Genomic DNA, 56,166 nt, shown 5'->3' on the forward strand with positions numbered 1-56,166 from the left:
GTTGTCGGAGAAACGGTGATGAACATTGCCATAGCCACCCCGCCTGAAGAATCGACGTCGATCGTCACGCGTAACCGCATCATCGGCTTCGTAAACGATGAGCTCAGCGCCGCGGCGTTGCGCAAGGGGCTCGAGGGCGCCAATCTCTCGATCAGGCGCGGCACGATCCGCAATGCCATACGGATGCTCGAAACCGACACGGATCTGTTCGCGCTGGTGGTAGACATCAGTGGCATCGATGATCCCTTTACTGAACTGGAAAGACTGGCCGGCGTCTGTCCGCCCGATGTCCGCGTAGCCGTGATCGGCGACAACCGGGAGATCACCTTCTACCGTGAGCTCCTGGAGCTCGGCTTGACCGAGTATCTGCCGCGGCCGCTCACGCGCGATCTGGTGCTGGACAAGCTGCGCCCCAAGCTTCTCGGCGACGTCGCAGCCAACCAGATCGATCGTGGCGGGCACGTGGTCTCGATCTGCGGGGCGCAGGGCGGCGCCGGTGCCACGAGCATCGCGATCAATCTGGCGCTGCAGCTTGCCGAGACAACCAAGGCGAAGGTGGCCCTGCTTGATCTTCATCTGCAGGGCGGCGAAGCCGCCGTGATGCTGGGTGTTCGTCCCGGGCCGGGGCTGCGTATCGCTCTGGAAAATCCGACGCGGGCGGACACACTCTTCCTCGAGCGCGCGGCAATCGAAGTCAATGAAAGGGTTTGCCTGGTCTCGGCCGACGAGGACCTCGATGCGCAGCTCGAAATTACGGAAGCTGGCATACGACACGTGCTGGGTCTGCTGCGTCAACGGTTCAACTACATCGTCGTCGATGTACCCGTCCCATTTCCGCCGTCGATCTATCCCGTGATTGCGCTTTCCCGTCATGTGATGGTGCTGCTCGAATCCGAGGTGACCGGACTTCGCAATGCCCATGCGCTACGCACCGCCGTGATCAACATCGCGGGCAAGGACCGGGTCTTTACCTTGCTCAACCGGGCCGGTCGTCCCGGGGGCCTTCCGAGGGCGGCGGTTGTCAAGGCGTTGGGTGCAGAGCCCGACATCGTCGTTCCCGATCTCGGCAAGGGCATGACCGAGGCGCTCAATCTCGGAATTCCAGCTCTGAAACACGTCAGAAAATTGCGGCGTCACCTGGCACCGATCGTGCGGGAGATCAGCGGTGTCGCTGCCGAGCGGGTTAGCTGGTGGAGGAGGGTGCTCACAGCACATCTGCGATGAAGAAGTTTGGTAGGCGCGAAGACGACGCACCAGCTCACGTATTGGCGGCAGGCGTCCCTGCATCTGCGATAGGCTTGCCGTTGCCGTCGGCCGGCGCGACTGCAGCCGCACCGAACGTGCCGTCACCTGCGCCAAGGCGTGACGAACCTGCGATCCACCAACCCATCATTCCACCTTCGCTGCGTGAACGGGTGATTGAGCAGATCGAACCCGCGGTGGCCGCAACCGTCTCGCGGGAGGTTCTCCGGCGGCAGATTGAAGAGATCATCCATCACATTGCCAACCAGGAACGGCTCGAGCTGTCGGGCCGCGAGCAGCTGCAGCTCGCGGACGAAATTGCCGACGACATGACGGGCTACGGGCCGCTCCGTCCGCTGCTGCTGGACCAGTCGATCAGCGATATCATGGTGAACGGCCCAAGCAATATCTACGTGGAGCGAAGCGGCAGGCTGGAACGAGTTGCGGTGCGTTTCCGCGACAATGATCACATCGCCTCCGTCGCTCAGAAGATTGCCGCGCAGGTCGGTCGGCGCGTCGACGAATCCAGTCCGATGGTGGATTGTCGCCTGCTGGATGGCAGCCGGGTCAACATCATCCTCCCGCCGCTGGCGATCCATAGTCCGTGCATTTCCATCCGGAAATTTCCAAGCCGTCGTTTGGACATCGCCGGATTGATTGAAAACGGCTCGATGACCCCGGCCATCGGACAATTGCTGGAGATCGCGGCCCGCTCGCGGCTCAATGTTCTGGTCTCCGGCGGCACCGGATCCGGCAAGACGACGCTCCTGAACGCGATGAGCCAGTTCATCGATCACACCGAACGTATCGTCACGATCGAGGACGCGGCGGAGCTGCAGCTTCAGCAGCCGCACGTGATCAGCCTGGAGACCCGGCCTCCCAGCCTCGAGGGGACAGGGCAGGTGACACAACGCGATCTGCTGGTGAATGCCCTGCGCATGCGTCCCGACCGGATCGTGGTTGGCGAGGTGCGCAGTTCCGAAGCATTCGACATGCTGCAGGCGATGAACACCGGCCATGATGGTTCGATCTCCACGGTACACGCGAATAGTACCCGGGATGCCCTGACCCGCATCGAAAACATGGTGCAGATGGGACAGGTCAATCTACCGTCGCGCGCCATTCGAAGTCAGATCGTCGCTGCGCTGGATCTCATTGTGCAGGTCGAACGCATGCGGGACGGGCAGCGCCGTATCGTTCAGATCAGCGAGGTGATCGGCCTTGAAGGGGAGGTGATCACCACCAATGACATCGCAGTCTTCGAGTATCAGGAGGAGGATGTGAACGGGCGGATATCGGGCAGCTATAAGTCCAACCTTGCAACTCCGAAGTTCAAGAGCCGGCTTGTCTATTTCGGGCTAGATGGTGCGTGGGCCGAGGCCATGAGGCAAATATGACGCTGGAGTCCGTGATCGTCACTGTTCTGGCGCTCGCGATGTGCGCAGCAGCCATTTCGTTGTGGCTCGACGCTCGGGAAAGACGCATCAATCGCCGGTTGGCGGTTGCTCTGCCAACGTCGCATCCGGCCAACTTGCCATCCATTCGCCGCTTGGAGAGCGGGTCACAGGACCAGTTTCTCAATCGGCTGTCCAACTACAATCCCGATATACCTTACGTGATGCATCCGGCCTATGTGCTGCTCGCAGGTGCATTCGGAGCAGCCGTGATCCTTTATGCGAACAGCCAGCTGGGATATTCCATTGTCTACGTGTCCATTGTCGCCGCAATCGCGGCCCTCATTGTGATACGAGCCCTGTTCGGATGGCAGCAGCGTCGCTTCGCTCTTCAGCTTTTTCGACAGCTGCCTGATGCGATCCAGCTGGTGACGAGTACCGTGCGTTCGGGTCTGCCTGTGCACGAGGCATTTCGTGCCCTCGCGCGCGATATGCCGCAGCCAACGGCCGGGCAGTTTGCCATCGTATGCAGCGAAGTGAATTTGGGAAGACCCCCCGAGGAAGCTATCCAAGCTGTCTATCGGCGAACGCAGGTGGCGGAGTATGCGATCTTTGCGGTGACACTTGCCGTGCAGTTGAAGTCCGGTGGCAGCCTGGCCGAGACCTTGCAGAACCTGGGAGACACTGTCAGGCAACGTGTTGCGCTGGCCGCTCGCGCCAAGGCGCTGGCAGGAGAGGTGATCTTTTCCTCACGAGCGCTGACAGTCTCGCCCTTGATTGCAGGCGGGGTCCTGTACGCAGCCAATCCGCAAACGGTTGATCTGTTGTTCACCGATCCGGTTGGAAACAAGCTGCTGGCTTACGCAGTCCTTTCGGTGCTTGTCGGAGCCCTGGTGATAAGTTGGATGGTCAGAAGGGAAACAGAACTATGACCTCTGGTCTCAGTCTGGTGGCCCTCGCAGTCGTGGCTGCAACCGCGTCCTGCATGTTGATTATCCGCGAAATACACATTCGTACATTGGACGCCCGGGTATCAAACGCCGTGATGGGCGTTGCTGGCCGGTCTGCACCCTTCCAGGATTTGACCGGTTGGTTTTCGTCACTCGGCATGCGGTATCGTCGCTTCTACGCTGAGGAAAATCTGGATCAGCTACGAACCATCCTTCAATCGTCAGGTTTCAATCATCATCGAGCCTTGCCGACCTGGATCGGTGTCAAAGCCGTCAGCATGGCGCTATGCCCGATCATCGCCGGGTGTGTCGCTCAGCTTCTCGGGAAGGCACTGCTGGATGTGATGGTCTTCACACTTATCGGCTTGGCGATCGGGATTCTAGCGCCGCGATTGATACTGGCGGTACTGAAGCGGCGGTTTGATGCCGCCATTCGACTGGGCACGCCGGACATGATCGATTTGCTGGTTGTGTGCAGCGAAGCGGGAATGGGCCTGGAAAGCGGGCTGGCACGCGTCGCGCAAGAAATGCAAGAGACCAATCCCGCTATAGCCCGGGTCATGAGCGGCCTTCTTGATGATCTCCGGATCCTGCCAAGCCGCAGCGACGCATTCGAGAAACTGGGATCTACATCGGATGGGCTTCGCCGATTCGGAATCATGGTCGGCCAAAGCCTGCAATACGGAACGCCGGTGGGGCAGGCTCTGCGGAGTATCGCCGTCGACCTCCGGCGCGAACGCATTACCAAGCTTGAAGAAAGAGCACACAAGTTGGGCGCCAAGCTGACCATTCCGATGGTGTTGTTCCTGCTTCCAGCCATGTTCGTCATTTTGGGTGGAAGTCCCATTCTGCACCTCGTGCGTTCGTTCGCCAGCTTCGGTAAGTAGCCATGAGCACGATCGCCCTTCCGAAAACGTCCTCTTACGACCGGACCATGCAGCTGTTCGGCGGCATGTGGTTCATGTTGCTGGCGCTTGGCGTGGCGATCAAGATCGGATCATCGGCTGATGATCCTTGGCCGTCGCTCCTGTCGAGTGTTTGCCTCGCTGTCTTTTACGTGCTCCTGGCGCTGTTGGTCATCACGCGGCCGCCGGCGAAGGCGCAAGCGAACGGCCGTCTCCCAAGGATAGCGGCGTTCGTCGGCACCTATATGCCCTGGACGATCGCCTTCTTCGGCGAAACCGACAAGGCGTTGCCAAACCTGGCGTCCACCGTGTGCGTGTTGATCGGCATGATCATGATGCTGGTCACCATCCGACATCTTGGCAGGTCGTTCAGTCTGGTGCCACAGGCGCGCAACGTGGTGCAAACGGGTCCGTATCGATGGATCAAGCACCCGCTCTACCTTGCGGAAGAAATCGCCGTGTTGGGTGTGGTCCTGAGAAGCCCGACACCGCTGACTGCGGTCCTGCTCGTCTTGCATATCGGCGTTCAGGTTTGCCGGATTTATTACGAAGAGGACCTGCTACGTCGCAACTGCCTGGAATATTCCGGTTACGAAGCATCGCGCTGGAGAGTGATCCCTTACGTTTGGTGAGTTCTGTTCCGGTCGACGACCGGAAGGTGAGTATCGGTCGAGGTCAACTCATGAGCCACAAGAGGTCGTTCGTCGTGGATCAGCGCGGCGCCGTCGCATTTGAGACATTGATCGTCTACCCGGTTTTGGTGGCGTTCCTGCTCATGCCGCTCGCCGACCTGGCTGCTGCGGGCTTCCAGTTTATCTCCGCATGGAGCGCATTGCGCTCCTTCGGGCAGTATGTGCAGTACGCTAATCCGCTCGCCCCTGACGGCACGGTGAGCTGGAAGACAGGGCTACAGACCACAGTCGCTGGTCATGCGATCAGCAACCTTCAGGTTTTGTGCGGAGACGCAGGGGCCACCTGTTCGCCAGGCAATCTGGCGTCTCCCAAGTACATTACATTCTCGACAACCATCACTTTGGCTCCAATTGTGTGGAGAGGGGTGCTGTGTCCCACCACTTGTACCTACACGCTGCCTTACTCAGAACGCTTCCAGTAGTGGCTTCCATGCGTAGTCTGCTCCGCTCCCAACGAGGCTCCGTCGCGTTCGCAACGGTCATCGCTCTCGTGCCGCTCATCGGAGCGGTCGCACTCGGGGCGGAGGCAGGATCGTGGTACGTCACCCGCCAGCACGCGCAGAACGCCGCCGACTCGGCCGCCTATTCGGGCGCATTGCGGCTTTCATGTACGATGGCGGGTGCGGCCTGCGAACCCCAGACGGTGGATTATCGCGGCAAGGAATTCGCAGCACAGAATGGGTTTTGCAACTCCAGCCCGAATGACAGCACGCCCTATCCTGGCACCACGTGTGTGCCTAGTCTTCCGAGCAGAATATCGCGGGCCGTGCAGATCGATATCGGCAACTACAATGCGGGCACGTTCACAACGCCCGTTGCGGGCACGGGCAACGCCGTTCGCGCTAGAGTCAGCCAGCAACAACCGGCGTACTTGGCGGCAGTGCTGGGTTTGACCACCGTCGACATCCCCGCCCAAGCCATTGCAGTGGTTCAGCAGCCGACCAAGGCCTGCGTCCTGGCGCTTGGACCTGACTCAGGCGCACTCAAGCTTGCTGGTAACCTCAGCAACAACGGAACTGGCTGCGCTCTGATGTCGGATACCAGTGTTCAACTTGCCAGCACTCCAACGTTCACCGGCTCGGGATGGGCAGTTTATGGTGTAAATGGCTGCACCCCCTCAAGCAGCTGCAGCAATGTTGGCGTGCCGTACAACTATTTCATGACGTACGCTAACAATCCGCTCAGCAAACTGGACACCGCATCGTTCAACAGCAGGACGGGCAATACAAATATGCCATGCACCCTTCAGGCGGATGGGTGGAAGCATTGCGCGCCGAATAGCGCCGGGACTGGAGCTTACGGCAGTTTCACGGTGCAGAACGGCGACAAGTACGTTTTGGACCCGGGAACATATTTCTTCTACAAGGCAAACATAAAGGTCACCGGCGGACAACTGAAAGGCGCGGGCGTAACCCTCGTCTTGCTCGGAGACTCGCAGCTTACCATCAACGGGGGTACGGTTGATCTCTCCGCACCCGCCACTAACACGTTCTCCTCTGATCTCAATGGCGTCCTGATTGATGATCAGGCTCCGAGCAAGACCAGCAACAAGGTCACCATAAACGGTGGCGGTCTGGTGAGCCTGGGCGGGGCTATCTACTTCCCCAACGTCGACGTTAGCTGGGCCGGTACGACTGCCAGTACGAACACGACCTGTTCGCAAGTGATCGCGAAAACGCTCGACATGAGCGGTGGCGGCTACCTCAGCACGCAAGGCTGTGATCCGGCCACCATCGTATACACCCAGGTTGTCGCTTTGGTGCAATGATGAGAAAGCTCGACAATCGCGGTATGGCGCCGTTTGAATTTATCATGGTGTCCGTGGCGCTTTTCACATTGATGTTCGCCATCTTCGATCTCGGGCGCTATGCCATCACGATGCAATCCTTGCGGACGCTTGCGAGTGCTGGCGCCCGTGCGGTCATGATCAGCTGCTATACGCCTGCCTTGCTTCAAAGCCCGCCGCAGTCGCCGGCCGGCTGCACCGGGGATCCCCTGTCCACCGCTGCCAAGCAGAACGCGGCCCCCTTCCTGTTTTTCGGAGGTCTGACGCCAACGCTGACCGTGGGGGCCAACAGCAACAGCTTGAGCGTTACAGCTTCCCAGGCAAACTTCACGATGCTGATGCCCATATGGGGCGCAGCGCTCAATGCGCCGAGCGCCTCCAACCAGATTCCCTTCTAGTACAAATATGGCAGCACGCCTGACATGTTTCGCTCGACAGCTTTCGTGGACGCGGCGTGCGGACCAAACGCGCGGGGGCGGAATTACTCGGCCAGGCGAATCGCCAAGCGTGCCACCGACTGTCCTTCGATCGCAAAGCCACGACGGGAGCGCGCGCCAAGAGCGGTTGTGCTGCGGGATAGTTCCCCACAACCAGTGAGAATGATGCGCGCTGGCAACATCGAAGGGTTTTCTTTCTGCTTGCGGCGGTGCGGTAAGTATCTCGTCTTGCAAGCTGCCTGCATGAGGGAGGATGATCTTGGAAACACGAAGTAACGAATTGTAGTGGGACAGATTGTAAGCTCTGCGACGTGGTGCGCAGAGGGGAAATGTTGAGGACGTCGGGCACGTAGATTTGCGGGGATCTCCGTGGATCGCAGTGGGGGGACTCGGATGAGTGGCGATCGCGTTTCGGGTAACAGGGCCGGGAGGCTTCTCGCCTTCGGCGTGATGGGTCTGGGCGCGGCGCTCGCCTCCTCTGGGTTCGCCGACCGCGCGGCGGCTGCAGACCGGCGGGGCTCCTCCGGCGGCGTCATCGTCAGCGAGATGAATGACGTCCAGCGGGTCAAGCTCGTCGTCAACAAGTCACGTACCTTCAAGGTCGACACGGCCTTTGCGACGATCGTGGCGGGCTCGTCTGACATCGTCGACGTGAAGTCGCTGAGCGATCATCTCATCTACGTGCAGGGCAAGCAGACCGGCACCACCAACGTCATCCTGTTCGACAGCTCGATGAAGCAGATCGGGATCCTCGACGTCGAGGTCGTGATCGATACCGGCAATCTACAGCAGAACATCCGGACCAGCACCGGCGGGCAGGGTATCCGCGTGTCGGCTTCCGAGGGCCAGGTGGTGCTCAGCGGGGTCGCCGCCGACGCAGTTACGGCCGAGCGGGCCATGGCGATCGCCACAAGCACGGTCGCGAAAGGGGGCGTCGTCGTTAACGCGATGAGCGTCGCGGCGCCGCAACAGGTGATGCTCGAGGTGCGCTTTCTAGAGGTGAGCCGGGAGGCTGGACGCAACCTGGGCGTCAATCTGTACGCGGCGAATGCCAATGGTACCAACGTCGGCAATACCGGTCTTGGTTCAACCACGGCCGTCGGGCGGGCACCCATCGGTGGCGTCAATAGTCTCACTAGGGTACCCACCACCGGCGGCACTAGCAACCTTAGTGCCAGCAGCACTCCCGTTGGCGCCAATCCTGCTGGCAGCCTTCCGATACTCGGGACTCTCGGGACGCTCGCCGGTACTGCAGGGGGCATTGCGCCGGCGCCGTTCGGAAGCTTGTTGACCAGCATTATCAGGACCAGCAGCGGGGGCTCGGTGGACCTGTTGATCTCGGCGCTGGAAACCAAAGGATTGGCACGCCGGCTGGCGGAGCCAAATCTGACCACGCTGTCCGGCGATGCCGCCCGCTTTCTCGCTGGCGGCGAGTTTCCAGTGCCGATACCGACCCAGACGCAGAACGGCTTTCCCACCATCACAATTGACTACAAGAAGTTTGGTGTTGAGCTCGCCTTCGTCCCCACTGTGCTCTCGCGCGGTGTGATCAATCTTCGCGTCGAGCCGTCGGTCAGCGAACTTGATTTCGCCAACGCTGTGACGATCCAGGGGACGACCGTTCCTGCGCTGACCCGCCGCGACGCGCGAACCACGGTTGAGTTGCGCGATGGCCAGAGCTTTGCCATCGCCGGCCTGTTGCAGACCCGCAATCGCCAGGACGTCTCGCAGTTGCCTTGGATCGGCTCGGTGCCGGTGATTGGAAGCCTGTTCAGCAGCAAATCGTATCAGCAGGAGGAAACCGATCTGGTGATCATCGTGACGCCGCGCCTGGTCGCGCCGGCGGCACCCGGTCAGCAACTGGCATCGCCACTCGACTCCCGCCTGCCGGCCAACGACGTCGATTTCTTCCTCAATGGTCAGATGGAAGTCCGCAAGCGGTACAATGACTACGTCAATTCCGGAGGCGAGGTGAAGGGGCCGTATGGCCACATCATCGCGCCTGAAGTCCGGACCCCCGTCGTCGTCCCGGCCGCGAGTGCCGATCAGACGGTCGTCAAAACTCTAAACTAGAGGACGCGCGAGATGACGATCAGGTATCTGGCTCTGTTTGCGCCCTTCCTCCTCGGGGGATGTTACGGCGTCGCCGGTCATGACGAGGTGGACCGCTACTTTCAGCGTTCCGACAGCATCACGATGACCGCCGGCGATGCCAAGCAGGTCAACGCCGTGACCCATACAATTCATCCATGGCCGCGATACGTCGGTGATCGCCGGATCGCCTACGACGCTCGACGTGTGGGCTCGGCCGTGACGCGTTACGGCAACCAGCAACAGCCGGTGGATCAGCTTCCCGACATGGGCGATCCGACGAAACTCATGGGCCAGCGGCCTCCGGTCACGCAGAATGTCAACATAACTGGATTGGGTGCGGGAGCATCGGCGGGAGTATCGGTGCCAGTCGGCGGGGCAGCGGGCAGGTAGCGGCTTCTGGTAAATGAGTTTAGCGACGGGACAGTTGAGTGCGGTGCAGTGCGTCCGCTGGGCCGGGCGGGGGACAAAATTATGCGACGTGCCATTCTACTGCTGACCTGTTGCTGGCTGGCGCCAGGCCTTGCGGCATGTGACTATACCACGAGAGAGGCTGCCATCGTGGCTCCCGTCGAGCCACCGGGTGGGGACCCGGTGCAGGAGCCGACGGACGTCAAGTACTACCCGTCGGACGAGCCTGTGCGGCTGGGCCTGGAGCATTACAATCGCGGCAGTTACGGGCTCTCACAGCGCTATTTCAAGGACGCCGTCGAGAAATCACCCAAGGACGTCACGGCCTGGATTGGTCTCGCAGCGAGCTACGACAAGCTGCGTCGTTTCGACCTGGCCGATCAGGCCTATGCCCAAGCGATCCGGCTGGGAGGCGAAACCGTTCAGATCCTGAATGACCAGGGGTATTCGTACATGCTGCGCGGCAATCTGAGTGCGGCGCGACGGAAGTTCGAGAAGGCTTATTCGCTCGATCCAGGCAATCCGGTCATCGCCAATAACCTCGAGCTTCTCAATGGCAGCCGGCGGTTCATTGAAAGACCACCAAACAACCAGCCTTAGGTGGTCGATCGGCTACTGCGATCGCGGCCAGTTCTCGTCAGTTTGGCCCAATCACAGCATCAGCGTAACGGCTGCCGCTCCGGATGATGACAACAACGCCATTGCGAACGGTAAATCGCGCGCCGAGCAGTTTCCGCACCTTCTCCGTGATCGGAGAGGGAAAGGGAACGGTTTCTCCCACGACGGGTTCGCCGACCTTTATCGTCTCAGTCGCTGGGCCAGCAACTGGTGCAGGCTTGATATAGTCTCGGATAAGCTGAATCTCTTCACGTGACAGGATGAGCGGAGCCTGGTCAGGTTGGGTCTCCGACGGCGGCTTGGGTGTTCCGCTGCTTGCCTTTTCACGTATCTCATTGGTGCTTGCGATCTGATCGAGCCTGGCTACGCGTAGCTTGAGCGCGATGATGTCACGTTGCAGTGTTGCGATCTCCAATTTGCGCGCGTTGACCTGCATGAAGACGATGATCGCGCAAACGCAGCTCACGATGAAGCCGACACTCAGTAGTGCGATCAACCAACGCTCGAAGTTTCCCATCGACCCTCCGGTCGTCCGGGGGAGTTGATCGCGCTGGAGATGGCGCCGCCAGATGCGGCGTCCTCGGTCGATCCAATTGGTAGAGCCCGTTACGCCGGTCGCCGCCTGGCCCGACCCAAAATGCGCAGGCGACGAGGTGGCTTCCTCGCGGGCCGGATCGACGAACGACCTCGTGTCGACTTGCTCAAGCTCTGGATTTTCGGGAACGCGATCCGCCGTCGTCAGATGGGCGGCAGGATGGAAGGGATCCATCTGCTTATCGAGCCGGCCCATCTCCGCTCTCCATGCAGCCATCTATCAACTTCAGCAGTTCCGCCGACGCGGCTGGAATAGGGTACCCGAGGATTCGATCAATCGAAACGGAAAAGGCTCTAAGCCGCGGAGCCGCTCGAAGGGTAGCTTCAAGAGATAGGGTGCCAACTCGGTGCCAGGGTTCACTCCGACCACGCGGACGGTAGCCGGTAAAACGAAGCACTATGATCGTGCGACGAATGCTCACTTTCAGTCGGATAAGCCCAGTGGCGCGACCAGTAAGTCATTGATTGTTCTCAACCCGGGGCTGTCTCCTAATCAGCGGGTCCCAGAGCCCTGGTGCGCCCACCACCCCGAGGCGCTGCCGACGCGGGGACCATATGCTGCGAAGATGCAGCCCCGGCACTTTGCCGCGTAACTCGGCGATCACCCTCGCATAGCAAGTACAACCATAAGTGGCGTGGAGCCTGCTCTTGAAAAGCCGGAACGCGGGCGTCGGCCACCAGAAGAGATTCAAATTCGACGGAGAATCGACCAGGATCAACGTCCACTTGCCGCCAGCGGCGCGACACGGCTATGGAGCAGGGCCACCGAAAATTGCCTAGGTGACCACGTCCGGCAAGTGGATTGGTGGAATGCCAATCCTTGATTGAAGTTGATTGATACCCTAATACCGTTGCTGACAGGCAACACAGGTGCGGACCGGTGCGGACGATCATTGCTGACGATCACGCGATCATGCGGGAAGGTCTGAAGCAGCTCCTGTCGACCGTGGATGATCTTATTGTCAGCGGAGAGGCGGCGGACGCAGAGGCTGTTCATCGTCTGCTGAACGAAAACTCCGCCGATCTTCTCATCCTTGATCTCGGCATGCCGGGTGTGAGCGGCTTTCAATTCATAGCTCACCTGAGAACCGTTTGGCCGGCGCTGCGGGTTCTTGTCCTCACCGCCAATGTCGAGCCGCGTTCCGTTCGAGCAGCTTTTTCCGCGGGCGCGAGCGGCTATTTGACCAAGAGCGGCGATCCGTCCGAACTCGTTGCTGCGATCGATGCCATCAGAAAAGGCAACCTCTATGTTGCGGAGGAGGTTCGCTTCGCAGTGGACCACCATGGCGGCCCGAACGAAATCCCGGAGCCGATCGCCGCGATCGTATCTCCGGTCGCGCTGACAAGGCGTGAGCGGCAAATCCTGGCGATGATCCCTCACGGCGCCACCAACCGCGATATCGCCAGCCGTCTCGGCATCAGCCCGCTCACCGCCCGGAAACATCGCGAAAATCTCATGCGGAAGCTTGACCTGCACAATGGCGCTGAGTTGACCGCCTACGCGGTTCGTCTCGGCCTTCCAGCGGGTTAGCGCAACGGCAACTCGCAAACGAAGCCGCCGCACCGGCCGGCGCGCGGAGAGGTCTCGATGCAAGAGGACAAGATACGCGAGGCGCTCGTTGAACTCCTGTATCGCAATTCCTATGGAGTGGTGGCTTCCAACGTTCTCATCTCCCTAGCGGCAGCGTCCGTGCTGAGGAGCGCCGTACCGGCAAGCTGGTTGATCGGATGGCTCGGCGCGGTGTATCTGCTCACCGCCATACGCGTCCTGGCGGCGCGCCGGTTCTTCAAGCGGGTTAGAGAGCCGACCTCAGTGTTGCGATGGGCTTGGCTTGCGGCTGCGTTTTCCTGCGTGTCGGGCCTGCTGTGGGGAATGCTCGGTTGGGTTGGCTTCCGTCCCGAGGAGCCCATTCTTTTTTCATTCACTGCTGTTGTCTTGACCGGTCTGATCTGCGGCACGGTTCCGTCGCTCTCGGCCTTTCCGCCTGCCTTGGTCGGCTCGATCGTCGCAACGATGCTGCCATTCACGGTACGCTCGATCACCAATGGAGGCGATATTTCCGGCGCATATCTCGCCCTGCTCGCCGGGCTTTTGACCATCAATCTCTATTACTGCCGTACGACGTACCGCATGCTGCATGAGAGCATCAGGTTGCGTTTGGAAAATGTCGAGCTCGTTAGCCACCTCCAGGAAGAACGCGACCGCGCACAAGCCGCGGACCGCGCGAAAACGCGTTTCCTCGCGGCCGCCAGTCATGACCTGCGCCAGCCGATCCATGCCTTGAGTCTTCTGATTGCCACGCTGGCGGCGCTGGGCCACCGCGGCGTTGTCCAGTCCGGCGATGCACGCGATCTGGCAGGCAAGGCAAAATCCATCGTCGGAAATCTCAGCGCCCTTCTGAACGGACTGCTCGACATCTCCCGTCTTGATGCCGGCGTCGTCACTGTTGCGCGGGAGACGGTGAATCTGTCCCAGCTTTTCAACCAGCTCAGCAATGAATTCGCTCCCGAAGCGAAGGATCGCGGCCTGGATTGGCGTGTCGTTGAAAGCCGTCTCCAGGTGGACAGCGATCCCATGATGCTGAAACGGGTCCTGGGCAATCTGCTGTCGAACGCCTTTCGATACACGAGGTCCGGTGGCGTTCTGCTCGGTTGCCGCAGGCGCGGTGCCTCGGTGGAAATCCAGATATGGGATACCGGCCCCGGCATTCCCGCAGATCAGCAAGCGATGATCTTCGAGGAATTCGTGCAGTTGCAGAACCCGGCGAGGGATCGCACCCAAGGCCTTGGCCTTGGCCTCGCCATCGTTCGCCGCACCGCCGCACTGCTGCAACATCCGCTGAAGCTGGTTTCCGTCGTCGATCGCGGTTCGATGTTTTCCGTTACGGTTCCGCAAGCCAGTGCAGTGGCGCCTCCCTTGCCCGATCACAGCGCGCCACCTGCAGATATCGCCATCAGCATCATGGTCGTGGAAGACGAGGGGGATGTTCTCGATGTCATGGTGCAGCTGCTCACGCTGCAGGGCCATCGGGTCTATGCCGGCCGGTCTGCAGCCGAGGTGCAACAGATTCATGCGGAGGCAATGGCGACCGGCGATGCGCCGGTCGATCTGATTGTGACCGACTACCGCCTCGGAGGTGGTGCTACTGGCCAGGACGCAATCGAGGCTCTTTGCGCCTATATCGGCCGCTCCCTGCCTGCCATCATCGTGACCGGCGATACCTCGCCGGCGCGCATCAAGGAAGCCAGCGCCAGCGGTCATCGTATTCTCCACAAGCCGATCGCCGGCGAGCAATTGAATGAAGCGATTGTTGCCGCCTATGTAGATCGCAAGCAATCAATCAAGAGCGGCTGCTAAAAGCACGCGTAGCTTGCTGCCAAAATTGGCGATCAACCGGCCACGGTTGAGGTTGTATCTCCGCGCGGACGCCCACCGCGCCACTACCTGTGGCGACAAAGGTCTTTCGGCTTTCCCTTCCAGCCGGGTACGAAATACGACATCTGCCGTATCGCTCGCGGATTGCCCCAGTGATATCCACGTGGATGTCATTGCCGCCGTCGCTGGGTACGGTGCTATTTCGCCCAGCAGCGATAATCAATTTCGAGTTTAAAGCATGACGCTCGAATATGAGAAGCAGACGATGTGTCATCAATCGCGCGATTTAGCTCCCTCAATATCTATTCTCGACAGCAAGGTGCGAAGCGTCCTCAACGATATTCTCGTCTCCCTTCACGTATCGCGGCGCCTTGGAGCGAAACGCGTAATCGGAGAGTACCGGCATTTGCTTGCGAAGGACTGTGCTTCGTTGAATTTTCGGACGCGCACAATGCGTAATCTGGACAGGGGAGTTGCCGATAACCCCCGCGCCCGGCGAGCTGCGCCACCTCTCAAGGCGTGGACAATGGCTGTCCTGGTTGGCTTCGGCATTTTGCACGTCGTCGGAGAACGCACGCTGCATCAGGCGCCGAGTATTCGACCGATCGAGCCGGCAACGGCAGCGATCCAAGGCGACTAGATGGATTGGTTGTTTGTCGTTTGAGTGAGCTCGAACGACCCGACGCTGTCCCGCCATCCACGACGACCAGCATCTTTAGGAAGCGGTGTCATGTCCGACATAGCGGTTTATCTTGTGCTAAGCGGGGCGGTGTTTGCAGGCGCGTTCGTGTCTGGCCTTTCCGGGTTTGCGTTCTCGGCGGTCGCTGGCGCCATCCTGCTACACGTGTTTCCGCCTATCGAAGCTGTGCCGTTGATGATGGCCTGCAGCATCACCGTGCAAGCCGCCAATCTGTATGCGCTCCGCAAGAGCATGCAATGGAGAACCAGCCTGGTTTTCATCGCTGGTGGACTATTAGGCGTTCCGATTGCGATCTATCTCCTGCAGAACGTGGATACAGGCATTTTCAGATTGGGATTTGGAGCGCTCGTGTCGCTTTACGCGGCATACGCCCTGGTGCGGCCGACGGCTGCCTACTTGCGTCAGATGGAGAGCCAGAGCAGGAACGCGCTGGTGGGGTTTGGCGGCGGCCTTGTCGGCGGGTTGACAGCGATGCCTGGCGCACTTCCTGCGATCTGGTGCGATATCCATGGTCTTCCGAAAACGCAGCAGCGCGGCCTGGTTCAACCCTACATCGGGGTCATGCAACTTTTTGCCCTCGCTCTCATGCTTTCGCACCACAGCCTTTCCTTAAAAGTCTTGATCGACTTTGGCATTTCTCTGCCCGCCTTAGCTGCGGGAACGGCTGCAGGTATCGTCTTGTTCGGTCGAATCAACGAAGCAGCCTTCAAACGTATCATCCTTGGCTTGCTGCTGTTTTCGGGACTTTGCCTTGTGATTTAGCAGGACCTCGTGGGAAGGCATGCGTGCTTCTGCGTGCGCGCCGGTCCGGGCTGGCTGCTCATCTGCGCGAGCACGGAATTGAAGTTGTCGCCGACCTACCGGGTGTGGGCGAAAAGACCGTCAGCCGTCACGTCCACGAAATGTCAGGGCAGTGGCTGGAGTTTCCGCAGCATGGTCGGCGACGGTATCGAGCGGAGGAGCGGTGTCCACGGGCCTCATCCTCCGAAGCCATAATAGTCACGCACCACGGTCTCGCGGAGCTTGCCGGGCTCGAAGATCTCGATCACGACCCCGTCGGGTGCGCCGAGCATGAAATAGCCGCCGCCTCCGCCGAGGCGACGAATCGGATTGGGAACATGAAGGCCCGCAGCGGTCATGCGTTCGTAAAGCTCGTCGATGCCGACGACCTGCATGCCGAGATGATGGACGGCATTCTTGCCCTCGCCGCGTGGCAACTGGTCATAGAGATGCAGGGCGCCGATGCCGACCTTGATGAAGACGTTGCGCGCACCGGCAACGTCGCCATCCCACTTCACCTCGGCATCGAACCACTTTTTGTAGAAGGCGATTGTCGCATCGACGTTGGATGCGAACAGATGTACGTGCTGGAGGTGGTAGCGCTGCTTGGTGCCGTAGGGATACTGCCACTCGTTCTCGGGTGTCGTCATGCTGTCCTCGGATGTTGGAGTTGGATGTTTGATGTCGCGTCAGCGCTTCAGGAGCAGGCAGGCGCTTTCGGTCAGCGGAATGGTCACCTCCTGGGCCGGGATCGTGCGGAGGATCTTGTAGAGGTCCCACTCTCCCTTGGAGTCCTTGGGGGCCTTGACTTGGGCGAGGTACATGTCGCGGACGACGCGGCCGTCCTCGCGGATCGTGGCGCCATGCGTGAAGGCGCTCTCGATCCGCGTTGCGCGCATTCTTGCGACGACTTGATTTGCGTCGTCCGACCGGTCGCCTCCACGGCCTGTAGATAGTGACGCACCGCCTCGTAAACGCCGATCTGCATGAAGGTCGGCCGCTGTCCCTTGCGGCCGGGCAATCGGAGCAAGCGCGCGCGACGAGCATCCCGAATACAGCCTCATCCGGCGTTCCCCCATCATTGCTGTGGAGGGTCTGTGTCAGAGCTGGTTCAGGCTGGCAAACGAGGTTTTCGCGGTGTCCCTTGAGTGAAACTCAACTCAATCGTTTGCACGCTTTCGCGAGGATGTCCTGGCCGCCGCCTTGTTGGCGCCCTGTTGCTTGCAGGCGTTGCAGAGCCACGTGGCAAAGGCCGCGACCGCCGGATCGTCCGCCATGCGTTGCTCATATTCGAGCACGAAATGGCGCCGCGTCGGCCGGATCACGGGATGCGCTCTGACGAGATTGAGTTGTGCAAGATCCGGAGCGAGCAGGCTCTCGATGGCGATGGCGGCGCCGAGCCCGGCCGCAGCGGCCTCGATCGCGAGCCCCAGATTTTCAAAGCTGCTTCCGCCGCGGATCGGCACCTTGGTGAGCTGCGCGTGGTCGAGCCAGCGTCGCCAGTCGTCGGGCCGCGGCCTGTTGTGCAGCAGCGGAACGGACGCGAAATCCAGCGCGCCATCCTTCAGCAGAGCTGGCGAGCAGACCGGCACGGTGGCGATCGGCAGCAGAGGCCGGGTGACGAGGCCGGCTCTCGGCTCGCCGTCCGAGACGGCAATGACGGCATCGTAGCGGCTGGCAAGAAGATCAACCGGGTTGGCGCTGGTGTGCAGATCGATCTCCAGCTCAGGATGTGCCGCCTGGAGGCCGGGCCATTTCGGCAGGAGAAAACGCGACAGGAAGAATCCGTAGACGCCGACGGATAGCCGTCTGAACTGCCGCAGGTGCAGGCCTTCAGCGGCATCCGCAATGCGATCGAGGGCCTCGCGGGTGGAATCGGCGAACCCCTTGCCGGCCGAGGTCAGGACGAGGCCGCGCGACCCCCGCAGGAACAGCGCGGTGCCCATGCGCACCTCGAGTGCGCGGACGTGCCTGCTGACTGCGCCGACCGTCACGTTCAACTCGTCGGCGGCTCGCGTGATCGACAGGTGTCGTGCGGCCGCTTCGAATGCCCGCACGGCATGGAGTGGAGGAAGTCGTCGTGAAGCCATGATGGTGCGCCCCGCGGGATGACCGGGCCTTGAGTTTCGCTCAAGGCGCCCGCCCAAGAAGTCGTTTGCGTGGAGCGCTGTCAAGTCATACCCGAACACTGGCCCGGGGTCCGCCCCGCCCAAGATACGTCCGTCCGGAGAGGAAGCTCATGACCGTTCATGCCGGTTTGGCCCGTCGCGAAGCGTCGTCCCGACGCTCGATGGCGTTAGCGCCCACCTGCCGTGGGCTGAACTACTTTGCGATCGACCGGAGCATTCGGGATCTGCTTCCCCTGTACATGGAAGCGCCGCTGCTGGCGCATCTCGGGCCGCATCTCGCCGAGCTTGGCGCGCTTGCCGGAAGTAAGCTCTACGATCTGTCCGATCAGGCCGAGCGCCATCAGCCGGTGCTGCATCCGCGCGATGGCTATGGCCGCGATGAGGAGTGGGTCGAATACCACCCGGCTTACCGGGAGATGGAGCGGATCGCATTCGGACAATTCGGTATGCACGCGATGTGCAATCGAGGTGGCGTGCTGGGCTGGCCCTCGGTGATGCCGCCGATCGCAAAATACGTGTTTCACTACCTGTTTTCGCAAGCCGAGTTCGGCCTGCTGTGCCCGGTGAATCTGACCGACAGCTCGTCCGAGCTGGTGCGACGTTTCGGCAGCGACGAGCTTCAAAAGCGCTATCTGCAACGCATGTGGAGCCAGGATCCGGCCACGCTGTTCAAATGCGCGCAGTTCATGACCGAGAAGGCGGGCGGCTCCGATGTCGGTGCGGCCGAACTGACCGCCGTGCGCGATGGCGCGCATTGGAGGCTCTATGGTGAAAAATGGTTCTGCTCCAACGCCGATGCGGAGCTTGCCGTGTTGCTGGCACGGCCGGAGGGCGCAGTCGGCGGCGGGCGCGGCCTTGGCCTGTTCCTGATGCCGAAGACGCTGCCGGACGGCAGCCGCAACGCCTATCGCATCGTGAGGCTCAAGGACAAGCTCGGCAGCCGCACCATGGCCAGCGGCGAGATCGTGTTCGATGGTGCCGTCGCCTATCAGCTCGGTGAGCTCGATCAGGGCTTGAAGCATATGCTGGTGATGGTGAATTCCAGCCGTGTCTCGCATCTGGCGCGCGCCGCCGGCATGATGCGCCGCTGCCTCAACGAAGCGCTGCAGGCCTCCCGTCACCGCAATGCCTTCGGCCGCGCAGTGGTCGATCATCCCCTGATGCGCCGGCAGCTCGTCAAACTGATGGTGCCGACCGAGCAGGCGCTGTCCGCGCTGCTCTATTCGGCAACCGCACCGGAGAAGGTGCTGCGGCTGCTGACGCCGATCGTCAAATACCGGGCCTGCCGCGACAACGTCACGGTGGCGACCGGTGCGATGGAGGCGCGCGGCGGTAACGGCTATATCGAGGACTGGCCGAACGCGCGGCTGGTGCGCGACGCCCATCTCGGCCTGATCTGGGAGGGCACCAGCAACATCAACGCGCTCGATGCCGTGCAGCGCGCCGTTGGAAAGGTCGGCGCGCACGCCGCCTTGCGCGACGATCTCCTCACCCGGCTCGCGGATACACAGGGCATTCCCGGACAGTTTCGCACGCGGCTCGATGGCGCGGTCAATGGCGCGCTGCGCTTTGCGGAAGAGGTCGCGTCCCGCAAGGAGAATGAGCGCTTCTGCCGGGCCGCGGCGGGCAAGCTCTATCACGCTGTCACCGCCGCGCTGTTCATTCAGGAGGGCTTGCGTCTGGGTGCATCCGGCGGCGACGCCCGCCGCCTGCTGCTCGCGCGCTTCGTGCTGGAGCACCGCTTGCAAGAGCCGAACACGCTGAACCTGGAGAGCCAGCGCTGGGAGGACGAGGCCATCGACCTGCTGCTGGATGAGGCGCCAGTGCCGTTGTCGCGCGCGGCCGCGCTGCTGGTGAGGTAATCGCGATGGATCAGTCGGCCCAACGCGAACTCGCTCGCCTGCTTGCTACCCTGCGCCGCGAAGGACGCCAGCAGAGCGGCCTCGACCAGCGCCTCGTGCCGCCGGACAAGCCGACCGCCTATCGCGTCGCGCGCATGGTCGAGGAGGAGCTCGGCTGGACCGTCGCGGGCTGGAAGATCGCAGCGATGAAGGAAGTGCTGCAGCGCGAGTTGCGTACGGATTCGCCGATCTATGGCCGGGTCTACGCGCCGCTCATCAAGGCGTCGCCAGTTACGGTCGAGTATGCACGTCAGTGCAGTCCGATTCCCGAAGTCGAGTACCAGGCGCTGCTCGGCGCCGATCTTCCGCCGCGTGAAGCTCCCTACAGCATCGAAGAAGTCAAGCAGGCCGTCGTTTCGCTGCATCCGGGCGTGGAGCTGGCCGAGTGTCGTTTCGTCCACGACGCCGCGTTTCCTCCTTTGCCCGCTATCCTTGCGGACGGAGCCGGCAGCGGGACGATTGCATACGGTCCGCCGATCGAGAATTGGCGGCAGCGCGACATTGCCGGCCAGGAGATCGTGCTGACCTGCAATGGGACCCTGAGGCGGAAGGGCAATGCGGCGATCGCGCTGGACCATCCGATCGTGCCGGTGACATGGCTCGCCAACGAGCTCTCCCGGACCGGCATCGGTCTGAAAGCGGGGCAGATGATCAGCACCGGCACCGTGACGGGAATGTTGAGACCGAAGGCCGGAGAGACGTTCGTCGCGGATTTCGGACCTTTCGGCAGCGTGACGGTGACATACGCGTGATCTGATCGAACTGACAATCTTCCAAGAACAACAGTCGGACGTGCGGGCGCGATGATGTCGTGGTCACACACTCAACCGGCGAGGAGTTGGAAACGGCATGGCGCCAGCCTTGCCTCGAGGGAGGGGAGAAGCCTATGGGATTGATCAGTCTTTGCCGCAAATTACTTCTCGTGTCAGCCGTTGCGTTATCCATGCCTGCGATGGCGAGGGCGGAATTTCCCGAGCGACCGATCAAATTCGTGGTGCCTTTTGCCGCAGGTGGACCGACGGACGCATTGGCGAGATCTCTGGCTGAGGGGGTCCGGGCCAAGCTCGGCCAGCCCGTCATTGTCGAAAACCGCGCCGGCGCCGGCGCCAACGTCGGAGCCGACTTCGTCGCGAACTCGCCGGCCGATGGTTACACCCTCCTGTTCGGGACGTCGGGCCCGCTTGCCATCAACGTAAGCCTTTACGCAAAGCTGAGCTACGATCCAATCAAGAGCTTTGATCCGATCATCATGATCGGCAAGATGCCGAACGTGCTCTCGGTGCATCCCTCCGTGCCGGCGCAGAATGTGCAGGAGCTGATCGCGTATGCGAAAGCCAATCCGGGAAAATTGAGCTTTTCCTCGTCCGGCAACGGCGCATCGACGCATCTCGCTGGCGTCATGTTCAATGCCATCGCCGGCACCGACATCCTGCATGTGCCTTACCGCGGCGGCGCACCCGCGATCAACGATCTCATCGGCGGCCAGGTTCAGATGAGCTTTGCCGACATCTTCGTCTCCGCCCCTCACATCAAGGCCGGACTCCTTCGCGCGCTCGGCGTGACGACGATCGAGCGGACGCCGGTTCTGCCCGATGTGCCGACCTTCGACGAGCAGGGCCTGAAGGGTTTCGATGTCAGCGTGTTCTTCGGCGTCGTCGCCCCAAAGGGCGTACCTGAGCCGATCATCGAGAAGCTCAATGCGGCTTTCGTCGCCGCCATGAACGACAACTCGATCAAACCGATCCTCGATGCGCAGGGAATCATCCCGGCGCCGTCGAGCAGTCCCGCTTATCTGGGGACGTTCATGGCGCAGGAAATTCCAAAATGGCGGGACGTCATCAACTCCATCGCACTGCGAATTGATTGAGGCGGGAGAAGCCATCGGCAGTCGTGGTTCGCCAGGGGGCGGTAATTCACGGTGCCGATGACGAAGCCGCCGGCAGGACACATGAAGACACGAGCTTGGCCCCGAGCGAACCACTGGAGAGAGGATCTTATGTTTCAACGCAGCAGTTTGATGATTGCGATCGCGGCGCTCGCCATGCTCGTGCCCGTCTACGCCGGCGCACAGGAATACCCGACCAAGCCGATCACGCTGATCATTCCCTGGCCGGCCGGCGGATCGACCGACCTCACCATGCGCGCGATCGCCGAGAAGGCCTCCAAGGTACTGGGACAGCCGATTGCGATCGACAACAAGGCCGGGGGCAGTGGCACGGTCGGCCCGGCTACCATGGCTGCATCCGCAAAACCTGACGGCTACACCATCGCTCAGCTTCCAATGGGGGTGTTCCGCCTTCCTCTGATGCAGGAAACCCCCTGGGATCCGTCGAAGGACTTCACCTATATCATCCACCTCTCGGGCTACACCTTCGGCGTCACGACCAGTGCGGAAGGCCCGTTCAAGACATGGCAGGACGTGGTCGACTACGCCAAGGCCAATCCGGGCAAGGTCACCTATGCGACGCCTGGCGTGGGCACTTCGCCACATGTCGGCATGGAGCAGATCGCTATGCTCGCGGGCATCAAGCTCGCGGCTGTTCCGTTCAAGGGCGGCGCGGAGACGAATGCCGCGGTGCTCGGCCAGCACACCATGCTGCAGGCCGACGCCACCGGCTGGCGTCCGCTGGTCGATGCCGGCAAGCTGCGCCTGCTGATGGTGTGGACCGCGAGCCGCTCGCCGAACTTTCCCGACGCGCCGACGCTGAAGGAGCTCGGCTATCCCGTGGTCTACGACTCGCCGTTCGGCATAGCCGGCCCGAAGGGAATGGATCACAAGATCGTCGCCAAGCTGCACGACGCCTTCAAGAAGGCGCTGGATGATCCGGCCGTGGTCGCGACGCTGTCCAAATACGACATGGTGCCGAACTACAAGAACAGCGAGGACTACAAGAAGTTCGTCGTCGAGGTCACGGACTCCGAACGCAAGGTGATCGATGCACTCGGGCTCGGCAAGAAGAACTGACCATGAGCGGCGATAGCAACGTCAAGGTCCGCCTCGACAATTCGGAGCTTTGGAGCGGGCTGATCGGGCTCGGGCTCGGCATCTTCGTGATCCGGTCCGGCCTGAAGCTCAAGCTCGGCACGATCCACGATCCCGGCTCGGGTTTCGTGCTGTTCTACGCCGGCATCCTGATGTGCGCGTTCGCTGCAACGATCATCGTTGCCGCGATCACCGAAGGCGGGCCGACCTTCGGCTCGCGCTGGAAAGATGCGCGCTGGGCCAAGCCGGTCATCGTCATCGCATGCCTCACCGGGTTCGCCATCGCGCTCGATCCACTCGGCTTCCTGCTCGCCGCCATTCCGCTGACACTGCTGCTGATGCGCCTGATTGACCCGGTGCGCTGGTCGCTGGCGATTCCAATTTCCATCCTCGTTCCCGTCGGCATGTGGTGGCTGCTCAAACAAGCGCTTGGCATTCAGCTCCCGTCCGGCATGTTCGGTATCGGCTGAGCACGGTCATGGATACTCTCGTCAATGTCGCGCATGGCTTCGGGGTCGCACTGGCGCCGATCAACCTGCTTTACTGTTTCATCGGCGTCTTCATTGGCACGCTGGTCGGCGTGTTGCCGGGCATCGGGCCGATCTCGGCGATGTCGTTGCTGCTGCCCGTGACGCTCTCGGGCACGCCGGAATCCGGCATCATCATGATGGCCGGCATCTATTACGGCTCGATGTATGGCGGCTCCACCACCTCGATCCTGGTCAATATCCCCGGCGAGGCGGCATCCGTCGTCACTTGCATCGACGGCCACCAGATGGCGAAGCAGGGCCGCGCGGGTCCCGCGCTCGGCATCGCCGCCTTCGGCTCCTTCATCGCCGGCACCTTTTCGCTGGTCGCCTTGATGCTGGTCGCGCCGAAGCTCGCCAGCGTCGCCATCGTTTTTGGTCCCGCCGAGTATTTCAGCCTGATGGCGCTCGGGCTCGTGGTGCTCACCTTCCTCACCCAGGGCTCGATGGCGAAGGCGCTGTTGATGGCCTGTATCGGCGTCGTGCTCGGCCTGATCGGGCTCGACAGCATTACGGCGCAGCCGCGCCTGACCTTCGGTCGCATGGAACTGATGGACGGCATCGGACTCGTGCCGGTCGTGATGGGCCTGTTCGGCGTCGCCGAGGTGCTGCTCAACACCGAGCAGGCCATCAAGCGCGACATCATCAATGCCAAGATCACCCGGCTCCTCCCGAACAAGGAGGACTGGAAGGCGAGCGCCGGCCCGGTCGGCCGTGGCACCATTCTCGGTTTCTTCCTCGGCATCCTGCCGGGCGGCGGCGCCGTCGTGGCGTCCTTTGCCTCCTACGCGCTGGAGAAGCGGCTCTCCGCGACGCCCGAACGTTTCGGCCATGGCGCCATCGAAGGCGTCGCAGGGCCGGAAGCGGCCAACAACGCCGCAGCCGGCGGCGCGTTCATTCCGCTGATGATGCTCGGTATTCCGCCCAATGTGGTGATGGCGCTGCTGCTCGGCGCCTTCGTGGTTCACGGGCTGCAACCGGGACCGCTGATGATCACGCAGAACCCCGGGCTGTTCTGGGGCATCGTCGCCAGCATGTATATCGGCAATCTGATGCTGCTGGTGCTCAATCTGCCGATGATCGGCATGTGGGTGCAGCTCCTGAAGCTGCCCTACAACATCCTGTTCCCCCTCATCATCCTCTTCACCATCATCGGCGTCTATTGCAGCGGCAATAACGTGTTCGACGTCTACGTCATGATCGCGTTCGGAATCATCGGCTATTTCCTGCGCAAGCTCGGCTACGAGCCGGCACCGCTGGTGCTGGCCTTCGTGCTGGGACCGATGCTGGAGAACAATCTGCGCAAGTCGCTGATCCTCTCGCAGGGCGATCTCGGCACCTTCGTGACGCGGCCGATCTCGGCGGTGTGCCTCGCGCTTGCTCTGGTGCTGCTGATCGGACCGCTGTTGCCGGCGCTGCGCAGAAAGCGCGAACTGGTGGCGCTTGACGAGGGAGCCTGACGTTGACCTGTGCGGCTCTCGCTACGCTATGGCTTGTCGATTGCGCTCTTTAGCAGGAGCTCGAGCTCGTGGCTGACCTCCTCCAGGGGGTGGGCGCTACGCGCAGCCCTGCACATGGCGACCGTACCTTCGACCGATGCGACGATCAGCGTGGCAAGCCGCCGCGCGCGCGACGCGGTGAGGCCTTCCTGCTTCAGCGCATTGGACAGGATCTGCTGCCAGTCCGCAAAGATGCCCTGAGCGAGATCAAGCAGATGGCGCTGGACCCCCTGTCCGCCGGCGGCTTCCTGATCGGAGGGATCGCTGACATATTCCTCGACGGCAACTGCCAGGATCGGACATCCGGCCTGATAATTCGTCTGCTCCAGCGTCCTCTTCCAAAGCGTGATGAAGGCGCGCAGGCCGGCCATGGCACCCCGTTCGCTGGTGAGATGTCGCAGGGGACCGCTGACCTGGGTGCCCGCAAAGACAATGGCGTCTTCGATGAGCTGCCGTTTGCCCCCGGGAAAATGATGGCTGATCGATCCGCGCGGCGTGCCGGTGTGGCGCACGACCTCCCGCACGCTCGTCGCATTCACGCCGCGGCGGCTCATCAGATCGGCGGCCCCGGCCACCATTTTCGCTCTCGTATCGGACGTCATCGGGCACCTCGTCGTCCGACGCTACAATATGACAGTTGACATAGCCAGCGCCGTGTGGGTGTATGTCACGTGACATAGTCAGCCGGAGAGCTCGAGATGACCTTTATCCATGTGATGACCCCGCAAGGCCGATTGACCGGTCAGCAGCGCCGGGTGCTTGCCAAGACGCTGACGGATGCCGTGCTGGTGCCGGAGGTCGGCCGGCTCGTTCCCCAGGCACGGCGAGGTTACCAGGTGCATTTCCTCGAGCGGCCACTCGACATGATCGCGCACGGCGGAGAGCTGCTTTCGGACCAGCCGAGCGACGTCATGGTGGTGGACGTCGTCGTGATGGACTGCTGCTGGACCCGCGAGGACCGGGCCACGGTCATTCGCAACGTTCTCAGCGCCCTCGCGGATGCTTGCGAGATGAAGGAGCCCTCTCCGAGCTGGTGGGTCAATTTCCGCATCATCGAAGAGGGCAATTGGGGCTCTCGCGGCGGCGTGTTGTCCTTCCTCGACATTCTCCAGGAGGGCGCAGCGGCGTTCCCGCCGGAGCGGGCCGCAGCCATTCGAACCGCACTCGCCATCAAGAACGACAGGTAGACAGGAGACGCTCGCATGACCACCGAAGGCACGATCCGCACCGAGGCGCATGATCACATCCTGAAGATCATCATCGACAATCCCGCGAAGAAGAACTCCTTCTCCCCCCAGATGATGGATCTGCTGTCGGACGCGTTGACCGAGTTGCACGACAACGACGGCTACTGGGTCGGCGTGATTTGCGCGGAAGGCAAGGACTTCACCGCGGGCCTCGACATGCCGAAATTCTTCGGCCCGAACGCCGAGAAGCGGACTGTCAAGGAAGGCAATGTCGACGTTTTCGGCCTCACCAAGCGCTGCAGGAAGCCAATCGTCACCGCGACGCAAGGCATCGTCTACACCGTCGGCATCGAGCTGATGCTGGCCGGCGACATCGTGGTGGCCGCCGACGACAGCCGGTTCTGCCAGATGGAGGCCAAGCGCGGCATCGCGCCCCTGGGCGGCGCTCACTTCCGCTATCTGTCCCGCGCAGGCTGGGGTAACGCCATGTACCACCTCTTCCTGTGCGATGAATTCACGGCGCAACGTGCCCGAGAGATCGGTCTCGTTCAGGAGGTCGTTCCGGCCGGCCAGCAGATCGGCCGTGCCATGGAGATCGCGGCGATCATCGCCCGCAACGCACCGCTTGGGATTCAGGTGACCAAGGAAGCGGCCGCGAAATACACCGAGCAGGGTGAGGCGGCTGCGATCGCCTGCATTCCGGCGATCCGGGACCGTGTGCTCAAGAGCGCCGACGCGCGCGAGGGCATCCAGTCGTTTATTGAGCGGCGGCCAGCAGTCTTCCAGGGACGGTGAGCCAATGCCACAAGCATCTTTGTGACGGGCGACAGGCGGATGAAGGTGGCTGATAACCAGATCTTTGGACAGTCATCAGCCCCTGGGGGCCTTCTTCGTGAACGACGCAGCGTTGCGGGATGCAAGGCACCCCCAAAGCCTGTCTAGATTGCATTGCGGTCGGGCGATTTCGGCTGATGGCTTGACTTGAAGGCCGCCTTCGCCCGCTCACGCAGGCGCTGGAAAACCACGTAGAGCATCGGCACGATGAATATTCCGATCGAGCTTGCGGCCAGCATGCCGGCGAAGACCGCCGTGCCGACGGCGCGCCGGCTGAGCGCGGCGGCGCCGGTCGCGATCACGAGCGGCAAGAGGCCCAGGATGAAGGCCGCCGAGGTCATCATGACGGCGCGAAAGCGCATATGTGCGCCCTGGATCGCGGCCTCGTCGAGCGGCACGCCGGCCTCGCGTTGCTCCTTGGCGAACTCGACGATCAGGATGCCGTTCTTGGCGGCAAGCGCGATCAGGACGACGAGGCCGATTTGACCGTAGAGGTCGAGATTGAGCCCGGCGATCTTGATGCCGAGATAGGATCCGAGCACGCCGACGACGACCGAGAGCAGCACGGGGATCGGAATCACGGTGCTTTCATAGAGCGCGACCAGGAACAGATAAGCGAAGAGGACGGCGAGCATAAGCACGATGCCGGTCTGGCCGGCCGCCTGCTGCTCCTGGTAGGCGGTGCCGGTCCACGCGAAGCCGTACCCCGGCGGCAGAACATCCTCCGAGATCTGCGCCATGGCGGCGATCGCGGTCCCGGAGGAGATGCCCGATGCCGGGCTGCCGTTGACGGTCACCGAACGATAGTTGTTGTAGCGGGTGATGACCTGTGGCCCGGTCACGATCTTGAGGCCGGCGAGGGATCGTAACGGCACCATCTCGCCCGAGCTGTTACGCACATGGATGCGCCAGACATCGGACGTATCGGCGCGATCGAATGCTTCGCCTTGCAGATTGACCTGCCAGGTGCGACCGAACAGGTTGAAGTTGTTGACGTAGATGCCGCCAAGCGTGGCCTGGAGGGCAGTGAAGATGTCGTTGACGGTGACGCCCAGCGCCTGGGCCTTGCGGCGGTCAATATCGAGATAGAGCGATGGATTGGTCGCCGTGAATGTCGAGAATACGCGCGCGAGCCGAGGATCGGCATTGGCTGCGCCGATCAACGCGTTCGTGACGCTGGAGATCGCGGCCGGGGCCTGACCTTCCAGGGCCTGCAATTGATATTCGAAGCCACCGCCGGTGGAGAGCCCGATGATCGGCGGCAGGTTGAACGGTAGCACATTGGCTTGCCGCATCTGCGAGCCGGCGGCGAAGGTCTTGGCGATCAACGCCTGGGCGGAATCCGTTGCCGTCTTGCGGTCGGCGAACGGCTTCAGTCGTGCCACCACGAGTGCGCTGTTCGGCTCGGAGGCTCCGTCGAGCAGGGAAAAGCCGATCACCGCGAGGACGTGGTCGACGGCCGGCATCTGTTTCAAGATGTCCTCGATCTGCCGGGTGGTCTCGCTGGTCCGCGCGACCGATGCGCCGTCCGGCAACTGAACCGAGGTGAAGAAGGCACCCTGGTCCTCCTCGGGCAGGAAGCCCGTCGGGGTCACCAGCGACAGGCCGAAGATTCCTGCGGCAAAGGCTGCCACCAGCAGGAGCGACAAGGCTGCCATGCGCACCAGCCGGCGGACCGCGCCGCTGTAGCGATCGCGCACCCAGTCGATGCCGGTGAGCATGCGGCCGATGATGCCGCGGCGCTGTCCTGTATGACGCAGCAGCAGCGCACAAAGGGCTGGCGACAGCGTCAGGGCATTCAATGCCGAGATCATCATGGCGGCGCTGATCGTCACCGCGAATTGGCGGAACAGCGTGCCCGAGATACCGGGAATGAAAGCGATAGGCACGAACACCGAGAGCAGTACCAGCGTGATCGCGACGATCGGCGCGGTGATCTGGCTCATGGCTTTCTTGCTGGCCTCGGCCGGAGACAGGGCAGGCTCCTCCGCCATGACACGTTCGACATTCTCGACCACGACGATGGCGTCGTCCACCACGATGCCGATCGCGAGCACCATTGCGAGCAGGGATACGGTGTTGGCGGAATAACCGAGCGCGAGCAGGACGGCGAAGGTGCCCACGAGGCTTACCGGGACCGCGACGGCCGGAATCGCGGTGGCACGCATGTTTCCGAGGAACAGATAGACCACGATCACAACCAGGACGAAGGCCTCGCCCAACGTCCACAGCACCTCCGTGATCGTGTCGCGTACGAATGTGGTGGAGTCGTATTGCACGAGATAACCGAGCCCTGCCGGAAACCGGCCGGACAGCCGCTGCATCGTGTCCGCGACCGCACGCGCGGTGGTCACCGCGTTGGCGCCGGGGGCGAGGTAGATCGCAATCGGAACTGCAGCTCGCCCGTCGATCCGGGCTTCGCTGTCGAGATTTTGCGCGCCCAACTCGACGCGGGCGACCTCCTTGACCAGCAGTGAGGATCCGTCCGGCTCGGCGCGCAGCACGATGTTGGCGAATTGATCGACAGTGGCGAGGCGGCCCATTGTCTGCACGTTGAACTGGAACTGCTGATCGTCGCTGATCGGCCGCGCGCCAATGCGGCCGACGGGAGCCTGGACGCTCTGTGCGCGAATGGCGGCGACCACGTCCGAGGGGGTCAGGTTGAGGCTTGTGAGGCGCTGCGTATCGAACCAGATCCGCATCGAATAATTCATCCTGGCGAACAGATTGGCCTGGCCGACACCCGGCGTGCTCGCAATCGCGTCCAGCACGTTGATGATGGCGTAATTGGTGATGAAGAGCGGGTCCTGCTGGCCATCTGCACTGTAGAGCACCAGGAACTGCAGGATCGAAGAGGATCGTTTCTGGACGGTCACGCCCTGCTGTTGCACTTCCGTGGGCAATTGCGACAATGCGCTCTGGACGCGATTATTGACGTTGACCGTGTTGATGTCGGGATTGGTGCCGAGCGCGAACGAAACTGTCAGCGTATAGCTGCCGTCGTTGCCGCTGGTCGATTTCATATAGAGCGCGCGGTCGACGCCGACCACCTGCGCCTCCAACGGCTGTGCGACGCTGCTCTCCACGACCTCGGCGGAGGCGCCGGGAAAATTCGCGGCGACGGTGACCTGCGGCGGCACGATATCGGGAAACTGCGCCACCGGGATCTGCGTGAGCGCCAGCGCGCCGGCGATGGTGATGACAAAGGCGATCACCATCGAAAGACGTGGTCGGTCGACGAAGACGCTCGATATCATTGGCTGCCGCCCTTGCCGGTTCGGGGCGGCGGGGCGCGCCCGCCTTGCGGAGTCGCCTCGCCAGTTGAGTCTTTCATGCTCGACAAGATCAGCGGACTTGCCGGCTCTGGAGAGACGGTTTGGCCGGCGCGAACCCGCTGCAGCCCTTCCGCGATCACCTTGTCACCGGCCGTCAATCCGCTGATGACGGCGGCGATCGTGGGAGTCGATTGCCCGAGCTGAATGCGCCGCTGCTCTGCCTTATCGTTTGCCCCGACGACAAGAACGTAGTCGCCGCGCTGGTCGGACAGCACCGCCGAGCGCGGAATCGCCAGCACCTCGACAGGCTGGACTCCTTCGAGGACGACGGTGACAAATTCACCGTTGGTGAGCTCGTGGACGGTAACGCCTGCCGCCGAGGGAGCGCGCAGGATCGGGTTGGCGATCTCTCCGCGCACCGTGATCGTGTCGGTGTTCTGGGCGATGGTGTTGTCGACGAAATTCAGCTTGCCGGATTGCCCATACATGCGCCCGTCGGGCAGCCGCAACCGGATCGTCACCGCCTCGAGGCCGCCTTGGGGGCCGTAGCGTTCGCGCAGCTCGAGCCCCTGGCGCAGCGGCACCGGGAACGTGACATACATTGGATCCTGGCTGACGATCGTGGTCAGCACGCCCGAACTCGGACTGACGATGTTGCCTTCCGTCACGGCCGTGCGCCCGATCTTGCCGTCGATCGGCGCGCTGATGATGGTGTAGTCGAGGTTGATTTGTGAGGCCTGGACCTGCGCCTGCGCAGCCTTGACCTGGGCCTCGAGGCTGCGCTGGCTCGCGAGCGCGGCATCGTAGGTCGATTGCTGCCCGGCCGGTCCGCCAAGCAGGGTGCGGGCGCGCTCGGTGGTCAATCTGGCATTCTCGAGCGTCGCTTCGAGCTGTGCCACCTCCGCCTGCTTGGCGGCGACATCGGCCTCGAACGGGCCGCGTTCGAGCTTATAGAGCTGCTCGCCTTTCCTGATTTCGGCGCCCTCGGTGAACAGCCGCTGCTCCAGAAATGCGGTGACGCGAGCGGCAATGTTGACCTGGTTGATGGCCTCGATCCGGCCGAGAAACTCACTGCTCTCGGTGATCGGCCGCCGCGCCGCTTCGACAACGCCGACGGCGGGCGCAGGCGGGGCCGGCTGCGGCCGCGCGGGTTCGCCGGCTAGTGTCACGAGGCTCGCCGCCAGCGGTCCGAGCCGGACGTCAGCAAGGTTCATCGTCCGCTCCCTGCACCAGGCTCGGAACTGCCGGCGTCAGGCCTCCGCGATTCGACCAGCTGAGCTAGTCCCGCGCGGTTCGGTTGCTGCGCGCCGGCTCGTCGTAGCCCTTGCGATGGCTATAGAACATCAGCGCGATCAGGCCGCAGCCGAGCACCAGAACAAGGATGGCGGCCGCCGCCAGCACGATGTTTCCGTAAAGCGGCATCGAGGGTGTCGCCGTCCAGACTGACAGGCAGAACCAGCTCGCGCCGAGGAAAAGCACTGCAAGCACGGCGACGAGGATCCATTGGTTCTTGTTGCGTACCATTTCCTCATCCTCTTCGGACTACCAGCGCCATCCGCAATGACGGCGCCCACGATGCCACCAGCAAACCCAGCGGCGGCGCCGGCGCGGTCGCGGGCCCCAGCCAGGATGAGAAGGGCCCCAGCCGGGCCGCGGCGGAGGTCCCCATTGCACCGGGATGGCGCGATCCCCCGGTGCCCGGCCGGCCCGAGAGAGACCGGGATCGACCGGCATTGCGTCCGCAACACCGATGAACTGAGCGCCGGACGCTCCGATCGCGGCGGCGGCAATGGTGTTCATCGCAAGGCTGAGGAAGACGCGGCGACTGGGAGCATCCATGGTTGTTCTCTCCTCTGTTATCCGGTCGTTCGCACCGATTGCAGCGCATAGAGCAGCCATGCCAGGCCATGGGCAATCAGGTCGACGCCCAACAGGAAGCCGAGAGCCCAAGCGCTGATGGTGGGGAAGCCGAACAGGACCAGCACGCCGGCGATCACCGCGAAGACGCCCGAGATCAGCATCATCCATCCGTTCTGCCGCCAATAGGCAAAGCTCAGCACGCATCGAATGACACCCGAAGCGAACAGCACCGCGCCGAGGAAATAGGTCAGGATAAGCGCGCCCGAGACCGGCTGGGTGAGCAGCACGACACCGAAGGCGAGGTAGAGTGCGCCGAGCACGACTTGCCAAAGGAACCCGCCCCACCCCTTGGTCCAGAAGGCGTGGGCAATCTCGAATGCGCCGGCGGCGATCGCGGTGAGCCCGATGAGCTTGACACTGACGACGGTGGCGAAGGCAAGGTCGCCGAGCGCGAACAGGCCGGCGGCGATCAGGACGACGCCGAGGAGCGCACAAACCCACAGCGGCGGAGCAACCACGGCATCGAGACTTCCGCGACTGTCATACACTGTCATGCGATCCTCCTGGGCGGCTACGGCCCGAACGAGCATGCATCGGATCCTAGCTTCGAACACCCGACGCCGACATCGGACGAAACCCTGAGCGGCGGGGCGGGAATGTTCTCATCCTCTTCCTGCGCGAACCGGCATCAAGAGCGGACCGAACCGCGGGACCGAGACGATGGGATCAGAGCCCGCCTCGCGGTCCCAGTGTCAGATGAGTTACGCCAGCCGCGAGATTGAGCCCGATCGAGCGTTCGACCGAGATCGGCTGCAGCATCACGCTCCTGCGCGAGCCGCCGACCAGGACGTTGGCGCCGAGGCCGGGACCGAATGCAAGATTGCCGCTCGCGCCGACGTAACTGCCGCGCAACGTGCCGGGGCCTATCCGCGAGTTCCTGGCGAGGACGGCCCACGATAGCGCGCCGGCGCTGGTCACGCCGATATCAACGCCGACGCGCCGTATCCGCCCCTCGTAGACGTACTGCCGGGGCGGGCGCAGCGCGTTGAACACGCAACGCAGCGCCTGCGTCGATCCAAGCACCAGTCCGATGCGTGGCTCCGAGAAGCACAGGAGCCTGCCCACCCTGAATCTCTCGGCTTGCGCGGGCGAGGTGACGGCGCAAAGAACGAGTGATGCGCCGATGGCGGTAAGATATCGCAACGTTCGCATTCAATCCTCCCGGTGGTTCGTGATGTCCCTGGCGCTCTGCGAGGGGCTGCCGTCCTGACGCCACCAGAACGAGATGGCGAGGCCAATCAGCAGCACCGCCCCGAGCAGGAAGAAGAAGATGGATTGCTTCAGCCAGGAAATCGCCGGAACGGCGGCGCCCATCGCAAGGCCAAGGAAGGCGATCTGCAACGACAGCAGGCTCAGGCCCGCAAGGAACGTGCCGAGCGCGAGCAACGTCAGCAGGACGAGTCCCGTTGCAGGGGTCGGAAGCAGTTGCTGCACGCCGGAGATCAGCATGATGTTCATCGTGATCAGGACCGCGATCCAGTGCAGAGCCTGCGTCCAGATCAGCCGGATCTGGCCCTCCTTGCCCTCGATCTCCGGCCACTTGGTGACAACGCAGACGACGCCGATGGCGAGCGCCAGGAATTCCCAATAGCCGGTCAACGGCTGGTGCGAGACGTTGGTATAGGCAACGCCGACGATGGCGAGCAGCAGCGCGACGACGTAGGGGAGTTGCTGCCACAGGAAACGCGCCGTCGTCGAACGCGCAGGGGCATCACTCGGCTGCGCTTCGAATTCGCTCATGGCTGCTCGCTCGCAATTAATGGCGGCTTGGGATCGCCGCCCAGATAGTCCTCGACATAGAACCTGACGATCGCAACCCGACCGATCGCAACCAGCGGCATCGCGACCGCGACGCCCATGACGCCGAACTGAGCGCCGAGAAGGACGATCGCAACCAGTGTCCACGCCGGCGGGGTCTCGACTGCCTGGCGCTGGATCAGTGGGCCGATCACGTAGCCTTCGATCGACTGGATGATGGTGTACACGGCGACCGCCCAGATCAGGGGCGATGCGCCGAGCGGCATCGCGACGAGCGCGATCGGGATCGCGGCAACGATCGGCCCGAGATAGGGAATGAAGTTGGACAGACCGGCCTGAAGTCCAAGCACGAAGGGACCGGGCAGCCCGATAAGATAGAGCGCGAGCCACACGCACAACGTCATCAGCATGATGCGGATCAATTGTCCCACGAACCACAGCCGCATGACGTTGCCCATCTCGTCCATCACGGCGCGCGCACGGGCGCGATGGGAATGCCTGACCAGCGCGATCACGCTTTCGCGGTGGCCGGTGGGATCGAAAGCGAAGAGAATGCCGAGGAACAGGATCACCAGGACGGCGGTCAGAACGCTCGATGCTCCGCCGAGCAGAAATTGAGCGTGGCTGAAGAACCGGCCCTGATCGGCGAATAGCCATTGTGCGAAGTCGCGGCCCCATTCCGGGCCGAGCAGGTCGACGCCATACGACAGCAGGTGCTCCTGGAGCAGGTCGACCTGCGCATCCATCACTTTCAGAAGCAGACGCGTCTGTTCCGGCAGCTTGCGCGCGCCCCAGGCGAGGCCAAAGCAGGAGAGCGCGGACAGAAGCAAGACAACGAGCGTCAACCGCCAGGCTCGTTTGAGTGGAAGGACCGGCGCCAAGGTTCGCGCCAAGGCGTCCAGAAAGGCGGCGAACAGCACCCCGGCGAAGACAATCAGGAGACTGGAGACCGTTTGCCAGATCAGGAACAAAGCGATGCCGGCGGCGAGCAGGGTGAGACCGACGGCCAGCAGACTTGGCCGTCCGGCCTCTCCGGTCTCGTCGACAGCGGTCTCGTGCCGAGGGAGTTCTCGGTAGTTTAGGGAGCGCATCCCCGAAACGCTGTCAGGTTGATCCATTGGAGGGGCCACTACGATGTCTCAGGGGCGAAGGCGCCGGCTGCCGTAGTGCGGGTGTCTGCCGCCGCGATGACGCCAGTACCGGTGCTTTGTCGGATTGGTGTTGGTGTTCGGAGGCGCCTGCTTTTTGGATGCGGCGGTGCCGGTCTCCTTTGCCATCGCCGCGCTGTTGTCCTTCGATTGCGCGCGCGTGACGGTGGGTAGCGCCGTGACGGCCAGCAACCCGGCGAGGAGCAAGCTGCAACGCGTGATCGTCATGTTCATGTTCGCCTCCCTACAATTCAAAGACGCCGGGTCAGATCGAAATGGCACCGACGGCGAGCCCATAGACGCCGCCGCCCGCGGCGATTGCGACCGCTGCAAACAGGATGGCTTCGGTTCTCGTGAAGGTGCTTTCCTTGCGCTCGCGTTTGGCCATCAGGAACAGCAAGGTTCCGGGCGCGTAGAGGATCGAGGACAGCAGGAGAAACTTCGGGCCGCCGGCGTAGATCATCGCGGCGGCGTAGAGCGTCGCAACGGCGGCGCGGATCCAATCGGTCGTGCGGGCGCGCTCGCCGGCGCAATAGGTCTCGCCGGTCGATGCGAGCTTGAGGCCATAGGCCGCGACGAGGACGTACGGGATCAGCGTCATCGCACTCGTCATCTTGAGTGCGAGCGTGAAGGCATATTCGGCGAACCAGCTGACGAGCAGAAACGCCTGGATCACGCAGTTGGTCAGCCAGAGCGCACCGACAGGAACCTTGTTCGCATTCTCACGCGCGAGAAAGGACGGCATCGTGTGGTGTATCGCCGCCGAATGCAGGATCTCCGCGGCGAGCAGCGACCAGGACAGATAGTTGCCGAGGATCGAGATCAACAGCGCCACGCTGATGAACACGTTGCCCCAGCGCCCGACCATTGATTCCATCACGCCTGCCATCGATGGCGTCGAAAGATCCGCCAGCTCGTTCCGCGGCAACACTCCGTAGGAGAGCAGCGTCACCAGGACAAGCAGGCAGAGAACGCTCAGAAAGCCCACCACCGTCGCAATGCCGATGTCGGCGCGATTCCTGGCGTAGCGCGAATAGACGCTCGCGCCTTCGACGCCGACGAAGACGAATACGGTAAGCAGCATCGTAGAGCGTACCTGGCTCAGCACCTGTCCGAGACTCGGCGGCTCCGTTCCCCAGAAATTCTGCACCAACAGGTCGCGATCGAGAACGAACGCGGCCACGACGATGAACAGGAGTATCGGAACGATCTTTGCGAAGGTTGCAATCGTGTTGAGCCTGGCCGCGCCCCTGATGCCCCGCAGGACAAGAAAGTGCACACTCCATAAAAGCATTGTCGCCGATGCAATGGCCGTCAGTGTCGTGCCGTCGCCAAAGATCGGAAAGAACTGCCCGAGTGTGGCCTTGATCAGAATGAGACAGGCGACGTCGGCAAGACAGCAGCCGATCCAGTAGCCGGCTGCCGAGGCGAATCCGATGTAGTCGCCGAATCCGGCCTTGGCGTAGGCATAAATGCCGGCATCCAGTTCCGGTTTGCGCTGCGACAGCGACTGGAAAACGAGCGCCAGCATAAGCATGCCCGCCCCTGCGATGATCCATGCGATGATCGCACCGAAGGCGCCGGTGGCGCGTCCGAATGCAGCCGGCAGGGCGAAGATACCGGATCCCACCATCGATCCGATCACAAGCGCAATCAACGCGTTGCGGGAAAGCTCTTGATCGGCCTCGTTCGACGAAGACGCCATGACGGAGAATGGTCTCCCAATCCGCAGCGCGGCGGTGGTCACATCTGCCGACCGCCCCTGCGGACGACCTTAGAAGTGTCTGCCGCATGCGCACATCAGGGATTCTCTGTAGGAGGTGAGGGCAGAAAAATCAGCCGCCGCCCGGGGCTCCGCAAGCCGTCTGCGGCGGGCTGGCCACAAGCACGACGCCGCCGCGGCAGAATTCACCGGCCTTGGCGAGCTCGGCGGCGAGGCGCCTGGCGTGCAGGATGGCTGCATCCTGATCTCGGCAGTCCTGTCCGATCCCGTCGGGAAAGAGGCCGTATTTGTCGGCGATGTGAAAGAAGAAGCGCATGGCATGGGTTAGATCGCGACCCGCCCGGCTTCCAAGTGACAAAGCTGTAAGGAGCGTAGGCCAAAGGGCTTAGACGTCGTTCCAAGCTCTCGCATCGGTAATGTGCGGCGTCGCTGCGATGCCCGCAGTTGCGACAGAGAGGGGTAATTTCCACGGGCGGCATTCGGGTGATTGTCCGATGCCGTTCCGGAAGCCCGAGGATTAGTGTCGCCTCCCTCGGCAAAGTCCTGAGGAGGCGGATGTGCCAAATTTCGATCAAGACCTGACTGCGGCAGAGACGACTGGCAGTGCGTTTGCGGTGGACGCCGGCCTGCATGAATACATGCTCCGCATCTACGCTCACATGGCCGCGGGCGTCGGCTTGACCGCCGTTGTGGCCTGGCTGACCTATCAGGTCACAGGCCCGGCACTGCTGCAGAGTCCATTGATGTGGGTCTTCATTCTGGCGCCGTTGGGGCTGGTGTTCTTCATCGGCTCGCGCATCAACACGCTGTCCGTGTCGACGGCACGGCTGCTGTTCTTCCTCTACGCAGCCTTGGTCGGCGTATCGCTCTCGACATTGTTCCACATCTACACGGACTCGTCGATTGCCCGGGTCTTCTTCATCGCCGCCGCGAGTTTCGGAGCGCTCAGTGCGTTCGGGTATACGACGCGACGCGATCTCTCGGGGTTGGGCACGTTCCTGTTCATGGGGTTGATCGGCGTCATCATCGCAAGCCTGATCAACATCTTTCTGTCCTCGAGCGCGCTCGACTGGCTGATCTCGATCGTTGGCGTCGGCGTATTTGCCGGGCTTACCGCCTACGACACGCAGCGGATCAAGGCGATGTACGACAGCGCGGATGACCATACCGCTGCGGGTCGCAAGTCGGTCATCGCGGCGCTGTCGCTCTATCTGAATTTCATCAACCTCTTCATGATGCTGCTGCGGCTTGCGGGCGGCCGGCGCTGAGACAGGAAGGAACGCCCCGGCTTCAGGCCGCGGGCCGCTCCACCGCACTCGTCAGCGCATCGCGGAGGAGCTTTTCCTTCGTCTCGTCGAGTGACGTCTTGAGCACAACGCCGCCGGCGCTCTTGATCTCGTTGATTACCTTGTCCGCCGTCATGTGCTTGATCAGGACGAACAGGGCCGCGTTGCCGGGCTGGAGGCTGGTCGACAGGCTCTTCATGAAGGCGTCGTCGATGCCGAAATCCGAGAGCGCGCCGCCGAGCGCGCCGGACGCGGCGCCCACTGCGACTCCGAGGATCGGGTTCAGGAACAGGACGCCGATGAGAAGGCCCCAGAAGCTTCCCGTCATTGCGCCCATGGCAGTGGTATTGACGAGTTGATTGAGCTTGATGCCGCCCGCGTCCGTCTTAACGGCAATCACGGCGTCGCTGATTGTGATCAGATATTCCTTCTGCAGCCTGAACAGCTGCTGGCGGACTTCTTCTGCCTTTGCTTCCGACGGATACACGATCGCGACAAGATCGGACATTGACACCTCCCGTTGATCCAAATGCGAACCGGAGCAGTCGATGCTACCGTGCAAGGAGACCCGCCGCGATTGGAGGAAACCCCGGACGTTGGCGGAGGAATGTCCCGATGGGGCAGGCGCAGTTGGCATTCATGCCGAATCCGGGTGGCGTACGACAACCAACAGCACGTCATTTACGCCGCCCGGTCGATATCGGACTAAGCGCTGCCGTCAGCGGCGGCGATTTTGCACGCAGGTGCCCTGCCGCCCGCTCACCGATGCGCGGCATTGGGAGCGGGTCTCATACATGCAGTTGAGCATTCCCTTGATCTTCGAGCACCATGCCAGATCCTGCGCCTGTACGGGCGTCGTCGACCCCATCGCGCTGAGCGCAATGAAGATGGCCGCGGACAGCAAAGCCAGCTTTCTCATGTCGATCCTCCTGTCGTCTTGTGAATCATTCGGAGCCTGAGCGGCCGGTTCCCTTGCCACCTGCTGCTTTGGCGAACGCGCCGCGGCGGGAGCAGGTGCAGCCTTAATGCACCGCTTGCTGCGTTTCCGGTATCGGGTGATTGCCTGACGTTGCCCTGGGAATCTTCTGACTGCTGCCGGAAGGTTCTCCGGACCACGATTGCATCTGTGATCGCTCAGTAGATTTACCGATGGAAGGGAGATGATCTATCGACAAGATCGGCAGCGGAGCAGTTGACCGATGATCATGTCATGCCGATGCGGCCGCTGAACATCGCGCTTGTCGCAGCGGTCACCACGCTGCTGGTTGCCGCCTGTGAACGAGACCCGGTGGAGGATACGCCCCCGGCGCCACGTCCGGTTCGCACGACCACGGTCGAGAAGCGCGAGCAGTTAACGCCGTTCACGTTTACGGGGCGTATCGAGGCGGAGGACGAGGTAAGCATCGCATTTCGAATCGGCGGGCGGCTGCTTTCGAACAACACCCGGCTTGGTGATCGCGTCCAGGCCGGCCAGCTTCTGGCGCAACTGGAATCGCAGAACGAAGCGAACGCGCTACGCCAGGCGCAGGCGGCACTTGCTGCTGCGCAAGGCCAGCTCACTCAGGCCCGCAATCATTTCGAGCGTCAGCAGACGCTGCTGGCGCAGGGTTGGACCACCCGCGCCAACTTCGAAGCCGCGACGCAGGCGCAGCAGACCGCCCAATCGCAGCTCGATATGGCCGAAGCCCAGTTGAGCGCCGCCCACGATCAGGTCGGCTTTACCGAGCTGCGCGCCGATGCACCGGGCAAGGTCACCGAAACCGGCCCCGCCGCCGGCGAGGTCGTTCAGGCCGGGCAAACGATTGCGAGGATCGCTCGCCAGGACGGTCGCGATGCGGTCTTCGATGTGCCCGCCCAACTGGTGAGAGCGGCGCCTGCCAATCTGCAGGTAACGGTCGCGCTCACGGTCGATCCGGCAGTGACGGCACAGGGGCGCATCCGGCAGGTCGCCGCCCAGGCCAACCCGGTCACGCGGACCTTCGAGGTCAAGGTGGGCCTTACCGATCCGCCGGCTGCGATGCGGCTCGGGGCGACCGTGGTCGGGCGCGCCGAGGCGAGCTCCGGCCCGATGATCGGCATTCCCGCAACCGCGCTGACGAGGATGAATCAACAGCCGGCCGTCTGGGTCTTCGATCCCTCGGCCAATACGGTCTCAGTGCGGAACGTCGACGTGCTGCGGTTCGACCAGGCGCAGGTGATCGTCGCGCAAGGGCTTGATAGCGGCGAGATCGTCGTGACCGCAGGCGTTCAGGCACTTCATCCAGGCCAGAAGGTGCGCGTGCTCGGGTCGGGGCGATGAGTGGATTCAACCTTTCGGAATGGGCACTGGGGCGACGCTCGCTGGTCGTCTACCTCATGCTGATAGCGGTGGCCGCCGGCGTCCTGTCATATTTCCGGCTGGGCCGGAACGAGGATCCCGCCTTCACGATCCGGACCATGGTCGTTCATGCCGTCTGGCCAGGGGCGACGGCCGACGAGACGATGAAGCAGCTGACGGAGCGCCTCGAGCGCCAATTGCAGGAGACCCCGCATCTGGATTTCCTGCGCAGCTTCACCCGGCCAGGCCTCACGACCATCTTCGTGAACCTCAAGGGAGGCACCAATGCGCGGGATGTCTCCGATACCTGGTACCACGTGCGGAAGACGATTGGCGACATTCGCCATACGCTGCCTGCCGGTGTCGTCGGGCCGTTCTTCGACGACGATTTCGGCGACACCTTTGGCATCGTCTATGGCTTTACCAGCGATGGCTTCGCGCAACGCGAGCTGCGTGACCGGGTCGAGGCGATCCGTTCGCAGCTCCTGGCTGTACCGGATGTCGCGAAGATCGAGCTGCTGGGCGCACAAGAGGAAGTGATCTTCGTCGAGTTCTCCAAGCAGGAGCTTGCAAATCTCGGTGTTGATCGCACGGCTCTGATCGCGGCGTTGCGGGCGCAGAATATCGTGATGCCGGCTGGAACGATTCAGACCGGCACCGAGCGGATATCGCTGCAGGTGTCGGGCAGCTTCCTATCCGAGCAGGACATCGCCGATATCAACTTCGCCGCCGGCGGTCGCATGCTGCGCCTGAGTGACCTTGCGATCGTGCGGCGGGGCTACGCCGATCCACCCCAGCCGCTGTTCCGGATCAATGGCCGTCCGGCGATCGGGCTTGCCATCGCCATGCGCGACGGCGGAGACATCCTCGCGCTCGGCAGGAACGTCAAGGCGGCGATGGCGCGGATCACCGCTGATCTGCCGATCGGGATCGAGCCCAGCCTGGTGGCCGACCAGGCCGTCGTCGTGGGCAAGGCGGTCGGCGAGTTCATGACCTCGTTGTTGCAGGCGATCGCCATCATTCTGGCCGTGAGCTTCATCAGCCTTGGGGTTCGTCCGGGCCTGATCATCGCGCTGGCGATCCCGCTCACGCTCGCGGTCGTGTTTCCGGTCATGGCGGTGCTTCAGATCGACATGCAGCGGATATCGCTCGGGGCCCTGATCATTGCGCTTGCCCTGCTGGTCGATGACGCCATGACGACGACGGATGCCACGCTCATTCGCCTGGCGTTGGGCGACAGCAAGGTCGAGGCCGCCAGCTACGCCTTTCGGACCCACGCGCTGGCCATGCTTGCGGGGACGCTCGTGACGATCGCGGGCTTCATTCCGGTCGGCTTTGCCGCCAGCGCCGCGAGCGAATACACGTTCTCGCTGTTCGCTGTGGTCGGGATCGCGCTACTGGCGTCCTGGTTCGTCGCGGTGATCTTCGCGCCACTGCTCGGCGTTGCCATCCTTGTCCCGCCCAAGCAGAAGGGCGCTACGGCTCCCGGACGGGTATTCCGGCTGTATCGACGCTTGCTGATATCGGCGATCCGCGCCAAATGGCTGACCCTCGGTGGGACCGCCGCGCTGTTCGTCGCCTCCGTGCTCGCGCTGCCGCTCATTCCGCAACAATTCTTTCCGTCCTCCGATCGGCCGGAACTGCTGGTCGATCTCAGCCTGCCGCAGAACTCGTCGATTTTTGCCAGCGAAACCGCGGCAAAACGTCTGGACAAGATGCTGACGGGCGATCCCGATGTCGCGCATTGGAGCACCTATGTCGGGCGCGGTGCGATCCGGTTCTATCTGCCGCTCAGCGTCGAATTGCCGAACGACTTCTTCACGCAGGCCGTCGTCGTCGCCAGAGATATTGGGGCGCGTGAGCGGCTGCATGGCAAGCTGGAGCGATTCCTCGCCGACGAGTTTCCGAACGCGATCTCGTCGGTATCTCCGCTCGGCCTTGGCCCGCCGGTCGGATGGCCGCTGCAGTATCGCGTCAGCGGCCCCGACGTCGAGCGGGTGCGTGACATCGCGCTCGAGGTCGCACGGATCGTCGGGGCCGATCCGGCCGCCAAGAGCGTGAATTTCGACTGGATGGAGCCCGATCGCCAGGTGCGGATTCGCGTCAACCAGGACGAGGCCCGCCTTCTCGGCCTCAGTTCGCAGACGATTTCCACCGTTCTGAACACCGTAATATCCGGCACGCCGGTCACGCAGGTGCGGGACGATATCTACCTGGTCGATGTGGTGGTCCGCGCAACCGATGAACAGCGCGTCTCGCTGGCGAGCTTACGCACGTTGCAGATGCCGATCGCGGGTGGCCGGACCGTTCCATTGAGCCAGTTTGCATCGTTCGAGTATGATCAGGAGTTTCCGCTGATCTGGCGACGAGATCGCGTGCCCACGCTCACGGTTCGGGCGGCCATTGCCGACCGTGCGCTGCCGGAGACGGTCGTCAACAGGCAGGCCGCGGCCATGGCAAAGCTGAAGGCGGCGCTGCCGGCTTCATACCGCGTCGTGGTCGGTGGCACGGTGGAGGAAAGCCGGAATTCTCAGGCGTCCGTCATGGCGGTGGTGCCCGTGATGCTGTTCGTCATGTTCACGGTCCTGATGGCCCAGTTGCAGAGCTTTCCGCGATTGTTGATGGTCGTCAGCGTTGCACCGCTCGGTCTGATCGGCGTCGTCGCAGCGCTGCTGTTGTCGGGGCGGCCGTTGGGCTTCGTCGCCATTCTCGGTGTGCTTGCGCTGCTCGGCATGATCAGCAAGAACGCGGTCATCCTGATCGGCCAGATCGAGGCGGAGCGTTCACTGGGGAAGGGACCCTGGCAGGCCGCGGTGGATGCCAGCAGTTCCCGCTTTCGTCCAATCATGCTGACGGCCGTGTCCACCGTTCTCGGCATGATCCCGATTGCTCCGACGGTGTTCTGGGGGCCGATGGCCTTTGCGATCATGGGCGGCCTGCTGGTTGCGACAGGTCTGACCCTGGTCTTCCTGCCGACACTGTATGTGGCCTGGTTCGGCGGAAAGGAGCCGGCCGAAGCTTCCGGTACTTCGTTCGCGGCCTGAGGGCGTGTGTGGGCGGTGAGGGTAATCCCGGACCTCGACTAGGTAATCACCTGATTGGCCATGCGCGCTCCACGGCGCATCGTCCGGCTCGCAGCGAGCGACGCGGCCGCTGCGCCGACCATCGTTCGCGGTCCGAGGCCTTCACATGAGCGCGACGCCGTCGATTCAGAAGCTTTCGCTGTTTGCTCTGACGGCCATGGTGGTCGGCTCCATGGTCGGTTCCGGCATCTTCTCACTGCCGCGCACTTTCGGCATCGCAACCGGTCCATTCGGCGCCATCTTCGCCTGGTGCATCGCCGGCGGTGGGATGTACACGCTGGCGCGCGTGTTTCAGTCGTTGGCGGAGCGCAAGCCTGAACTCGACGCCGGTGTCTACGCCTATGCGAAAGCAGGTTTCGGCGATTATCCCGGCTTCCTCTCGGCGCTTGGCTACTGGATGGGAAGTTGCATTGGCAACGTGTCGTATTGGGTCCTGATCAAGTCGACCTTGGGCGCGTTCTTTCCCGTGTTCGGTGACGGCAATACCGTCACCGCCATCATCGTCGCCTCGATCGGGATCTGGCTCTTCCATTTCATGATCCTGCGTGGCGTGCAACAGGCCGCCGCGATCAACACCATCGTGACCATCGCCAAGATCGTGCCGATCCTGGTCTTTATCGTCATCCTGATCTTCGCCTTCAAGGCCGACCAGTTCAGCGACAATTTCTGGGGCGGCGAGGACATGCCGGACAAGGGTCTCTTCGAGCAGATCCGCGCGACCATGCTGGTCACGGTGTTCGTGTTCCTCGGGATCGAGGGGGCCAGCGTCTATTCCCGCTATGCCAAGGAACGATCCCATGTCGGCGCGGCGACGATCATCGGCTTTGTGATGGTGACCAGCCTGATGGTGCTCGTCACCATGCTGCCCTACGCCGTGCTGCCGCGCGCCGACATCGCCGAGATGCGACAGCCGTCCATGGCGGCGGTGCTGGAGGCCGTGGTCGGGCATTGGGGCGCGGTCTTCGTCAGCATCGGACTTCTGGTTTCGGTGCTCGGGGCTTATCTCGCCTGGAGCTTGATCTGCACCGAAGTTCTTTCGGCCGCGGGCCGCACCAGGGATATGCCGGCCCTGTTCGGCACCGAGAACGAGAACAAGGTCCCGGCTGCGGCGCTGTGGCTGACCAACATCGTCGTCCAGCTCTTCGTCATCAGCACCTACTGGTCGCGGGACGCCTTCTCGCTGATGCTCAATCTGACGAGCGTCATGAATTTGATCCCGTTTTTCCTCGTCGCCGCCTACGGGCTCTTGCTGGTCAAGCGAGGCGAGACCTATGAGAAGCGCCCGGACGCGCGTCGAAGCGGGCTGATCTTTACCGGCATTGCGCTGATCTACACGCTCTTCCTGATCTATGCGGCCGGAATGAAATATCTGCTGCTGTCGGCCATCCTCTACGCGCCCGGCACGGCACTGTATTTGTGGGCGCGCCTCGAGCAGAAGGCGAGAGTCTTCACCTTCGTCGAGTGGATCATCTTCATTGTCGTTGCGATCGGCGCGGTCGTCGGCGTTCATGGCCTGGCCACGGGCTACATCACGATCTGAGCGGAGCAGTTCCGGAGATAGGCCTCATGACAAAGCAGACATCGGATGCAGGGATTCCCTTCGGTGTTCATTCGGAAGTCGGCCAGCTGCGCAAGGTGCTGGTCTGTTCGCCGGGGCGGGCCCATCAACGTCTGACGCCGACGAACTGCGACACCTTGCTCTTTGACGACGTCCTATGGGTCGACAACGCCAAGCGCGATCATTTCGATTTCGTGCAGAAGATGCGCGACCGCGGAATCGAAGTCGTCGAGATGCACAATCTCCTCGCCGACACGGTCGCGATTCCGGAGGCGAGGACGTGGATCCTCGACAACCAGGTGATCCCCAATCAGGTTGGCCTCGGCCTGATCGACGAGCTGCGCGCCTATCTGGAAAGCCTCAAGCCGCGCGAGTTGGCGGAGACGCTGATCGGCGGATTGTCGACCCAGGACTTTCCAGAAGCCCGCGGCGGCGAGACGCTCAGGCTCATCCGGGAAGCGGCCGGCATGACCGAGTATCTTCTGCCGCCCCTTCCCAACACCCTGTACACGCGCGATACGACCTGCTGGATCTACGGGGGCGTTACGCTGAATTCGCTGTTCTGGCCGGCGCGCCACGAAGAGCCTATCCTCGCCGCTGCGATCTATAAGTTCCATCCGGATTTCGCCGGCAAGGTCAATGTCTGGTGGGGCGATCCGACACAGGATCACGGCCTTGCGACGCTTGAGGGCGGCGACGTGATGCCGATCGGAAAAGGCAACGTGCTGATCGGATTGAGCGAGCGTACTTCGCGGCAGGCCATCAGCCAGCTCGCTGCCGCCCTGTTCAAGAAGAAGGCGGCCGAGCGCGTGATCGTGGCTGCCATGCCCAAGCTTCGAGCGGCGATGCATCTGGATACGGTCTTCACATTCGCCGATCGCGATTGCGTGCTGCTTTATCCGGACATCGTCAACAATATCGCGGCATTTTCCTACCGTCCGGCCGACAACTCCGCAGGCATCGAGCTGCGCAAGGACGAAAAGCCCTTCGTCGAGGTCGTCGCAGAGGCGCTTGGGCTGAAGAAGCTGCGCGTGGTGGAGACGGGCGGAAATGCCTATATGCGCGAGCGCACCCAGTGGGATAGCGGTGCCAATCTCGTCTGCGCATCCCCTGGCGTCGTGTTCGCCTATGACCGCAACACCTACACCAACACGCTGCTGCGCAAGGAAGGCATCGAGGTCGTCACCATCGTGGGTGCGGAACTCGGACGTGGTCGCGGCGGCGGTCATTGCATGACCTGTCCGATCACCAGGGACGCGGTCGACTATTAGGCCCGCATCAGTCAATGCGGCCTGTTACGAAACGATGATCGATCTGATCAACCCATGATTTAGTCCGAGAACATTAACACGCCACAATCGTGTCACAGCCTGACGCGAATCCCGATGCACGCGACAGCCATCGAGGGACGCCATGCGAAGATCCAGAATTCTTCTGCCGATCTTTGGTCTGCTCGGCGCGAGCACGGCAGGTGCAGCCGACCTTGATGTCACCGAGTTCAAGACGATCGCGACCCCTGTGCCGTACACCTCAGTACCATCCTGGAGCGTCGTCGGTTCCATCGCGCCCACCTTCACCGACAACGCCCTGTTTACCCGCGACAACCGCAAGTCGGACGTTTACTACGTGCCCGACGTGAGCGTCCGGCTGGACGGGAACCTCAGCAATGACCTGTCGTACCGCCTCTATGCACGCGCGCAATATGAAGCGTTTTCGCGGGAGAAGGACGGCAACTTTGCCGTCGCGCGGATGGGCGGGCGCCTGACCCAAAATTGGGACGGCTGGCGCTTCTCCGCCATTTACGAGCATCGCTACGATTTTGACGGAATCTACCGCGACCTCGCCTTCACCTCGAACGATGTGATGGGCTCGCTTGCGCGCGACTTCCGCTTCAACAACGCGACGTTTTCGCCATTGCTGCTCCTGACCTATCGATTTTCCGACCTGGCGGAGGCGCGCCGCTGGCGCTTTGACGCCGTGCTCGGTATCGAGGTCAAGCTCGATTCCAAATGGTCGATTGTGAGCACGCCGTTGTTCGAAGCTTACTGGTTCACCGATGGACTCAATAGCGGGCGGCGCGATCAGCTCTATTCGGCGGACGTCGGTCTGAAGTATAATTTTGCGAGCAATGTGTCGCTCACCACGACCGTGCTGTACGAGGCGCGAACGTCGAACGTGCCGCTACGGCGATATAGGGACGTTCGCATCGGCCCTCGTCTGGACTTCGCATTCTGAGAGGTATCCGATCGATGCACGCAAGAAGCTTGTCGCTGTTGATCGGCATTGTTGTGGGCATCGCGGCGGCATCCGTTGCCGCTGCCGATCCGCGTGACGCCGTCGATCGAAGCCAGCGTCTTGATACCGATGCGCTTCGGGACGATGCTGCGACAAACCGTCTGACGCCGCCATCGCATCCCCTGCAGATTGCACCGCCTCCGACGACTCCGAAAGCAAGGACGGAACGCAGGAGGAAGTCCGGCGCAAATGGTGGCAGCAGCCGCTAGCGTCATCGGTACAAAGGTAGGCATGGGCGCCGCGGGAGTTTGTTGTCCCGGAACTCCCCTGCTCGGAACTCCGCATTTTTAATCTCTGTTGCGCCAAATTCGAACCCTCAGAACCGCTTTGTCGCTCAGCGCAGACGGCGCGTCGCGGATTCAAGATTTTAATCCCATGGAAATGCTACCTCTTGTTGTGTGTCGGTTCCAGGGTGTATAGTCGGATCGGCTCCAAGGCGCGTCCGCGAGCCGGCGAGGGGAGATGTCCCCGAACAGGCGAGCGGACACAGGCGATGCTGTTGTCAGCGTCGCGATGTCGCCGGAGAAGAGTGAGTGCGTATCGTGAAGGTACATGTCTCCCCCGCCAGCGAGTCGCATCGAACCGGCCTCGGGAACTGGCTGCGGACAGGTTCGGAACAATCAATCGAAGCGCTCTATTGGACGTTTTCGGCTGATCTCCTCTTCGTCGTGCGTCCGTCTCCTGAAGGGCGCTTCGTCTATGAGGCGATCAATCCGGAGTTCGGGTCCCGGCTCGGTCTCTCGCCGGAAGACGTCTACGACATGGATGTGTTCGATTGCATGAACGCGGACGACGCTAGAATCGTCTGCCAGGCGCTGGGGGCGTGCGTTGCGGAAGGAGCGGAAATCAGGATCCGGCAGCGTCTCGCGTTCGGCGGCTCGCCCCGGAACGTCGAAACGGTAGTAACTCCGGTCGTTCAATCTTCGTGTGGTGGTGCGGTTCGCTTGATCGGCAGCCACCGCGCCCTGCGCAGCCGCGCGTTCGAGAGCGGGGTCGGACACGGCAACGGGCTCGACGTGAATCTCGGCCTGGTATCGATCCAAGAAGGTATCCAGCAGCGGATAGCGTCCGATCTCCACGATTCGACCTGCCAGCACCTGATTGCCGCGAGTCTCGGTCTCATGCGGATCCGAAGCAGCATCGGCGAACCGGACTTGGCCGAGCGGCTCTGCGACGAAATCGATGCATCGATCGATGAAGCCCTCCGGGAAATCCGCGCCTTTGCCTATCTGCTGCATCCCCGGAACCTCGCCGGTGAGGGCCTGAAGGCTGCGATCGAGCGGTACGCGGAGGGATTTGCGGCGCGCACGTCGTTGCGCGCGAGTGTCAACATCGTGCCGGATGTGGATCGGCTGCCTTACGAGACGAAACGAACGTTGCTGCGGGTCGTCCAGGAAGCGCTGACGAACGTCTTCCGTCATGCGAACGCGACCGAGGTGGCCATCGTCATCGATACCGCGGACGGCCGGTTTCACCTGACGCTCAGCGACAATGGAATTGGGCTCCCGCCGGGTTTCGGCAGGAGCGCGGTGTCTGTTGGTGTCGGAATTCCGGCGATGCAAGCGCGGCTGCACGAGATCGGAGGTACGCTCGACATCCAATCCAGTCGCGCGCCGCGGCATGCCGGCACGGTGCTGTGTGCAGTATTTCCCTATGCTCCATCGGCGAACAGGGCCAATCGCCGCGGGGCCACGACAAATGCAAGGGCCCGCGCAGGCGCACAATCAGCGAAAAAACACTAACCGCGGGGCGACGGGCCGGGTCACGGCCCATCGCCGATGCGGATTCGGAGTGCTCTGCCATGAAGCGAATTCTCATCGCGGACGATCATGAGGCGGTACGGTCGGGCTTGCGGGCGGTGCTCGAGCAACGGGTGGATTGGGAGGTGGTCGCCGAGGTGAATGACGGCGGCATGGCGGTAGCAGCCGCGATCGAAAGCCGGCCCCACGTCGCCATCGTCGACTTCTCGATGCCGCGCATGACCGGCGTCGAGGTGGCGCGGCGGATCAGAGAGTATCCGCTGCAGACCGAGGTGCTGATCTTCACGGTGCACAATTCGGGCTTGCTTGCCCAGCAAGCATTCGAGGCGGGGGCGCGTGCATTCCTGGTGAAGTCCGACGCCAACAAGCTGCTTGTCGCAGCTGTCGAAGCCTTGTTGCTGCACCGGCCATTCTGGCCCCGGAAGACCGAACTCGACCATGCGCCGCGGACCAACGGCGAGCGGCATCACGAACTCACGGCCCGCGAGCAACTGGTCGTCAAGCTGGTCGCGGAGGGATACAGCAACAAGGGCATCAGTGCGATCCTCGATCTCAGCGTCAAGACCACCGAGGCCCATCGGGCAGCCGCGATGCGCAAGCTGGAGGTGAACTCGACGGCGGGGCTGGTCCGGTACGCCGTTCGGACCGGGCTGGTCGAGGCTTGAAACGGCGATATTGGCGAGCAATACGGGCGTCGGTACCTTCGCCCGGAGATATCAGGGTTTTGTGGGATAACGATTCCATCCACGCTCCCTATGATCGTTCGACTGTGCTGCCGGTTTGCTGCCGGTATCGGCCCGGAAGCGCAAAGGTCGGCCAACGGGAACGACACGGTGAAACGCATCTTGATTGCGGATGATCATGAAGTTGTGCGTTCCGGGCTGCGTGCAATCATCGAAGCGCATTCCAGCTGGATCGTGAGCGGCGTGGCGACCGATGGCGAGCAGGCGGTCGCGCTGGCGCTCGAGACCAGGCCGGACATCGTGATCGTCGATTATTCCATGCCGGTCATGAACGGGTTGGAGGTCAGTCGCCGCCTCAAGGCACTCCACCTTGGCGCGCAGGTCCTGATCCTGACGATGCACGAGAGCGAAGAGCTTCTGACCGAAGCCATTCTGGCCGGGGTACGCGGGTTTCTGTTCAAGTCAGACGCACGCAAGCACCTCATTTCCGCCATCGAGGCCCTGCTGGACGGCAGGCCTTACTTCACCAGCATCCTGTTGGAGAGGCTGCTGCACGACTACCAGGGCAACAAGGAGAATCGGACCGACATGCTGCTGACTTCGCGCGAGCAGAGCGTGGTCCAACTGATCGCGGAGGGGCATACCAACAGGTCGATCAGCTCCATCCTGAAATTGAGTGTGAAGACCGTCGAGACCCATCGCGCCTCGGCCATGCGCAAGCTCAGGATGTCGTCCACCGCTGAGCTCGTCCGCTATGCGATCCGCAAGAAGTTGGTCTTGCCCTGAACAGATGCTGATGTCGGCAGTCGCGAAAGGCGCCGGAGTTTGCGCCTCGACAAAGTGGTCGTGACTGCAACCGCTTACCTTTTCGTGCGCCGACACGGGTTTCGTGTTGCACGCGATGGGAAGCAAGCCGTGATTGGAACCAGCCCCTGTAGATGGGCCATCAGTTACTTCGCGGTCGCAATCGTATGGCTGCTGCTTGCGGAAGTGCTTGTTGTCGCCGGGTTCGGTTTTCCGAACCACGACATCGGCGGCCCGGACACGCTCGTCATCGTGCACATGGTCAGCATCGGCTGGTTGAGCACGGTCCTGTGTGGCGCGCTGTTCCAGTTCGTGCCGGTGCTGGTCGCAAGGCCGCTCTATGCGGAGCGCTGGACACTGCCGGCTCTGGCGCTGCTGACGCTTGGGCTGACCATCCTGCTCGCGGGCTTCCTGACGCTTGGCGGGCACTTCACCGGGCCGCCCTGGCTGCTTCCGGTCGGCGCGAGCCTGCTGATTGCCGGTTTCGCGTTGGTCGTTGCCAATCTCGGCATGACGCTCTGGTCGGCCCGTCCGCTGCCGGGGCCGGCGCGGTTCGTCGCAGCCGGGCTTGCCTGCATCTGTGTCACGGCGGCATTCGGCGGCATGTTCTCTCTGGTGCTGTCCGGAACCGCCGTCGGCACGCAATGGCCGGACCTGCTGGTGTCCGGCGTTCCGATCCACGCGATTGCCGGGCTTGGCGGATGGCTGACATTCACGGCCATGGGCGTCAGCTATCGCCTGCTGGCGATGTTCATGCTCACGCCCGACGGCGATGCGCGGCTGGGCCGGCTGGCCTGGCTTGCCGGCGTTGCCGCGCTGGCCGTCGGAGCTGTCGGCGGCGTGCTCGCACTCTGGCGCGCGACCGGGGTGAATTTGGCACTTCTGCTGGCAGGAGTTGCGGCGCTGCTGTCGCTAATCGCCTACGGCCGCGACATGCTCGGCCTGTACAGAGCCCGCAAGCGCCGCGCGCTCGAGCTCAATACGCGCATGAGCCTCGTTGCGCCGGCGAGCCTGGTTGCGGTCGCAATCCTCGGCGCCGCGTTCGTCGCGACCGGCTCTCTCCCGTCGCATGTCGGAGCGCTCGCCTTTCTCGGCGCGTTCGGCTGGCTCACTGGCCTCGTGCTCGCCAATCTCTACAAGATCGTCCCGTTCCTGACCTGGCTCGAGACCTACGGTCCGGTGATGGGCAGAGTGCCGACGCCCCGCGTGCAGGATCTCGTTGACGAGCGCCGCGCGTTGAAATGGTTCGTGCTGTTCTTTGCCGGAAGCTGGGCGGCAACCCTGATGCTCCTGGTCGACGCGGCACTCGGCTTCCGCATCGCCGTCGCCGCCGTGACGCTCGCGACGCTCGGCCTGGGCGAGGAGTTCATCAGGGCAAGGCGGCTTGCGGACGTGGCGGAGCCGCTGCGTCTGCCGACCGGAGCAGTCGTGCCCCAACTGTTGGTCTCGCGAAATTGAAAGGAGACTGCAATGACCGAGTTCATCGACGTCGATGTCCGGCCGATCCTGCGTGCAGGCGGCGAGCCGTTCTCGATCATCATGGCCGCGCTCGCGCGGCTCGCGCCCGGGGAGGGGCTGCGGCTCTATGCCCCCTTCAAGCCGGTGCCCCTGTTCGACGTCATGGCGAGCAAGGGCTTTGCGCATCGGGAGGCCGAGCTCGAAGGCGGCGAATGGGAGATCCGGTTTCTGCCGGACGACGGCTCGCCCGATGCGGCTGAACCGGCGCCCGCGGCGGCGAGTGGTGGCGATTGGCCGGAGCCCGCGGTTCATCTCGACAACCGCGACCTCGATCCGCCGGAGCCGATGGTCCTGATTCTGGCTGCAGTGGAGCGGCTCGCCCCCGGGCAGACGCTCTGCGCCTTGCTCAGTCGTGAGCCGGTCTTCCTGTTTCGGGAGCTGACCAAGCGCGGCCATCAGTGGCGCGGCGGCTTCACGCCGCAGAAGGATTCCTATCAACTGACCGTGAGGGTGCGCGCATGAATTTCAACGATGATGATCTCGTGGAGCAGATCAGGCAGGCGCTGAAGGTTGTGATCGACCCCGAGCTCGGCCACAACATCGTCGATCTCGGCTTCATCTATGATGTGTCGGTCGAGGACGGTGCCGCGCACATCACCATGACGGCGACGACACCGGGTTGTCCCGCCGCATCATTTCTCAAGGAGGGCGTCGCCAACAGCGCGTGCCTGGTTCCTGGCGTGCGATCGGTCGACGTCACCATGACGTTCGAGCCACCTTGGCAACCCTGGATGATCGCGCCGGGCGTCAAGGCGTCGCTCGGATTTGCCGAGGTGAACTGATCCGCCGAGGCGGCCGGCTAGACGCCTTCGGCGCCCGGGCCGGACCAGATCCTTGCCGGTATTCGAAGCTTTGCAAGGTCGAGCAGGTTGATCGCCCGGGCGGCGATCTGGTCGATCACCCCATCCAGCGACTGTGGTTTCAGATAGAAGGCCGGCATCGGCGGGGCGATGATCGCGCCGATCTCGGTCGCCTGCAGCATCGCTCTGAGATGACCGAGATGCAGCGGGCTCTCGCGGACCAGCAAGATCAGGCGGCGCCGCTCCTTGAGCTGCACGTCGGCCGCGCGCGTCAGGAGGTTGTCGAGCTGCCCCCAGGCGATGGCCGAGAGCGTGCGGATCGAGCACGGCGCCACGATCATGCCCGCGACCGGATACGAGCCGCTGGCGATCGCGGCGCCGATATCGGAATGAAGATGATGGCGGAAGGCGAGGGCGCGCAGCCGCGCCAACGCATCGCTCCCGACTTCTTCGTTCAGCGTACGCTCTGCCGCGGGCGAAACCACGAGGTGCACCGCGTAATGTGGATCATCGGCCAGAAGCTCGACGATGCGCATGCCGATCGCGGCGCCCGAGGCGCCGCTGATGCCGACGATGATGCCTTGCCGCCCGCTCATGTCAGGACAGCGCGCGCATGGGCGTGCCCGACAGGCCGAGGCTCGACCACATCGCATCGACACGCGCGACCACGGCGGGATCCATGGCCAGCGGAACGCCCCATTCGCGATCCGTCTCCGGCGGAATCTTCGTGGTGGCGTCGATGCCGAGCTTGCCGCCGAGACCGGATTTCGGCGAGGCGAAGTCGAGATAGTCGATCGGCGTATCGGTAAGCGTCACGAGATCGCGCGAGGAATCGCTGCGCGTCGAGACGGCCCACATCACCGCGCGCCAGTCGCGGATGTCGATGTCGTCGTCGACCACGATGAGGAGCTTCGTGTAGCTGAACTGCGGCAACATCGACCACAGGCCCAGCATCAGTCGCCGCGCCTGGCCGGGATAGCGTTTCTTGATCGCCGCGATCGCGACGCGGTAGGAGCAGGCCTCCGGCGGCAGCCAGCAGTCGGACACCTCGGGGAACTGCTGCCGGATCAGCGGCACGAACAGCTGGTTGAGCGCCTCGCCGATCCGCGACGGCTCGTCAGGCGGCCGGCCCGTGAAGGTCGATAGGTACACAGGCTGACGCCGGCTGGTGATCGCCGTCACGCGCATCACCGGGAATTTCTCGACGGAATTATAGTACCCGGTGTGATCGCCATACGGCCCCTCGGGCGCGGTTTCGGTCGCGGAGACGAAGCCCTCGATGACGATTTCGGCCTCGGCCGGGATCGCGAGCGGGACGGTGAGGCATGGTGCGAGGTCAGGCCGCTCGCCGCGCAGGATGCCGGAAAAGCGCAGCTCGGACAGCGTTTCGGGCAGCGGCAGCACGGCGGCAAGGATCGTGGCGGGATCGGCGCCGATGACGATCGCGACCGGCATGTCGCGCCCGAGCGCCTTCCATTGCTGGTGATGCCTTGCGCCGCCGCGATGCGCCAGCCAGCGGATGATGGCGCGGTCGCGGCCGAGCACCTGCATGCGGTAGACGCCGACATTCTCCTCCTGGTCCGCCGTCGCGGATTCCGGCGGCAAGGTGATCACGAGTGGCCAGGTGATCAGCGGCGCCGGCTCGCCGGGCCAGCAGATCTGGACCGGCAATCTTGCAAGATCGACGTCGGGTCCCATCGCGACGCAGTCCTGGACCGGGGCCGCCGCGCGCGTGCGCGGGCGCGTCGCCAGCGCGGCGCGCGCGAGCGGGAGCTTCTCGAGGACATCCCTGATGCCGTGCGGTGGTCGCGGTGCGCGGAGCTCGGCCATCAACTCGCCGAGCTTTCCAAGACGGTCGGGCGCGATGCCCATGCCCCATGCGATCCGCTCGACCGTTCCAAACAGATTGGTGAGGAGCGGCATCTCCGACACGCTGCCGTCGGCCTTGACGGGCTGCTCGAACAATAATGCCGGTCCGTGCGCGCCGAGCACACGCCGGTGAATTTCCGTGATCTCGTGGACGACGGAGACCTTCTCGCGAATGCGTCGCAACTGTCCCCGGCCTTCGATGAAGCGCAGGAAGTCGGACAAGTCGCGAAAGCGCGGCACATCACGTTGCAACTGGACAAGCTCCTAAAAAATGAGAGCTAGCCGGGTTGTTTTCGGTCTTCATTGTTCCCGCTCAAATACAGCGGCGTGCAATCCGTCCAGATGTGTGGCCATGAATGATCCGTCCGCCGCATCGCCCGGCCCGTTGCCGACGATTCCGCCGCTTGTCGCATTGGCCATGCGTCCGCTGCCTCTGCTGCCGCTGCAGCTCGCTCTCGGCGGTGTCCTGCAGCGGATCCATCGGCGCAACCCCGCAATATTCGACAGGCTCGGGGATCACGCGCGCGCGCGGTTCGGTATCAAGCCGATCGATCTGCCGTTCGCCTTCGTGGTCGAGGCCAGGCCGCCGCGCCTGTCGGTGGTGCGTGACTTGCCGCGCGGTCTGGATGCGCGGATCTCGGCTTCGCTCGCCAATCTTCTGGCGCTGCTCGAAGGCAGGGTCGATGGCGATGCCCTGATGTTCTCGCGTGAGCTCGTGGTCGAGGGCGATGTCGAGGCGGTGCTGGCGCTGCGCAATGCGATCGACGACGCCCAGCTCGATCTGGCCGAAGAGCTGTCCTCGCTGTTCGGTCCGCTGGGCGCGCCGGCGAGGCGGGCCTTCGAGGCTACCCGTGGCCGCGTGATCGCCTCATCCGGCCATGGCGGGCAATCGAGATGATGGAGCTGATCTGTCCCGCCGGCACGCCGGCGGCGTTGAAGAGCGCCATCGATGCCGGCGCCGATGCGATCTATTGCGGCTTCAACGACGAGACCAACGCGCGCAATTTTCCGGGGCTGAATTTCAGCCGCGACGAGCTGCGCAAGGGGATCGCGCTGGCGCATGGCCGCGGCGCGAAGATCCTGGTGGCCATTAACACCTTCCCGCGCGCCTCCGCGGTCGGCATCTGGCATCGCGCGGTGGACGATGCGGCGAGCGCGGGGGCCGATGCGCTGATCCTCGCCGATATCGGATTGATGGACTACGCCGCGCGGCGCCATCCGAACCAGCGCTTGCACGTCTCGGTTCAGGCCGCGGCCGCAAATCCCGATGCTATCGCATTCTACGCCGAGAATTTCGGGGCGCGGCGCGTCGTGCTGCCCCGCGTCCTGAGCG

The 56,166-nt window shown here is 62.8% G+C and carries 58 protein-coding genes (2 of these 58 cut by a window edge); 39 read left to right on the top strand and 19 right to left on the bottom strand.

The genetic code is table 11. From position 1 onward, the window contains the following. The 12 genes from cpaB to GGD65_RS10415 all read left to right on the top strand — a co-directional run. Positions 1-19: the final stretch of a Flp pilus assembly protein CpaB gene (gene cpaB / locus GGD65_RS10360; RefSeq protein ID WP_018318135.1), read on the top strand. It extends 947 nt beyond the left edge of the window; 19 of the gene's 966 nt are visible here — the last part of the coding sequence; its start codon lies off the left edge, out of view; its stop codon occupies positions 17-19. Next, positions 19-1,224, top strand: coding sequence for a pilus assembly protein CpaE (locus GGD65_RS10365; protein WP_092253239.1), 1,206 nt, complete (start codon positions 19-21; stop codon positions 1,222-1,224). Before cpaB ends, GGD65_RS10365 begins: the two co-directional genes overlap by 1 nt. Continuing rightward, positions 1,221-2,639 (top strand): CpaF family protein, encoded by a 1,419-nt coding sequence (locus GGD65_RS10370; RefSeq protein ID WP_183235208.1) that lies wholly within the window; start codon positions 1,221-1,223, stop codon positions 2,637-2,639. Before GGD65_RS10365 ends, GGD65_RS10370 begins: the two co-directional genes overlap by 4 nt. Further along, entirely contained in the window at positions 2,636-3,568 is a 933-nt protein-coding gene (locus tag GGD65_RS10375) for a type II secretion system F family protein (RefSeq protein WP_183235209.1), read from the top strand. The genes GGD65_RS10370 and GGD65_RS10375 overlap by 4 nt, the downstream gene beginning before the upstream one ends. Then, positions 3,565-4,473 carry a type II secretion system F family protein gene (locus GGD65_RS10380; protein ID WP_183235210.1) on the top strand — a complete coding sequence of 303 codons (909 nt, stop codon included), beginning with the start codon at positions 3,565-3,567 and terminating at the stop codon, positions 4,471-4,473. Before GGD65_RS10375 ends, GGD65_RS10380 begins: the two co-directional genes overlap by 4 nt. Before the next feature lie 2 nt (positions 4,474-4,475). Next, positions 4,476-5,123, top strand: a complete 648-nt coding sequence (locus tag GGD65_RS10385) for an isoprenylcysteine carboxylmethyltransferase family protein (protein ID WP_183235211.1) — start codon at positions 4,476-4,478, stop codon at positions 5,121-5,123. Between the two features lie 50 nt (positions 5,124-5,173). Next, positions 5,174-5,605 (top strand): hypothetical protein, encoded by a 432-nt coding sequence (locus GGD65_RS10390; protein ID WP_049814884.1) that lies wholly within the window; start codon positions 5,174-5,176, stop codon positions 5,603-5,605. An 8-nt stretch (positions 5,606-5,613) separates the two neighbouring features. Further along, on the top strand, positions 5,614-6,951 hold the full coding sequence (locus tag GGD65_RS10395) for a TadG family pilus assembly protein (protein ID WP_183235212.1): 1,338 nt from the start codon (positions 5,614-5,616) through the stop codon (positions 6,949-6,951). After that, positions 6,948-7,367, top strand: a complete 420-nt coding sequence (locus GGD65_RS10400; RefSeq protein WP_018318128.1) for a TadE family protein — start codon at positions 6,948-6,950, stop codon at positions 7,365-7,367. The genes GGD65_RS10395 and GGD65_RS10400 overlap by 4 nt, the downstream gene beginning before the upstream one ends. Before the next feature lie 432 nt (positions 7,368-7,799). After that, complete coding sequence (locus tag GGD65_RS10405) at positions 7,800-9,479, top strand: type II and III secretion system protein family protein (RefSeq protein ID WP_092253231.1); 1,680 nt, start codon at positions 7,800-7,802, stop codon at positions 9,477-9,479. Positions 9,480-9,491: 12 nt separating this feature from the next. Beyond that, the gene (locus GGD65_RS10410; RefSeq protein WP_018318126.1) at positions 9,492-9,890 is read left to right on the top strand and encodes a hypothetical protein; all 399 of its coding nucleotides are present in this window, start codon (positions 9,492-9,494) and stop codon (positions 9,888-9,890) included. Positions 9,891-10,058: 168 nt separating this feature from the next. Beyond that, positions 10,059-10,508: a tetratricopeptide repeat protein gene (locus GGD65_RS10415; protein ID WP_246919628.1), complete on the top strand. Its 450-nt coding sequence runs from the start codon at positions 10,059-10,061 to the stop codon at positions 10,506-10,508. Between the two features lie 37 nt (positions 10,509-10,545). Here the strand turns inward: GGD65_RS10415 and GGD65_RS10420 are convergent, their stop codons facing one another. After that, positions 10,546-11,316, bottom strand: coding sequence for a hypothetical protein (locus GGD65_RS10420; RefSeq protein WP_183235213.1), 771 nt, complete (start codon positions 11,314-11,316; stop codon positions 10,546-10,548). Between the two features lie 684 nt (positions 11,317-12,000). Between GGD65_RS10420 and GGD65_RS40950 the strand changes: the two genes are divergently transcribed. The 4 genes from GGD65_RS40950 (at position 12,001) to GGD65_RS10440 (ending at position 15,958) form a co-directional block, all read left to right on the top strand. Continuing rightward, the gene (locus GGD65_RS40950; RefSeq protein WP_183235214.1) at positions 12,001-12,651 is read left to right on the top strand and encodes a response regulator transcription factor; all 651 of its coding nucleotides are present in this window, start codon (positions 12,001-12,003) and stop codon (positions 12,649-12,651) included. 57 nt (positions 12,652-12,708) lie between these two features. Beyond that, a complete protein-coding gene (locus GGD65_RS10430) occupies positions 12,709-14,478 on the top strand; it encodes an ATP-binding protein (protein ID WP_183235215.1) in 1,770 nt (589 codons plus the stop codon). A 256-nt stretch (positions 14,479-14,734) separates the two neighbouring features. Continuing rightward, positions 14,735-15,136, top strand: coding sequence for a hypothetical protein (locus GGD65_RS10435; RefSeq protein ID WP_183235216.1), 402 nt, complete (start codon positions 14,735-14,737; stop codon positions 15,134-15,136). A 90-nt stretch (positions 15,137-15,226) separates the two neighbouring features. Beyond that, the gene (locus GGD65_RS10440) at positions 15,227-15,958 is read left to right on the top strand and encodes a sulfite exporter TauE/SafE family protein (RefSeq protein WP_183235217.1); all 732 of its coding nucleotides are present in this window, start codon (positions 15,227-15,229) and stop codon (positions 15,956-15,958) included. Between the two features lie 215 nt (positions 15,959-16,173). Here the strand turns inward: GGD65_RS10440 and GGD65_RS10445 are convergent, their stop codons facing one another. The 3 genes from GGD65_RS10445 to GGD65_RS10455 all read right to left on the bottom strand — a co-directional run bounded on the left by GGD65_RS10445 (position 16,174) and on the right by GGD65_RS10455 (position 18,066). Then, a complete protein-coding gene (locus tag GGD65_RS10445) occupies positions 16,174-16,626 on the bottom strand; it encodes a VOC family protein (protein ID WP_018318119.1) in 453 nt (150 codons plus the stop codon). Between the two features lie 39 nt (positions 16,627-16,665). Beyond that, positions 16,666-16,875, bottom strand: a complete 210-nt coding sequence (locus tag GGD65_RS10450; RefSeq protein ID WP_183235218.1) for a hypothetical protein — start codon at positions 16,873-16,875, stop codon at positions 16,666-16,668. 261 nt (positions 16,876-17,136) lie between these two features. After that, entirely contained in the window at positions 17,137-18,066 is a 930-nt protein-coding gene (locus tag GGD65_RS10455; protein WP_183235219.1) for a LysR substrate-binding domain-containing protein, read from the bottom strand. 200 nt (positions 18,067-18,266) lie between these two features. On the opposite strand from GGD65_RS10455, the gene GGD65_RS10460 reads away from it, so the two are divergent. The 6 genes from GGD65_RS10460 (at position 18,267) to GGD65_RS10485 (ending at position 24,976) form a co-directional block, all read left to right on the top strand. Beyond that, on the top strand, positions 18,267-19,967 hold the full coding sequence (locus tag GGD65_RS10460) for an acyl-CoA dehydrogenase family protein (RefSeq protein ID WP_183235220.1): 1,701 nt from the start codon (positions 18,267-18,269) through the stop codon (positions 19,965-19,967). Between the two features lie 5 nt (positions 19,968-19,972). Then, entirely contained in the window at positions 19,973-20,758 is a 786-nt protein-coding gene (locus tag GGD65_RS10465) for a 2-keto-4-pentenoate hydratase (RefSeq protein WP_179735964.1), read from the top strand. A 275-nt stretch (positions 20,759-21,033) separates the two neighbouring features. Continuing rightward, complete coding sequence (locus GGD65_RS10470; RefSeq protein ID WP_246783246.1) at positions 21,034-21,873, top strand: tripartite tricarboxylate transporter substrate binding protein; 840 nt, start codon at positions 21,034-21,036, stop codon at positions 21,871-21,873. Between the two features lie 150 nt (positions 21,874-22,023). Beyond that, a complete protein-coding gene (locus GGD65_RS10475; protein WP_246783259.1) occupies positions 22,024-22,971 on the top strand; it encodes a tripartite tricarboxylate transporter substrate binding protein in 948 nt (315 codons plus the stop codon). A 2-nt stretch (positions 22,972-22,973) separates the two neighbouring features. Beyond that, positions 22,974-23,459 (top strand): tripartite tricarboxylate transporter TctB family protein, encoded by a 486-nt coding sequence (locus GGD65_RS10480; RefSeq protein WP_183235223.1) that lies wholly within the window; start codon positions 22,974-22,976, stop codon positions 23,457-23,459. A gap of 8 nt (positions 23,460-23,467) precedes the next feature. Then, positions 23,468-24,976 carry a tripartite tricarboxylate transporter permease gene (locus GGD65_RS10485; protein ID WP_183235224.1) on the top strand — a complete coding sequence of 503 codons (1,509 nt, stop codon included), beginning with the start codon at positions 23,468-23,470 and terminating at the stop codon, positions 24,974-24,976. A gap of 26 nt (positions 24,977-25,002) precedes the next feature. Here GGD65_RS10485 and GGD65_RS10490 read toward each other — a convergent pair whose 3' ends face one another. Further along, on the bottom strand, positions 25,003-25,617 hold the full coding sequence (locus tag GGD65_RS10490) for a TetR/AcrR family transcriptional regulator (protein ID WP_183235225.1): 615 nt from the start codon (positions 25,615-25,617) through the stop codon (positions 25,003-25,005). A 96-nt stretch (positions 25,618-25,713) separates the two neighbouring features. On the opposite strand from GGD65_RS10490, the gene GGD65_RS10495 reads away from it, so the two are divergent. Together GGD65_RS10495 and GGD65_RS10500 are read left to right on the top strand one after the other, a co-directional pair. Next, entirely contained in the window at positions 25,714-26,202 is a 489-nt protein-coding gene (locus GGD65_RS10495) for a tautomerase enzyme (protein WP_183235226.1), read from the top strand. 15 nt (positions 26,203-26,217) lie between these two features. Next, positions 26,218-26,997, top strand: coding sequence for a crotonase/enoyl-CoA hydratase family protein (locus tag GGD65_RS10500; protein ID WP_183235227.1), 780 nt, complete (start codon positions 26,218-26,220; stop codon positions 26,995-26,997). 143 nt (positions 26,998-27,140) lie between these two features. Here GGD65_RS10500 and GGD65_RS10505 read toward each other — a convergent pair whose 3' ends face one another. The 7 genes from GGD65_RS10505 to GGD65_RS10535 all read right to left on the bottom strand — a co-directional run bounded on the left by GGD65_RS10505 (position 27,141) and on the right by GGD65_RS10535 (position 34,960). Continuing rightward, entirely contained in the window at positions 27,141-30,293 is a 3,153-nt protein-coding gene (locus GGD65_RS10505; RefSeq protein ID WP_183235228.1) for an efflux RND transporter permease subunit, read from the bottom strand. Next, complete coding sequence (locus GGD65_RS10510; RefSeq protein ID WP_183235229.1) at positions 30,290-31,525, bottom strand: efflux RND transporter periplasmic adaptor subunit; 1,236 nt, start codon at positions 31,523-31,525, stop codon at positions 30,290-30,292. The genes GGD65_RS10505 and GGD65_RS10510 overlap by 4 nt, the downstream gene beginning before the upstream one ends. 64 nt (positions 31,526-31,589) lie before the next feature. Beyond that, positions 31,590-31,835 (bottom strand): hypothetical protein, encoded by a 246-nt coding sequence (locus GGD65_RS10515; RefSeq protein ID WP_183235230.1) that lies wholly within the window; start codon positions 31,833-31,835, stop codon positions 31,590-31,592. 332 nt (positions 31,836-32,167) lie between these two features. Then, positions 32,168-32,725 (bottom strand): HdeD family acid-resistance protein, encoded by a 558-nt coding sequence (locus tag GGD65_RS10520; protein WP_018318104.1) that lies wholly within the window; start codon positions 32,723-32,725, stop codon positions 32,168-32,170. Between the two features lie 172 nt (positions 32,726-32,897). After that, positions 32,898-33,383 carry a DUF992 domain-containing protein gene (locus GGD65_RS10525; protein WP_183235231.1) on the bottom strand — a complete coding sequence of 162 codons (486 nt, stop codon included), beginning with the start codon at positions 33,381-33,383 and terminating at the stop codon, positions 32,898-32,900. Continuing rightward, a complete protein-coding gene (locus tag GGD65_RS10530; RefSeq protein WP_018318102.1) occupies positions 33,384-33,971 on the bottom strand; it encodes a hypothetical protein in 588 nt (195 codons plus the stop codon). It lies immediately after the preceding gene. Next, positions 33,968-34,960 carry an AI-2E family transporter gene (locus tag GGD65_RS10535; protein ID WP_246783260.1) on the bottom strand — a complete coding sequence of 331 codons (993 nt, stop codon included), beginning with the start codon at positions 34,958-34,960 and terminating at the stop codon, positions 33,968-33,970. The genes GGD65_RS10530 and GGD65_RS10535 overlap by 4 nt, the downstream gene beginning before the upstream one ends. Here GGD65_RS10535 and GGD65_RS40740 point away from each other — a divergent pair. Further along, entirely contained in the window at positions 34,943-35,071 is a 129-nt protein-coding gene (locus tag GGD65_RS40740; RefSeq protein WP_283813662.1) for a hypothetical protein, read from the top strand. The genes GGD65_RS10535 and GGD65_RS40740 overlap by 18 nt on opposite strands. A gap of 57 nt (positions 35,072-35,128) precedes the next feature. On the opposite strand, the gene GGD65_RS10540 is transcribed toward GGD65_RS40740, so the two are convergent. The 3 genes from GGD65_RS10540 to GGD65_RS10550 form a co-directional block, all read right to left on the bottom strand. Beyond that, entirely contained in the window at positions 35,129-35,371 is a 243-nt protein-coding gene (locus tag GGD65_RS10540) for a hypothetical protein (RefSeq protein WP_183235232.1), read from the bottom strand. A gap of 31 nt (positions 35,372-35,402) precedes the next feature. Next, the gene (locus GGD65_RS10545; RefSeq protein ID WP_183235233.1) at positions 35,403-36,842 is read right to left on the bottom strand and encodes a basic amino acid/polyamine antiporter; all 1,440 of its coding nucleotides are present in this window, start codon (positions 36,840-36,842) and stop codon (positions 35,403-35,405) included. 130 nt (positions 36,843-36,972) lie between these two features. Further along, positions 36,973-37,176: a DUF6894 family protein gene (locus GGD65_RS10550; protein WP_018318098.1), complete on the bottom strand. Its 204-nt coding sequence runs from the start codon at positions 37,174-37,176 to the stop codon at positions 36,973-36,975. 241 nt (positions 37,177-37,417) lie between these two features. Between GGD65_RS10550 and GGD65_RS10555 the strand changes: the two genes are divergently transcribed. Next, on the top strand, positions 37,418-38,128 hold the full coding sequence (locus GGD65_RS10555) for a Bax inhibitor-1/YccA family protein (protein WP_183235234.1): 711 nt from the start codon (positions 37,418-37,420) through the stop codon (positions 38,126-38,128). Between the two features lie 22 nt (positions 38,129-38,150). Here the strand turns inward: GGD65_RS10555 and GGD65_RS10560 are convergent, their stop codons facing one another. Both GGD65_RS10560 and GGD65_RS10565 read right to left on the bottom strand, forming a co-directional pair. Then, entirely contained in the window at positions 38,151-38,654 is a 504-nt protein-coding gene (locus tag GGD65_RS10560; RefSeq protein ID WP_018318096.1) for a DUF1269 domain-containing protein, read from the bottom strand. Positions 38,655-38,864: 210 nt separating this feature from the next. Further along, positions 38,865-39,065 (bottom strand): DUF3551 domain-containing protein, encoded by a 201-nt coding sequence (locus tag GGD65_RS10565; protein WP_018318095.1) that lies wholly within the window; start codon positions 39,063-39,065, stop codon positions 38,865-38,867. 273 nt (positions 39,066-39,338) lie between these two features. Between GGD65_RS10565 and GGD65_RS10570 the strand changes: the two genes are divergently transcribed. The 11 genes from GGD65_RS10570 to GGD65_RS10620 all read left to right on the top strand — a co-directional run bounded on the left by GGD65_RS10570 (position 39,339) and on the right by GGD65_RS10620 (position 52,946). Continuing rightward, a complete protein-coding gene (locus GGD65_RS10570; protein WP_183235235.1) occupies positions 39,339-40,445 on the top strand; it encodes an efflux RND transporter periplasmic adaptor subunit in 1,107 nt (368 codons plus the stop codon). After that, positions 40,442-43,507 carry an efflux RND transporter permease subunit gene (locus GGD65_RS10575; protein ID WP_183235236.1) on the top strand — a complete coding sequence of 1,022 codons (3,066 nt, stop codon included), beginning with the start codon at positions 40,442-40,444 and terminating at the stop codon, positions 43,505-43,507. The genes GGD65_RS10570 and GGD65_RS10575 overlap by 4 nt, the downstream gene beginning before the upstream one ends. 145 nt (positions 43,508-43,652) lie before the next feature. Beyond that, positions 43,653-45,086 (top strand): basic amino acid/polyamine antiporter, encoded by a 1,434-nt coding sequence (locus GGD65_RS10580; protein ID WP_018318092.1) that lies wholly within the window; start codon positions 43,653-43,655, stop codon positions 45,084-45,086. Between the two features lie 26 nt (positions 45,087-45,112). Beyond that, positions 45,113-46,375 carry an arginine deiminase gene (gene arcA / locus GGD65_RS10585; RefSeq protein WP_179735924.1) on the top strand — a complete coding sequence of 421 codons (1,263 nt, stop codon included), beginning with the start codon at positions 45,113-45,115 and terminating at the stop codon, positions 46,373-46,375. A gap of 142 nt (positions 46,376-46,517) precedes the next feature. Beyond that, positions 46,518-47,339, top strand: a complete 822-nt coding sequence (locus tag GGD65_RS10590) for an outer membrane beta-barrel protein (protein WP_183235237.1) — start codon at positions 46,518-46,520, stop codon at positions 47,337-47,339. Between the two features lie 593 nt (positions 47,340-47,932). Continuing rightward, entirely contained in the window at positions 47,933-49,141 is a 1,209-nt protein-coding gene (locus tag GGD65_RS10595; RefSeq protein WP_183235238.1) for an ATP-binding protein, read from the top strand. 59 nt (positions 49,142-49,200) lie between these two features. Next, on the top strand, positions 49,201-49,824 hold the full coding sequence (locus GGD65_RS10600; RefSeq protein WP_018318087.1) for a response regulator transcription factor: 624 nt from the start codon (positions 49,201-49,203) through the stop codon (positions 49,822-49,824). Positions 49,825-49,992: 168 nt separating this feature from the next. Beyond that, complete coding sequence (locus tag GGD65_RS10605) at positions 49,993-50,628, top strand: response regulator transcription factor (RefSeq protein ID WP_026201965.1); 636 nt, start codon at positions 49,993-49,995, stop codon at positions 50,626-50,628. Positions 50,629-50,757: 129 nt separating this feature from the next. After that, positions 50,758-52,104 (top strand): hypothetical protein, encoded by a 1,347-nt coding sequence (locus GGD65_RS10610; RefSeq protein WP_183235239.1) that lies wholly within the window; start codon positions 50,758-50,760, stop codon positions 52,102-52,104. A gap of 12 nt (positions 52,105-52,116) precedes the next feature. Further along, positions 52,117-52,626 carry a DUF2249 domain-containing protein gene (locus GGD65_RS10615; protein WP_179735918.1) on the top strand — a complete coding sequence of 170 codons (510 nt, stop codon included), beginning with the start codon at positions 52,117-52,119 and terminating at the stop codon, positions 52,624-52,626. Beyond that, positions 52,623-52,946, top strand: a complete 324-nt coding sequence (locus tag GGD65_RS10620) for a metal-sulfur cluster assembly factor (protein WP_183235240.1) — start codon at positions 52,623-52,625, stop codon at positions 52,944-52,946. Before GGD65_RS10615 ends, GGD65_RS10620 begins: the two co-directional genes overlap by 4 nt. Before the next feature lie 17 nt (positions 52,947-52,963). Here GGD65_RS10620 and GGD65_RS10625 read toward each other — a convergent pair whose 3' ends face one another. Together GGD65_RS10625 and GGD65_RS10630 are read right to left on the bottom strand one after the other, a co-directional pair. Further along, positions 52,964-53,560, bottom strand: coding sequence for a UbiX family flavin prenyltransferase (locus GGD65_RS10625; RefSeq protein ID WP_183235241.1), 597 nt, complete (start codon positions 53,558-53,560; stop codon positions 52,964-52,966). A 1-nt stretch (position 53,561) separates the two neighbouring features. Beyond that, positions 53,562-55,085, bottom strand: a complete 1,524-nt coding sequence (locus GGD65_RS10630) for a UbiD family decarboxylase (protein WP_183235242.1) — start codon at positions 55,083-55,085, stop codon at positions 53,562-53,564. A 100-nt stretch (positions 55,086-55,185) separates the two neighbouring features. On the opposite strand from GGD65_RS10630, the gene GGD65_RS10635 reads away from it, so the two are divergent. After that, positions 55,186-55,731 (top strand): SCP2 domain-containing protein, encoded by a 546-nt coding sequence (locus GGD65_RS10635; RefSeq protein WP_018318081.1) that lies wholly within the window; start codon positions 55,186-55,188, stop codon positions 55,729-55,731. Next, positions 55,731-56,166: the start of a peptidase U32 family protein gene (locus GGD65_RS10640; RefSeq protein WP_183235496.1), read on the top strand. It continues 542 nt past the right edge of the window; 436 of the gene's 978 nt are visible here — the first part of the coding sequence; its start codon is at positions 55,731-55,733; its stop codon lies off the right edge, out of view. The genes GGD65_RS10635 and GGD65_RS10640 overlap by 1 nt, the downstream gene beginning before the upstream one ends.

The organism is Bradyrhizobium sp. CIR18, assembly GCF_014198295.1.
Classification (GTDB): domain Bacteria; phylum Pseudomonadota; class Alphaproteobacteria; order Rhizobiales; family Xanthobacteraceae; genus Bradyrhizobium.

What these genes read in the sequence shown, in the direction of transcription:
- GGD65_RS10365 (WP_092253239.1), top strand. Translation starts at nt 19, where the DNA reads ATGAACATTGCCATAGCCACCCCGCCTGAAGAATCGACGTCGATCGTC.
- GGD65_RS10370 (WP_183235208.1), top strand. Translation starts at nt 1,221, where the DNA reads ATGAAGAAGTTTGGTAGGCGCGAAGACGACGCACCAGCTCACGTATTG.
- GGD65_RS10375 (WP_183235209.1), top strand. Translation starts at nt 2,636, where the DNA reads ATGACGCTGGAGTCCGTGATCGTCACTGTTCTGGCGCTCGCGATGTGC.
- GGD65_RS10380 (WP_183235210.1), top strand. Translation starts at nt 3,565, where the DNA reads ATGACCTCTGGTCTCAGTCTGGTGGCCCTCGCAGTCGTGGCTGCAACC.
- GGD65_RS10385 (WP_183235211.1), top strand. Translation starts at nt 4,476, where the DNA reads ATGAGCACGATCGCCCTTCCGAAAACGTCCTCTTACGACCGGACCATG.
- GGD65_RS10390 (WP_049814884.1), top strand. Translation starts at nt 5,174, where the DNA reads ATGAGCCACAAGAGGTCGTTCGTCGTGGATCAGCGCGGCGCCGTCGCA.
- GGD65_RS10395 (WP_183235212.1), top strand. Translation starts at nt 5,614, where the DNA reads ATGCGTAGTCTGCTCCGCTCCCAACGAGGCTCCGTCGCGTTCGCAACG.
- GGD65_RS10400 (WP_018318128.1), top strand. Translation starts at nt 6,948, where the DNA reads ATGATGAGAAAGCTCGACAATCGCGGTATGGCGCCGTTTGAATTTATC.
- GGD65_RS10405 (WP_092253231.1), top strand. Translation starts at nt 7,800, where the DNA reads ATGAGTGGCGATCGCGTTTCGGGTAACAGGGCCGGGAGGCTTCTCGCC.
- GGD65_RS10410 (WP_018318126.1), top strand. Translation starts at nt 9,492, where the DNA reads ATGACGATCAGGTATCTGGCTCTGTTTGCGCCCTTCCTCCTCGGGGGA.
- GGD65_RS10420 (WP_183235213.1), bottom strand. Translation starts at nt 11,316, where the DNA reads ATGGGCCGGCTCGATAAGCAGATGGATCCCTTCCATCCTGCCGCCCAT.
- GGD65_RS10430 (WP_183235215.1), top strand. Translation starts at nt 12,709, where the DNA reads ATGCAAGAGGACAAGATACGCGAGGCGCTCGTTGAACTCCTGTATCGC.
- GGD65_RS10435 (WP_183235216.1), top strand. Translation starts at nt 14,735, where the DNA reads ATGACGCTCGAATATGAGAAGCAGACGATGTGTCATCAATCGCGCGAT.
- GGD65_RS10440 (WP_183235217.1), top strand. Translation starts at nt 15,227, where the DNA reads ATGTCCGACATAGCGGTTTATCTTGTGCTAAGCGGGGCGGTGTTTGCA.
- GGD65_RS10445 (WP_018318119.1), bottom strand. Translation starts at nt 16,626, where the DNA reads ATGACGACACCCGAGAACGAGTGGCAGTATCCCTACGGCACCAAGCAG.
- GGD65_RS10450 (WP_183235218.1), bottom strand. Translation starts at nt 16,875, where the DNA reads ATGCGCGCAACGCGGATCGAGAGCGCCTTCACGCATGGCGCCACGATC.
- GGD65_RS10455 (WP_183235219.1), bottom strand. Translation starts at nt 18,066, where the DNA reads ATGGCTTCACGACGACTTCCTCCACTCCATGCCGTGCGGGCATTCGAA.
- GGD65_RS10460 (WP_183235220.1), top strand. Translation starts at nt 18,267, where the DNA reads ATGGCGTTAGCGCCCACCTGCCGTGGGCTGAACTACTTTGCGATCGAC.
- GGD65_RS10465 (WP_179735964.1), top strand. Translation starts at nt 19,973, where the DNA reads ATGGATCAGTCGGCCCAACGCGAACTCGCTCGCCTGCTTGCTACCCTG.
- GGD65_RS10475 (WP_246783259.1), top strand. Translation starts at nt 22,024, where the DNA reads ATGATTGCGATCGCGGCGCTCGCCATGCTCGTGCCCGTCTACGCCGGC.
- GGD65_RS10480 (WP_183235223.1), top strand. Translation starts at nt 22,974, where the DNA reads ATGAGCGGCGATAGCAACGTCAAGGTCCGCCTCGACAATTCGGAGCTT.
- GGD65_RS10485 (WP_183235224.1), top strand. Translation starts at nt 23,468, where the DNA reads ATGGATACTCTCGTCAATGTCGCGCATGGCTTCGGGGTCGCACTGGCG.
- GGD65_RS10490 (WP_183235225.1), bottom strand. Translation starts at nt 25,617, where the DNA reads ATGACGTCCGATACGAGAGCGAAAATGGTGGCCGGGGCCGCCGATCTG.
- GGD65_RS10495 (WP_183235226.1), top strand. Translation starts at nt 25,714, where the DNA reads ATGACCTTTATCCATGTGATGACCCCGCAAGGCCGATTGACCGGTCAG.
- GGD65_RS10500 (WP_183235227.1), top strand. Translation starts at nt 26,218, where the DNA reads ATGACCACCGAAGGCACGATCCGCACCGAGGCGCATGATCACATCCTG.
- GGD65_RS10505 (WP_183235228.1), bottom strand. Translation starts at nt 30,293, where the DNA reads ATGATATCGAGCGTCTTCGTCGACCGACCACGTCTTTCGATGGTGATC.
- GGD65_RS10510 (WP_183235229.1), bottom strand. Translation starts at nt 31,525, where the DNA reads ATGAACCTTGCTGACGTCCGGCTCGGACCGCTGGCGGCGAGCCTCGTG.
- GGD65_RS10515 (WP_183235230.1), bottom strand. Translation starts at nt 31,835, where the DNA reads ATGGTACGCAACAAGAACCAATGGATCCTCGTCGCCGTGCTTGCAGTG.
- GGD65_RS10520 (WP_018318104.1), bottom strand. Translation starts at nt 32,725, where the DNA reads ATGACAGTGTATGACAGTCGCGGAAGTCTCGATGCCGTGGTTGCTCCG.
- GGD65_RS10525 (WP_183235231.1), bottom strand. Translation starts at nt 33,383, where the DNA reads ATGCGAACGTTGCGATATCTTACCGCCATCGGCGCATCACTCGTTCTT.
- GGD65_RS10530 (WP_018318102.1), bottom strand. Translation starts at nt 33,971, where the DNA reads ATGAGCGAATTCGAAGCGCAGCCGAGTGATGCCCCTGCGCGTTCGACG.
- GGD65_RS10540 (WP_183235232.1), bottom strand. Translation starts at nt 35,371, where the DNA reads ATGAACATGACGATCACGCGTTGCAGCTTGCTCCTCGCCGGGTTGCTG.
- GGD65_RS10545 (WP_183235233.1), bottom strand. Translation starts at nt 36,842, where the DNA reads ATGGCGTCTTCGTCGAACGAGGCCGATCAAGAGCTTTCCCGCAACGCG.
- GGD65_RS10550 (WP_018318098.1), bottom strand. Translation starts at nt 37,176, where the DNA reads ATGCGCTTCTTCTTTCACATCGCCGACAAATACGGCCTCTTTCCCGAC.
- GGD65_RS10560 (WP_018318096.1), bottom strand. Translation starts at nt 38,654, where the DNA reads ATGTCCGATCTTGTCGCGATCGTGTATCCGTCGGAAGCAAAGGCAGAA.
- GGD65_RS10565 (WP_018318095.1), bottom strand. Translation starts at nt 39,065, where the DNA reads ATGAGAAAGCTGGCTTTGCTGTCCGCGGCCATCTTCATTGCGCTCAGC.
- GGD65_RS10575 (WP_183235236.1), top strand. Translation starts at nt 40,442, where the DNA reads ATGAGTGGATTCAACCTTTCGGAATGGGCACTGGGGCGACGCTCGCTG.
- GGD65_RS10580 (WP_018318092.1), top strand. Translation starts at nt 43,653, where the DNA reads ATGAGCGCGACGCCGTCGATTCAGAAGCTTTCGCTGTTTGCTCTGACG.
- arcA (WP_179735924.1), top strand. Translation starts at nt 45,113, where the DNA reads ATGACAAAGCAGACATCGGATGCAGGGATTCCCTTCGGTGTTCATTCG.
- GGD65_RS10590 (WP_183235237.1), top strand. Translation starts at nt 46,518, where the DNA reads ATGCGAAGATCCAGAATTCTTCTGCCGATCTTTGGTCTGCTCGGCGCG.
- GGD65_RS10600 (WP_018318087.1), top strand. Translation starts at nt 49,201, where the DNA reads ATGAAGCGAATTCTCATCGCGGACGATCATGAGGCGGTACGGTCGGGC.
- GGD65_RS10615 (WP_179735918.1), top strand. Translation starts at nt 52,117, where the DNA reads ATGACCGAGTTCATCGACGTCGATGTCCGGCCGATCCTGCGTGCAGGC.
- GGD65_RS10620 (WP_183235240.1), top strand. Translation starts at nt 52,623, where the DNA reads ATGAATTTCAACGATGATGATCTCGTGGAGCAGATCAGGCAGGCGCTG.
- GGD65_RS10625 (WP_183235241.1), bottom strand. Translation starts at nt 53,560, where the DNA reads ATGAGCGGGCGGCAAGGCATCATCGTCGGCATCAGCGGCGCCTCGGGC.
- GGD65_RS10635 (WP_018318081.1), top strand. Translation starts at nt 55,186, where the DNA reads ATGAATGATCCGTCCGCCGCATCGCCCGGCCCGTTGCCGACGATTCCG.